Origin of the sequence: Micromonospora sp. A202, from assembly GCF_006715105.1 — a bacterium.
GTDB classification, from domain to species: domain Bacteria; phylum Actinomycetota; class Actinomycetes; order Mycobacteriales; family Micromonosporaceae; genus Micromonospora; species Micromonospora zamorensis.
Window position 1 is genome coordinate 1,988,494 of record NZ_VFMP01000001.1, and the last position, 55,044, is coordinate 2,043,537.

56 protein-coding genes and 1 pseudogene (2 of these 57 cut by a window edge) are annotated in these 55,044 nt (G+C 71.8%); 30 read left to right on the top strand and 27 right to left on the bottom strand.

Annotated elements, in window-relative coordinates:
• Positions 1–1,684, bottom strand: the start of a protein-coding gene (gene hrpA / locus FBZ33_RS09105) for an ATP-dependent RNA helicase HrpA (protein WP_141908707.1). Its footprint begins 2,387 nt before the window's first position; the window shows 1,684 of its 4,071 coding nt (coding positions 1–1,684); the start codon lies at positions 1,682–1,684; its stop codon lies beyond the left edge, outside the window.
• A gap of 121 nt (positions 1,685–1,805) precedes the next feature.
• Here hrpA and FBZ33_RS09110 point away from each other — a divergent pair, with 121 nt between their 5' ends.
• Positions 1,806–2,174 (top strand): cytidine deaminase, encoded by a 369-nt coding sequence (locus FBZ33_RS09110; protein ID WP_141908708.1) that lies wholly within the window; start codon positions 1,806–1,808, stop codon positions 2,172–2,174.
• Position 2,175: 1 nt separating this feature from the next.
• Here FBZ33_RS09110 and FBZ33_RS09115 read toward each other — a convergent pair whose 3' ends face one another.
• Positions 2,176–2,535 (bottom strand): YciI family protein, encoded by a 360-nt coding sequence (locus FBZ33_RS09115; RefSeq protein ID WP_141908709.1) that lies wholly within the window; start codon positions 2,533–2,535, stop codon positions 2,176–2,178.
• 141 nt (positions 2,536–2,676) lie between these two features.
• On the opposite strand from FBZ33_RS09115, the gene FBZ33_RS09120 reads away from it, so the two are divergent.
• Genes FBZ33_RS09120 through FBZ33_RS09135 form a run of 4 tightly spaced genes read left to right on the top strand, consistent with a single transcriptional unit; the run spans position 2,677 to position 6,725 of the window.
• Positions 2,677–3,723, top strand: coding sequence for an iron ABC transporter permease (locus tag FBZ33_RS09120; RefSeq protein ID WP_141908710.1), 1,047 nt, complete (start codon positions 2,677–2,679; stop codon positions 3,721–3,723).
• A complete protein-coding gene (locus FBZ33_RS09125; RefSeq protein WP_255508776.1) occupies positions 3,720–4,829 on the top strand; it encodes an iron chelate uptake ABC transporter family permease subunit in 1,110 nt (369 codons plus the stop codon). The genes FBZ33_RS09120 and FBZ33_RS09125 overlap by 4 nt, the downstream gene beginning before the upstream one ends.
• A 19-nt stretch (positions 4,830–4,848) precedes the next feature.
• Positions 4,849–5,772, top strand: a complete 924-nt coding sequence (locus FBZ33_RS09130; RefSeq protein WP_141908711.1) for an ABC transporter ATP-binding protein — start codon at positions 4,849–4,851, stop codon at positions 5,770–5,772.
• Entirely contained in the window at positions 5,772–6,725 is a 954-nt protein-coding gene (locus FBZ33_RS09135) for an ABC transporter substrate-binding protein (RefSeq protein ID WP_141908712.1), read from the top strand. The genes FBZ33_RS09130 and FBZ33_RS09135 overlap by 1 nt, the downstream gene beginning before the upstream one ends.
• 233 nt (positions 6,726–6,958) lie before the next feature.
• Here the strand turns inward: FBZ33_RS09135 and FBZ33_RS09140 are convergent, their stop codons facing one another.
• Together FBZ33_RS09140 and FBZ33_RS09145 are read right to left on the bottom strand one after the other, a co-directional pair.
• Positions 6,959–7,852 carry a hypothetical protein gene (locus FBZ33_RS09140; protein ID WP_141908713.1) on the bottom strand — a complete coding sequence of 298 codons (894 nt, stop codon included), beginning with the start codon at positions 7,850–7,852 and terminating at the stop codon, positions 6,959–6,961.
• A gap of 216 nt (positions 7,853–8,068) precedes the next feature.
• Positions 8,069–8,713 (bottom strand): hypothetical protein, encoded by a 645-nt coding sequence (locus FBZ33_RS09145; protein ID WP_141908714.1) that lies wholly within the window; start codon positions 8,711–8,713, stop codon positions 8,069–8,071.
• Positions 8,714–9,047: 334 nt separating this feature from the next.
• On the opposite strand from FBZ33_RS09145, the gene FBZ33_RS09150 reads away from it, so the two are divergent.
• Entirely contained in the window at positions 9,048–9,758 is a 711-nt protein-coding gene (locus tag FBZ33_RS09150) for a class I SAM-dependent methyltransferase (RefSeq protein WP_141908715.1), read from the top strand.
• Between the two features lie 138 nt (positions 9,759–9,896).
• Here the strand turns inward: FBZ33_RS09150 and FBZ33_RS09155 are convergent, their stop codons facing one another.
• Positions 9,897–10,475, bottom strand: coding sequence for a TetR/AcrR family transcriptional regulator (locus FBZ33_RS09155; RefSeq protein ID WP_099852029.1), 579 nt, complete (start codon positions 10,473–10,475; stop codon positions 9,897–9,899).
• 113 nt (positions 10,476–10,588) lie between these two features.
• On the opposite strand from FBZ33_RS09155, the gene FBZ33_RS09160 reads away from it, so the two are divergent.
• Positions 10,589–11,308: an MBL fold metallo-hydrolase gene (locus tag FBZ33_RS09160; protein ID WP_141908716.1), complete on the top strand. Its 720-nt coding sequence runs from the start codon at positions 10,589–10,591 to the stop codon at positions 11,306–11,308.
• 9 nt (positions 11,309–11,317) lie between these two features.
• Here the strand turns inward: FBZ33_RS09160 and FBZ33_RS09165 are convergent, their stop codons facing one another.
• Both FBZ33_RS09165 and trmB read right to left on the bottom strand, forming a co-directional pair.
• Complete coding sequence (locus FBZ33_RS09165; protein ID WP_088947274.1) at positions 11,318–13,831, bottom strand: RNA helicase; 2,514 nt, start codon at positions 13,829–13,831, stop codon at positions 11,318–11,320.
• A 103-nt stretch (positions 13,832–13,934) separates the two neighbouring features.
• A complete protein-coding gene (gene trmB / locus FBZ33_RS09170; RefSeq protein WP_221629538.1) occupies positions 13,935–14,564 on the bottom strand; it encodes a tRNA (guanosine(46)-N7)-methyltransferase TrmB in 630 nt (209 codons plus the stop codon).
• Positions 14,565–14,773: 209 nt separating this feature from the next.
• Here trmB and FBZ33_RS09175 point away from each other — a divergent pair, with 209 nt between their 5' ends.
• Together FBZ33_RS09175 and FBZ33_RS09180 are read left to right on the top strand one after the other, a co-directional pair.
• Positions 14,774–15,403 carry a hypothetical protein gene (locus FBZ33_RS09175; RefSeq protein WP_141912531.1) on the top strand — a complete coding sequence of 210 codons (630 nt, stop codon included), beginning with the start codon at positions 14,774–14,776 and terminating at the stop codon, positions 15,401–15,403.
• Between the two features lie 289 nt (positions 15,404–15,692).
• The gene (locus tag FBZ33_RS09180; protein WP_255508777.1) at positions 15,693–16,358 is read left to right on the top strand and encodes a class F sortase; all 666 of its coding nucleotides are present in this window, start codon (positions 15,693–15,695) and stop codon (positions 16,356–16,358) included.
• Between the two features lie 240 nt (positions 16,359–16,598).
• On the opposite strand, the gene FBZ33_RS09185 is transcribed toward FBZ33_RS09180, so the two are convergent.
• The 3 genes from FBZ33_RS09185 to FBZ33_RS09195 are packed head-to-tail and all read right to left on the bottom strand — an operon-like array spanning position 16,599 to position 18,689.
• Entirely contained in the window at positions 16,599–16,916 is a 318-nt protein-coding gene (locus tag FBZ33_RS09185; protein WP_088947279.1) for an antibiotic biosynthesis monooxygenase, read from the bottom strand.
• Between the two features lie 17 nt (positions 16,917–16,933).
• Complete coding sequence (locus tag FBZ33_RS09190; protein WP_099857256.1) at positions 16,934–17,731, bottom strand: exodeoxyribonuclease III; 798 nt, start codon at positions 17,729–17,731, stop codon at positions 16,934–16,936.
• A 37-nt stretch (positions 17,732–17,768) separates the two neighbouring features.
• Entirely contained in the window at positions 17,769–18,689 is a 921-nt protein-coding gene (locus tag FBZ33_RS09195) for a proteasome assembly chaperone family protein (RefSeq protein ID WP_099852041.1), read from the bottom strand.
• Positions 18,690–19,108: 419 nt separating this feature from the next.
• Here FBZ33_RS09195 and FBZ33_RS09200 point away from each other — a divergent pair, with 419 nt between their 5' ends.
• The 3 genes from FBZ33_RS09200 (at position 19,109) to FBZ33_RS09205 (ending at position 21,027) form a co-directional block, all read left to right on the top strand.
• Positions 19,109–19,969 (top strand): peptidase M23, encoded by an 861-nt coding sequence (locus tag FBZ33_RS09200; RefSeq protein ID WP_088947281.1) that lies wholly within the window; start codon positions 19,109–19,111, stop codon positions 19,967–19,969.
• A 106-nt stretch (positions 19,970–20,075) separates the two neighbouring features.
• A complete protein-coding gene (locus tag FBZ33_RS32680) occupies positions 20,076–20,222 on the top strand; it encodes a hypothetical protein (protein WP_172861992.1) in 147 nt (48 codons plus the stop codon).
• Between the two features lie 49 nt (positions 20,223–20,271).
• A complete protein-coding gene (locus tag FBZ33_RS09205) occupies positions 20,272–21,027 on the top strand; it encodes an EcsC family protein (RefSeq protein ID WP_099852044.1) in 756 nt (251 codons plus the stop codon).
• Between the two features lie 49 nt (positions 21,028–21,076).
• On the opposite strand, the gene FBZ33_RS09210 is transcribed toward FBZ33_RS09205, so the two are convergent.
• On the bottom strand, positions 21,077–21,928 hold the full coding sequence (locus FBZ33_RS09210) for a GDSL-type esterase/lipase family protein (protein WP_141908718.1): 852 nt from the start codon (positions 21,926–21,928) through the stop codon (positions 21,077–21,079).
• Positions 21,929–22,045: 117 nt separating this feature from the next.
• A complete protein-coding gene (locus tag FBZ33_RS09215; RefSeq protein ID WP_141908719.1) occupies positions 22,046–22,639 on the bottom strand; it encodes an antibiotic biosynthesis monooxygenase in 594 nt (197 codons plus the stop codon).
• A 178-nt stretch (positions 22,640–22,817) separates the two neighbouring features.
• Between FBZ33_RS09215 and FBZ33_RS09220 the strand changes: the two genes are divergently transcribed.
• The 5 genes from FBZ33_RS09220 to FBZ33_RS09240 are packed head-to-tail and all read left to right on the top strand — an operon-like array spanning position 22,818 to position 27,391.
• Complete coding sequence (locus FBZ33_RS09220) at positions 22,818–23,081, top strand: DUF6343 family protein (RefSeq protein WP_088947285.1); 264 nt, start codon at positions 22,818–22,820, stop codon at positions 23,079–23,081.
• Positions 23,082–23,093: 12 nt separating this feature from the next.
• A complete protein-coding gene (locus FBZ33_RS09225; protein WP_141908720.1) occupies positions 23,094–24,509 on the top strand; it encodes an NADP-dependent succinic semialdehyde dehydrogenase in 1,416 nt (471 codons plus the stop codon).
• A gap of 52 nt (positions 24,510–24,561) precedes the next feature.
• The gene (locus FBZ33_RS09230) at positions 24,562–25,527 is read left to right on the top strand and encodes a TIGR03885 family FMN-dependent LLM class oxidoreductase (protein WP_141908721.1); all 966 of its coding nucleotides are present in this window, start codon (positions 24,562–24,564) and stop codon (positions 25,525–25,527) included.
• A gap of 38 nt (positions 25,528–25,565) precedes the next feature.
• Positions 25,566–27,137 carry a Na+/H+ antiporter gene (locus FBZ33_RS09235; RefSeq protein ID WP_141908722.1) on the top strand — a complete coding sequence of 524 codons (1,572 nt, stop codon included), beginning with the start codon at positions 25,566–25,568 and terminating at the stop codon, positions 27,135–27,137.
• Positions 27,134–27,391 carry a UBP-type zinc finger domain-containing protein gene (locus FBZ33_RS09240; protein WP_088947289.1) on the top strand — a complete coding sequence of 86 codons (258 nt, stop codon included), beginning with the start codon at positions 27,134–27,136 and terminating at the stop codon, positions 27,389–27,391. The genes FBZ33_RS09235 and FBZ33_RS09240 overlap by 4 nt, the downstream gene beginning before the upstream one ends.
• 3 nt (positions 27,392–27,394) lie before the next feature.
• Here FBZ33_RS09240 and FBZ33_RS09245 read toward each other — a convergent pair whose 3' ends face one another.
• The 3 genes and pseudogenes from FBZ33_RS09245 to FBZ33_RS33710 all read right to left on the bottom strand — a co-directional run.
• Positions 27,395–28,675: an MFS transporter gene (locus tag FBZ33_RS09245; RefSeq protein WP_141908723.1), complete on the bottom strand. Its 1,281-nt coding sequence runs from the start codon at positions 28,673–28,675 to the stop codon at positions 27,395–27,397.
• A gap of 350 nt (positions 28,676–29,025) precedes the next feature.
• Positions 29,026–29,337, bottom strand: coding sequence for an HNH endonuclease signature motif containing protein (locus tag FBZ33_RS33705; RefSeq protein WP_370453079.1), 312 nt, complete (start codon positions 29,335–29,337; stop codon positions 29,026–29,028).
• Positions 29,338–30,338: pseudogene (locus tag FBZ33_RS33710) on the bottom strand (DUF222 domain-containing protein); the annotation flags it as partial.
• Between the two features lie 299 nt (positions 30,339–30,637).
• Between FBZ33_RS33710 and FBZ33_RS09255 the strand changes: the two are divergent.
• On the top strand, positions 30,638–31,309 hold the full coding sequence (locus FBZ33_RS09255; protein WP_141908724.1) for an HAD family hydrolase: 672 nt from the start codon (positions 30,638–30,640) through the stop codon (positions 31,307–31,309).
• 48 nt (positions 31,310–31,357) lie between these two features.
• On the opposite strand, the gene FBZ33_RS09260 is transcribed toward FBZ33_RS09255, so the two are convergent.
• Positions 31,358–33,967, bottom strand: a complete 2,610-nt coding sequence (locus tag FBZ33_RS09260) for a glycoside hydrolase family 9 protein (protein WP_141908725.1) — start codon at positions 33,965–33,967, stop codon at positions 31,358–31,360.
• 275 nt (positions 33,968–34,242) lie between these two features.
• Between FBZ33_RS09260 and FBZ33_RS09265 the strand changes: the two genes are divergently transcribed.
• Positions 34,243–34,968, top strand: coding sequence for a PP2C family serine/threonine-protein phosphatase (locus tag FBZ33_RS09265; protein WP_141908726.1), 726 nt, complete (start codon positions 34,243–34,245; stop codon positions 34,966–34,968).
• 8 nt (positions 34,969–34,976) lie between these two features.
• Here the strand turns inward: FBZ33_RS09265 and hrpB are convergent, their stop codons facing one another.
• The 3 genes from hrpB to FBZ33_RS09280 are packed head-to-tail and all read right to left on the bottom strand — an operon-like array spanning position 34,977 to position 38,612.
• On the bottom strand, positions 34,977–37,517 hold the full coding sequence (gene hrpB, locus FBZ33_RS09270) for an ATP-dependent helicase HrpB (RefSeq protein WP_141912533.1): 2,541 nt from the start codon (positions 37,515–37,517) through the stop codon (positions 34,977–34,979).
• Positions 37,518–37,545: 28 nt separating this feature from the next.
• On the bottom strand, positions 37,546–37,746 hold the full coding sequence (locus FBZ33_RS09275; RefSeq protein ID WP_088947295.1) for a DUF397 domain-containing protein: 201 nt from the start codon (positions 37,744–37,746) through the stop codon (positions 37,546–37,548).
• Between the two features lie 41 nt (positions 37,747–37,787).
• Positions 37,788–38,612: a helix-turn-helix transcriptional regulator gene (locus FBZ33_RS09280; RefSeq protein WP_255509115.1), complete on the bottom strand. Its 825-nt coding sequence runs from the start codon at positions 38,610–38,612 to the stop codon at positions 37,788–37,790.
• A 183-nt stretch (positions 38,613–38,795) separates the two neighbouring features.
• On the opposite strand from FBZ33_RS09280, the gene FBZ33_RS09285 reads away from it, so the two are divergent.
• Genes FBZ33_RS09285 through FBZ33_RS09295 form a run of 3 tightly spaced genes read left to right on the top strand, consistent with a single transcriptional unit; the run spans position 38,796 to position 41,568 of the window.
• Positions 38,796–39,422, top strand: coding sequence for a GPP34 family phosphoprotein (locus FBZ33_RS09285; RefSeq protein WP_141908727.1), 627 nt, complete (start codon positions 38,796–38,798; stop codon positions 39,420–39,422).
• A 47-nt stretch (positions 39,423–39,469) separates the two neighbouring features.
• Positions 39,470–40,981: an APC family permease gene (locus tag FBZ33_RS09290; protein WP_141908728.1), complete on the top strand. Its 1,512-nt coding sequence runs from the start codon at positions 39,470–39,472 to the stop codon at positions 40,979–40,981.
• Complete coding sequence (locus FBZ33_RS09295; protein ID WP_088947299.1) at positions 40,978–41,568, top strand: GNAT family N-acetyltransferase; 591 nt, start codon at positions 40,978–40,980, stop codon at positions 41,566–41,568. The genes FBZ33_RS09290 and FBZ33_RS09295 overlap by 4 nt, the downstream gene beginning before the upstream one ends.
• Positions 41,569–41,660: 92 nt before the next feature.
• On the opposite strand, the gene FBZ33_RS09300 is transcribed toward FBZ33_RS09295, so the two are convergent.
• Complete coding sequence (locus FBZ33_RS09300; RefSeq protein ID WP_141908729.1) at positions 41,661–42,485, bottom strand: SigB/SigF/SigG family RNA polymerase sigma factor; 825 nt, start codon at positions 42,483–42,485, stop codon at positions 41,661–41,663.
• Positions 42,486–42,860: 375 nt separating this feature from the next.
• Here FBZ33_RS09300 and FBZ33_RS09305 point away from each other — a divergent pair, with 375 nt between their 5' ends.
• Positions 42,861–43,616, top strand: coding sequence for a hypothetical protein (locus tag FBZ33_RS09305; protein ID WP_141908730.1), 756 nt, complete (start codon positions 42,861–42,863; stop codon positions 43,614–43,616).
• Here FBZ33_RS09305 and FBZ33_RS09310 read toward each other — a convergent pair.
• Positions 43,565–45,154 (bottom strand): phospholipase D-like domain-containing protein, encoded by a 1,590-nt coding sequence (locus tag FBZ33_RS09310; protein ID WP_141908731.1) that lies wholly within the window; start codon positions 45,152–45,154, stop codon positions 43,565–43,567. The genes FBZ33_RS09305 and FBZ33_RS09310 overlap by 52 nt on opposite strands.
• Positions 45,155–45,287: 133 nt before the next feature.
• Between FBZ33_RS09310 and FBZ33_RS33305 the strand changes: the two genes are divergently transcribed.
• Positions 45,288–45,416: a hypothetical protein gene (locus FBZ33_RS33305; protein ID WP_255508778.1), complete on the top strand. Its 129-nt coding sequence runs from the start codon at positions 45,288–45,290 to the stop codon at positions 45,414–45,416.
• A 64-nt stretch (positions 45,417–45,480) separates the two neighbouring features.
• Here the strand turns inward: FBZ33_RS33305 and FBZ33_RS09315 are convergent, their stop codons facing one another.
• Both FBZ33_RS09315 and FBZ33_RS09320 read right to left on the bottom strand, forming a co-directional pair.
• The gene (locus tag FBZ33_RS09315; RefSeq protein ID WP_141908732.1) at positions 45,481–46,467 is read right to left on the bottom strand and encodes a pirin family protein; all 987 of its coding nucleotides are present in this window, start codon (positions 46,465–46,467) and stop codon (positions 45,481–45,483) included.
• Positions 46,468–46,476: 9 nt separating this feature from the next.
• Positions 46,477–46,959, bottom strand: coding sequence for a MarR family winged helix-turn-helix transcriptional regulator (locus tag FBZ33_RS09320; RefSeq protein ID WP_088951608.1), 483 nt, complete (start codon positions 46,957–46,959; stop codon positions 46,477–46,479).
• Between the two features lie 157 nt (positions 46,960–47,116).
• Here FBZ33_RS09320 and FBZ33_RS09325 point away from each other — a divergent pair, with 157 nt between their 5' ends.
• Entirely contained in the window at positions 47,117–47,662 is a 546-nt protein-coding gene (locus FBZ33_RS09325) for a GNAT family N-acetyltransferase (RefSeq protein ID WP_088951609.1), read from the top strand.
• Here the strand turns inward: FBZ33_RS09325 and FBZ33_RS09330 are convergent.
• The gene (locus FBZ33_RS09330; RefSeq protein ID WP_088947304.1) at positions 47,652–48,140 is read right to left on the bottom strand and encodes an FBP domain-containing protein; all 489 of its coding nucleotides are present in this window, start codon (positions 48,138–48,140) and stop codon (positions 47,652–47,654) included. The genes FBZ33_RS09325 and FBZ33_RS09330 overlap by 11 nt on opposite strands.
• Positions 48,141–48,200: 60 nt before the next feature.
• Here FBZ33_RS09330 and FBZ33_RS09335 point away from each other — a divergent pair, with 60 nt between their 5' ends.
• Positions 48,201–48,770, top strand: coding sequence for a TetR/AcrR family transcriptional regulator (locus FBZ33_RS09335; RefSeq protein WP_141908733.1), 570 nt, complete (start codon positions 48,201–48,203; stop codon positions 48,768–48,770).
• A 33-nt stretch (positions 48,771–48,803) separates the two neighbouring features.
• A complete protein-coding gene (locus tag FBZ33_RS09340; protein WP_099852079.1) occupies positions 48,804–49,391 on the top strand; it encodes a DUF1684 domain-containing protein in 588 nt (195 codons plus the stop codon).
• Positions 49,392–49,435: 44 nt separating this feature from the next.
• On the opposite strand, the gene FBZ33_RS09345 is transcribed toward FBZ33_RS09340, so the two are convergent.
• Positions 49,436–50,023 carry a general stress protein gene (locus FBZ33_RS09345; protein WP_141908734.1) on the bottom strand — a complete coding sequence of 196 codons (588 nt, stop codon included), beginning with the start codon at positions 50,021–50,023 and terminating at the stop codon, positions 49,436–49,438.
• A 122-nt stretch (positions 50,024–50,145) separates the two neighbouring features.
• On the opposite strand from FBZ33_RS09345, the gene FBZ33_RS09350 reads away from it, so the two are divergent.
• Positions 50,146–51,978 carry a glycoside hydrolase family 15 protein gene (locus tag FBZ33_RS09350; RefSeq protein ID WP_141912534.1) on the top strand — a complete coding sequence of 611 codons (1,833 nt, stop codon included), beginning with the start codon at positions 50,146–50,148 and terminating at the stop codon, positions 51,976–51,978.
• A 90-nt stretch (positions 51,979–52,068) separates the two neighbouring features.
• Positions 52,069–52,569 (top strand): metallophosphoesterase, encoded by a 501-nt coding sequence (locus FBZ33_RS09355; RefSeq protein ID WP_141908735.1) that lies wholly within the window; start codon positions 52,069–52,071, stop codon positions 52,567–52,569.
• A gap of 109 nt (positions 52,570–52,678) precedes the next feature.
• Here FBZ33_RS09355 and FBZ33_RS09360 read toward each other — a convergent pair whose 3' ends face one another.
• A complete protein-coding gene (locus FBZ33_RS09360; RefSeq protein ID WP_172861994.1) occupies positions 52,679–52,894 on the bottom strand; it encodes a DUF3072 domain-containing protein in 216 nt (71 codons plus the stop codon).
• 106 nt (positions 52,895–53,000) lie between these two features.
• Between FBZ33_RS09360 and FBZ33_RS09365 the strand changes: the two genes are divergently transcribed.
• Positions 53,001–53,939, top strand: coding sequence for an NAD(P)/FAD-dependent oxidoreductase (locus FBZ33_RS09365; protein ID WP_141912536.1), 939 nt, complete (start codon positions 53,001–53,003; stop codon positions 53,937–53,939).
• Positions 53,940–53,967: 28 nt separating this feature from the next.
• Here FBZ33_RS09365 and FBZ33_RS09370 read toward each other — a convergent pair whose 3' ends face one another.
• Positions 53,968–55,044, bottom strand: the 3' portion of a protein-coding gene (locus FBZ33_RS09370) for a cation:proton antiporter (protein ID WP_141908736.1). Its footprint extends 222 nt past the window's final position; 1,077 of the gene's 1,299 nt are visible here — the last part of the coding sequence; its start codon lies off the right edge, out of view; it ends in the stop codon at positions 53,968–53,970.

A 55,044-nucleotide genomic window follows, 5' to 3' on the forward strand; every position in this document is an offset into this window, starting at 1 on the left:
GCTCGCGCGGGTCTTGGATGGAGAGCGCGGCGGCGATCACCAACACCTCGGTGGCGCAGCCGTTGCGTTCGCCCTCGACCACCATCCGGGCCAGGCGCGGGTCGACCGGCAACTGGGCCAGGCGCCGGCCCAGCGCGGTGAGCCGCTTCGCCGGGTCCGCCTCGGTCGGGTCCAACGCGCCCAGCTCGTGCAGCAGGTTGACGCCGTCGGTGATGTTGCGCTTGTCCGGTGGGTCGATGAACGGGAACGCGGCGAGGTCGCCGAGCCCGATCGCCGTCATCTGGAGGATGACCGACGCCAGGTTGGTGCGCAGGATCTCCGGGTCGGTGAACTCGGGACGAGATCCGAAGTCCTGTTCGTCGTAGAGGCGGATGCAGATGCCGTCCGAGGTGCGGCCGCAGCGGCCCTTGCGCTGGTTGGCCGACGCCTGGGAGACCGGCTCGATCGGCAGTCGCTGCACCTTCAGACGACTGGAGTAGCGGGAGATGCGGGCGGTGCCCGGGTCCACCACGTACTTGATGCCGGGCACGGTCAGCGAGGTCTCCGCGACGTTGGTGGCGAGCACCACCCGGCGTGAACTGTGCGCGGCGAAGACGCGGTGCTGCTCGGCGGAGGAGAGCCGGGCGTACAGCGGCAGGATCTCGGTGCCGAGCAGCGAGCGCTTCTTCTGCACCAGCTTGCCCAGCGCGTCGGCGGTGTCCCGGATCTCCCGCTCACCGCTGAGGAAGACCAGGATGTCACCGGGGCCCTCGGCGGCCAGCTCCTCGACTGCGTCGCCGATCGCCTGGATCTGGTCGCGGACGTTCTCCTCGTCGCCGTCGCCGTCCTCCTCGCCCTCGGCGAGTTCGACGAGTGGCCGGTAGCGCACCTCCACCGGATAGGTGCGCCCGGAGACCTCGACCACCGGCGCGGGCACGCCCTCCGGCTCGTCGGCCGTTGGTGGCCCGGCGAAGTGCCGGGCGAACCGGTCGGTCTCAATGGTCGCCGAGGTAATGATCACCTTGAGGTCGGGTCGGCGGGGCAGCAGCTCCCGCAGGTACCCGAGGATGAAGTCGATGTTGAGGCTGCGCTCGTGCGCCTCGTCGATGATCAACGTGTCGTACTGGCGCAGCATCCGGTCGGTCTGCAACTCGGCCAGCAGGATGCCGTCGGTCATCAGCTTGACCAGGCTGCGCTCGCTGACCTGGTCGGTGAAGCGCACCTTGTAGCCGACCACGTCACCCAGCTCGGTGCCCAGCTCGTCGGCGATCCGGTCGGCCACCGTGCGGGCGGCCAACCGTCGGGGCTGGGTGTGCCCGATCAGGCCGTGCACCCCGCGCCCCAGCTCCAGGCAGATCTTGGGGATCTGGGTGGTCTTGCCGGAGCCGGTCTCGCCCGCCACGATCACCACCTGGTGATCCCGGATGGCGGCGGCGATGTCGTCCTTACGCTCGCTGACCGGCAACCCCGCCGGGTACGTGATCACGGGCACCGCCGCTCGGCGGTTGGCGAGCCGTTGCTCGGCCCGGACCAGGTCGGCCGTGATCTCGGCCAGCGCCGCCTCCCGGCGCTGCGGGTCGCGCAGCTTTCGGGCACCGTCCAGCCGCCGCTGGAGCCGGCGCTGGTCGCGGAACATCAGAGGGGTCAGGCGGCGGTGCAGCTCGCGAACCGGGTCGGTCGCGACGGAGGCGGTTGGATTCTGCATGTCGTGCCCAAGGATAGGCAGCCCGGCGGCGTACCGCCCCTGGGTTACCGCGCGGCCGGTCCGTCGACGTCCCTGGACGGCACCTAGAGTGGGCGCTCGACGTCGAGCGCTGGGGGCCGAGATGGAGCTGCGGGACACCGACCGTGCGTTGGTGCAGGCCGCCACCGCGGTCGCCAAGCTGCGCTGCCGCAGCCAGCACCACACCGTCGCGTCGGCCGCCCGGACCGCCGACGGGCGGGTCTTCACGGGCGTGAACGTCCACCACGCCACCGGCGGGTCCTGCGCCGAACTCGTGGTGATCGGCACGGCCGCCACGCAGGGTGTGACCGAGCTGGAGACGATCGTCACGGTCGCCGACCGGGGCCGCGACGTCAACGAGCCGTGCGGCGACTGCCGGCAGGTGCTGGCCGACTACTTTCCGGCGCTGCGCGTGATCACCGGAGAGCTGGACGCCCTGCGGGTGGTCGAGATCGGTTCGTTGCCCGGCTGAGTCAGTCGCCCGCCGCCGCCTCCAGCATCGACCGGGGGATCGGCACGCCCTCGAACCGCACGTTGCCTTCCGGCACCATCCAGCTCATCACCCGCACGTCCAGCCGTCCGGCCCGCACGGCCGGGTCGTTGGCGTAGAGGTCACGCGCCTCCTCCGGGGTGATGGAGAGCACGACGAAGCCCCGCAGCTGGTCGTCGTCGGTGTCCAGGAAGGGCCCGGTCGCGAGCACCAGCCCCTGCTCCACGAGCCCCGCCTGGTGGGCCAGGTGCGCCTCCTGCAACCGGTCGATCGCGTCCTGCGGCAGCTCCGGCGGGTGGGACGGTCGGGCCAGGAGGACGACCGTGTGCTGGTCGAATCGCATGAGCCCACCCTAGGTGCGCGGCCCCCGTCGCGCGGGCGTCTGCCCTGCTCAGCGGGTCGCGGATCGATAAGCGCCAGTTAGGCGGCCCTCACCTGAGCGGCTAACGTAAGGCGAACCTAAGCGTGAACGTGCAGGAGACTCGTGACCACCCTCGTCACCCGGCCGACCCAGGCCCCCAGCCGGTCCGGCACCCGCACCGGCCGCCGGGTGGCCGTCACCGTCGGGTCTGCGCTGGTGCTGCTGCTCGCCGTACTGGCCAGCTTCGCGCTCGGCAGCCGGCAACTCGGCATCGACCAGGTCTGGCACGCTCTCGTCGCACCGGATGGCGGCGACGCCAGCACGATCGTCCGTGAGCTGCGGATGCCCCGCACCGCGCTCGGCCTCACCGTCGGGCTCGCCCTCGCGGTGGCTGGCGTGTTGTTCCAGGCGCTCACCCGCAACCCCCTCGCCGAGCCCCGCATCCTCGGCATCAGCGCCGGCGCGTCGTTCGGCGTGGTGCTCGCCATCTCCGTCTTCGGCATCAGCACGCTCGCCGGGTACGTCTGGTTCGGCATCGCCGGGGCACTCATCGCCGGGCTGCTGGTCTTCGCCATCGCCACCCGGGCCCGCGAGGGCGCCAGCCCGGTCACCCTCGCGCTGGTCGGCGCGGCCCTCGACGCCAGCCTGGCCTCCGGGGTGTACGCGCTGCTCAGCATCGACGCCCGCACCTTCGAGGAGTACCGGTTCTGGGTGGTCGGCGGCCTGGCCGGCCGGGACCTCTCGGTCGCCGGGCAGGTGCTGCCCTTCGTCCTCGCCGGGCTGGTGCTTGCCACCCTGGTCGCCCGAGGTCTGGACGCGCTGGCCCTCGGCGACGACGTGGCCCGGGGCCTCGGCCACCGCATCGGCCTGGTCCGCCTCGGCGGTGGGCTCGCCGCCGTGCTGCTGACCGGTGCGGCGGTGGCCGCAGCCGGACCGGTCGCCTTCGTCGGGTTGGCCGTGCCGCACCTGGCCCGCGCCCTGGTCGGCGCGGACCACCGCTGGACCCTCGCCGTCTCCGCCCTGCTCGGGCCCGCGCTGCTGCTCGGTGCCGACATCGTCGGCCGGGTCGTCGCCCCACCGGGCGAGATACCGGCCGGGATCGTCACCGCGCTGATCGGAGCGCCGCTGCTGGCCGTTCTGGTCCGCCGCGCCCGGGTGGTGACCGCGTGACCACCACCCAGCGCCCCTCGGGTCCGCCCGCCCGGGCCGGCCTGTCACCCACCGCGTCACCCGGGGGTGGCTCTGCCCGACTGCCCGGTCGGTCGCTGCTGCGGATCGGCCCGGTCAGCCTGGTCATCCGCCGCCGGGCGGTGCTGGTGGCCGCCGTGCTGACCGTGCTGCTCCTGCTGGCCGTCGTGCTCAGCCTCTCGCTGGGCACCCCGTACGTCGCCCCGGCCGACGTGCTGCGCGCCCTCTCCGGCGCCGGCACCCCGTACGACCTCGTCGTCTTTGATCTTCGGTTGCCGCGGGTCGTGCTGGCGGCGACGGCCGGCGCCGCCTTCGGCATCGCCGGCACCCTGATCCAGAGCGTGGCCCGCAACCCGCTCGCCAGCCCGGACGTCATCGGCATCACCCAGGGCGCCGGTCTCGCCGCGACGGTGGCCCTGACCAGCGGCACGGCCGCGGTGCTGGTGGCACCCACCGCGCTGGTGGGCGGGCTGCTCGCGGCGGTGCTGCTGTTCGCCCTCGGCGCCCGGCACGGGCTGGCCGCGCAGCGGTTCGTGCTCGCCGGTGTGGCGGTCGCCTTCGGCTTCCGGGCGCTGACCGAGGTGGTCATGCTCACCGCCGACCCGATCGACGGCCTCCGCGCGCAGATCTGGCTGATCGGCACCCTGGCCGGCAAGGGCTGGACCGAGGCGGCCTGGATCGCCGGCACCCTGCTGGTGCTGCTGCCGGTGCTGGCCTGGGCCGGCTGGGCGCTGAACAGCACCGCCCTGGACGACGACACCGCCCGCGGCGTCGGGCTTCGCCCGGTGGCCCGCCGGATCGGCCTGGCCGGCACCGGCGTCCTCGTCGCCGCGATGGTCACCGCCCAGGTCGGCGCCGTCGACTTCGTCGCGCTGGTCGCACCCCAGGTGGCCCGTCGACTGGTACGCGCCGAACGGCCACCGCTGGTCTGCGCCGCGCTCCTCGGCGCGCTGCTGCTGGTGCTGGCCGACCTGGCCGGCCGACGCCTGCTCGCACCCACCCAACTGCCCGCCGGTGTGCTGACCGCCGCCATCGGCGGCCCGTACCTGATCTTCCTGCTGCTGCGCGGACGGCGGCGGTCGTCGTGACGCCTCAAGGAGTCGTGTGATGCTCTCCACCCGCGACCTGGTCGCCGGCTACGACGAGCGGACCGTGCTCGACGGGCTCGACCTGGACCTGCCCACCGACGCGTTCACCGTGATCGTCGGCCCGAACGCGTGCGGCAAGTCCACCCTGCTGCGCACCATGGCCCGGCTGCTCACCCCGCGCCGGGGCACGGTGCTGCTGGACGGCACCGCGATCCGCGAGCTGCCGACCCGGGAGGTGGCCCGTCGCCTCGGCGTCCTGCCGCAGAGCCCGCTGGTGCCCGAGGGCGTCACAGTGGCTGATTTGGTCGGGCGCGGCCGGCAGCCCTACCAGCGTTGGTGGCGGCAGTGGTCGCCTGAGGACGGCGCGGCCGTCGACCAGGCGATGACCCTGGCCGACGTGACCGACCTGGCCGACCGGCCGGTGGACAGCCTCTCCGGCGGTCAGCGGCAGCGGGTGTGGATCGCCATGACGCTCGCCCAGGACACCGACGCCCTGCTGCTGGACGAGCCGACCACCTTCCTCGACCTGGCCCACCAGGTGGAGGTGCTGGACCTCCTGCACCGGCTACGCGTCGAGCGGGGCCGCACCGTGGTCGCCGTGCTGCACGACCTGAACCAGGCCGCCCGCTACGCCGACCACCTGGTCGCGATGCGTGCCGGTGCCGTGGTGGCCGCCGGGCCGCCCCGGGAGATCCTCACCGCCGACCTGGTCCGTGACGTCTTCGGGCTGGCCTGCGTGGTCGTGCCCTGCCCGGTGACCGGCGCGCCGCTGGTGGTGCCCGCGTACACCGGCGGCAACTCCGCCGCGTCCGCTGGCGGTGCCGTCGCGTCCGCTGGTGCGGGAGACCCTGATTCGTCGACGGCGTCCGTACCGGACGCCCGACCCACCACCGGCAACGCGGCCACCCCGCTCGCCGGTTCGCACCCTTCGAAAGGACTCTGATGCGTCGTCTCGTCGCCGCTCTCGCCGCGGCCGTCGCCCTCGGCGTCGGCGTCGGCCTCACCGCATGCGGTGAGAGCGACCCGGTCGCCGGCTCCACCACCGGGGAGACCCGGGAGATCACCCACGTCATGGGCACCACCAAGGTCCCGGCCGAGCCCAAGCGCGTCGTCGTGCTCGACACCGACAAGATCGACACCGCGCTCTCGCTGGGCGTCACGCCCGTCGGCGCCGCCACGGCCGGCGAAGCCAAGAGCTGGCCGACCTACTTCGGCGCGGACAAGCTCGCCGGCATCAAGGAGGTCGGGGTGCTCACCGAGCCCGACCTGGAGGCCATCAACGCCCTGAAGCCGGACCTCATCCTCGGCAGCAAGTTCCGCCAGGAGAAGTTCTACGACGAGCTGGCCGCCATCGCGCCGACCGTGTTCACCGACAAGGTGGGCATCACCTGGAAGGAGAACTTCCTCCTGGACGGCAAGGCGCTCGGCCGCGAGCAGCAGGCGAAGGACCTGCTCGGCGCGTACGAGAAGCGGGCCAAGGACTTCGGTGCGACCCTCGGCGACGCCGCCTACCGCAAGGTGTCGATCGTGCGGTTCCTGCCCGGCAACATCCGGGTGTACGGCCCGGACTCGTTCTCCGGCATCGTCATCGGCGACACCGGTCTGGGCCGCCCCGAGCGGCAGTTGCTCGCCAACAAGGAGGACAAGCGCTTCGACCTGGTCAGCCCCGAGCGGGTCAACGAGGTCGACGGTGACGTCATCTTCGTGACCGCGTACGGCGACAAGGCCGCCGCCGAGCAGACCAAGGTCGCGGACGGGACCCTCTGGAAGGGCCTCAACGCCGTCAAGGCCGGCAAGGCGTACCCCGTCTCCGACGAGGTCTGGATGACGGGCATCGGCGTCGGTGCCGCCAACAAGATCCTCGACGACCTGACCAAGTACCTCCCCGCCGCCTGACAACCCCTCAGCGCCCGCGCACCGCAGGCCCGCGCTCCGCGCGTCGCAAGCCCCGCGCGTCGCAAGCCCGCGCTCCGCGCGCGCCCACCCCAAGATCCGCGCAACTTCGGGGAAAGTGCTGCCTCACGAGCTGGTGAGACAGCAAGATCCCTGAAACTGCGCGGATCTTGGCGTGTGTGGGGGTCGGTGTGGGGGTGGGGTGCGGGTGTTCGTGTGGTGTGGGGGCCGGGGGGTCAGCGGGAGCGGGACCGGAGGGCTTGACGGAGTTCGGCGAGGAAGCCGTCGAAGTCCTCGCGGAACCGTTTCGCGGTGACGTGCAGGACGATCCAGTCCTCGCCGAGCAGGCGGTTGAGGCGGCGTCGGTCCCGGTGGAACTGCTCGGGATCGTCGTGCCACAAGCCGTCGTACTCGACGGCGACCTTGAGATGTGGCCACGCAAGATCGAGGCGGGCCACGAACCTGCCGTCTCGCTCGACGACGAACTGGGTCACGGGTGCCTGCACCCCGGCGAGCACGATCCGCACCCGCAGCCGTGACTCCGGGGCTGATTCGGCGCCGGCGTCGGCCAGCTCAGCTACCCGCATCATCCGTCTCTGGCCTCGGTTGCCGGCTCTCGACCGGGAGCCTGCGCGAAGCTCAGGGATCACCACCAGCCGTTGGCTGGCGAGGCGGTCCACGATGGCGACAGCCTCCTCGGTCGGCAGCCACTGGGCCAGGTCCCAACATGTGCGAGTCGGCGTGGTCAGCGGAATGCCCTGACGTATCGCGACGTCGGTCGCGGCGATCTCGCTGGCGTGCACGACGAGCCCCGAAACGGGACCGAACCGCTGAGCGGCGGGCACGAGCACGTCGAGGGGCTCGTGGTCGGCAACCGGTGCCGCGCCGTAGAGCGCCGCCGCACTGCGACCAGCGATCACCACACCCGGTGGCAGCACCCAGCGCACCGCGGCGGCGCAACGAGTGCGATGGGTGACCTCCAGTCGGGCATCCGCGTAGACGTCCCGGAACAGAGGGCGCCATGCCCTGCTGCGCAGCTCCGTTCGGGTGAGCAGGCCTTGGGCAACGACACGGGAGCCGCGAAAGACGCGCCCCTGGAGGCTCGCCGGCCGTCGTGGGGAAACAGGCATGACGACACCTTGACCGGCAGAGGTGTGCGCCTGCAGCCCCTGTGGATAACCCCCGGGCTGGTCCTGAACACCAAGATCCGCGCAACTTCGCTGTTCTTGCTGCCTCCTCACGACGTGAGACAGCAGCATCCCCGAAGTTGCGCGGATCTTGGGCGGATAGAGCGCGGCGGGCGGGTTGGAGGTTTGGTGTGGTGGGGGTGTGGTGGGGGTGGGGGTTTAGGCGGCGGTGGACCAGATGGCGCGGAACGCGGCGGCTTCGCCGGACAGCCAGCGCTCGATCTGGTCGGGCTTGGCGTCGCCGGGCATGCGGTGGGCCTGGCCGCGACGGATGTCGACCAGGATCGGCTCTGCGTGGGGGAGAACCGCGTCCATGTGTCGGGCCATCAGGTGCAGGGTGGCGAGCACCGATTCCTCACTCGGTGGGGCCTCGTCGAAGTGCAGCCGGACCGCTTCGGCGCGGCCGTCGGCGTGGCGTACGCCGAAATGGGGGTTGATCTTGACCGGTAGGTCACCCAGCATCGCCAGGGCATCACGGGTCTGGGCGAGGTCGACGGCTGCCGGATCGCCGAGGGAGTGCAGCCAGGCCGTGGCGCCGGGGACGAGCGCCTGGTAGAGCGGGCGCCAGCGTGGCTTGACCACGTCGACCACGCCGGTCAGGTGCGTGCCCCCGGTGTGGAAGGCGATGTCGGCCTTGAGCGCCTTGACGAACTGGCCGTGCGGGTTGAAGCCGGACCTGCTGGCGCGCTGCTTGCGCAGCCCGCCCACGAAGGTCGCCTTGGTGGGGCCGGTGCGGTCGACGTAGCGGGTGAAACCGAGCAGTGTGGCGTAGGGGGTGAGGGGCGTGGAGGCGGGCACTGTCACGAGCGTCCTCCCAGGTCAGGAACTCGATTAGTACATACATTCTAATCGACGGGTCTGACATCGCCCAGCGAATCCGGGGTCCGGTTGTCCGGTCCACTTGAACCTGGCACCGTCCACGGTTGTTGGCACCAGTGATGGCGCCGTCCGGATTGTGTTGGCACTGGTCTCCGGTCTCCGACATCTGGCGTCTGTCTCGCTGTAGCTGGTGACGGCCAGGGCGGTGTCAAACCTCGAAGGTGGGTGCTCGGTTCACCGAAGTTGGCTTGGAAACTGGTAGCGTGCGCGGCTTCCGAGACCTACGCGTCCGCACCAGTTCACGAGGAGGAGCCGAACGATGACGGATACCGGAACGCGGTTGGAAGGCGGCGGCACTTCTGGGTCACGGAGCAGGCGAGCGGACGACTGGTTGGCAGACATCCGGATCTCCTACGACACGGTCGCCGACAGTTACTCCGACTACACACGGGTGGCTTTGGCTGGGGAGCCCTATCTGCTCGCGGCGTTGGCGTTGTTCGCCGATCTGGTCCACGCCGCCGGCGGTGGCCCGGTGGCGGACGTGGGCTGCGGACCAGGCCATGTCACTGCCCACCTGCATAAGCTGGGCGTCGATGCCTTCGGCGTCGATTTGTCACCCGCGATGATCGACATCGCTCGGCGGGAGCACCCCGACCTTCGGTTCGAGGTGGGTTCGATGACGGACCTACAACTCGCTGACGCCTCGATCACTGCCCTGCTCGCCTTCTGGTCGTTGATCCACATCCCCGACGACGAGATCCCGGCGGTTCTTAGCCACTTTCGGCGGGTGCTGCGTCCCGATGGACCTCTGTTGCTCGGCTTTCACGTCGGACATGAGTCACGGCTGAAGACGGAAGGCTACGGCGGTCATCCGATGAAGGTCTACGTGCACCGCCGTCAGCCGGACCGGATGGCGACCTGGCTGCGCGATGCCGGATTCACGGTCAAGGCCCAGATGCTGCTCGGCCTCGACGAGAGCCTTCCAGGAGCGGTCCTCTTTGCACACCGCCGGCCAGAAGGTGCCAACTAAACCTGGACGGAAACGCTTCCGCCGTCCGCACCTAGTTGGCACCGCAACTGCTCACGCGCGACGATTAGTGCCACCTTCACGTGGACCGGACACCCGGAGATGCGCGGTTTCCGGAGGACCCGCGCTGCCGGCCGGCCCTCACTCGGCGCGGGGTGTGTCCAGGGTCGTCAGGGCGGCGGTCAGGCGGTCGATCCCGAACGCGAAGGCCTCGTCGAGGTCGCCACCGAGGTTGAAGGCACCCGCCAGTTCCATGCTGATGAAGCCGTTCGCCCAGGCGGTGAACATGCGCGCGGCCGACAGGGCGTGCTCGGGCCCGGCGAGTTCCGCGGCGAGGCGCAGGGCGGGGGCGCTCGCCCGGGTGAGGATGTCGAGGCTGGGCCTGGTGTCTGCGGGGCCGGTGGCGAAGATCAGGTGGTAGCCCGCGGGTTGGGCGTGGGCGAACGCGCGGAAGGCGTGGGCCAGCTCGGCGAGGTCTCGGCCCGGATCGCCGCTGCCGGCGACGGCGCCGAGCTGCTCGCCGAGGTCGTGCACTGCTGCTTCGGTGACGAGCCGGATGAGGTCGTCACGGTTGCGGACCCGTTTGTACAGCGAGGGGGCGCGGACGCCGACCCGCTGGGCGACCGCCTGCATGGTCAGGCCCGGAAGCCCTTCGGACTCCAGGATCTGGCGGGCGGCCGCGACGATGTCGGCGAGGGACGTCCGGTCGGGAGTCGGCATGGGGTGTTCCTTCCGGGGGTGGGCGACGTTCGTCACCCATCATAGCTATGGCCCTTAGGCATCATGGCTATGTATCGTAGCTATCAGGGAACGACATCACCTCGGAGGAAGTCATGAAGCTCGGGCCGCACCTGCACCGCATCGGCAACGACATCGTCGCCGCGTACCTCGTCGAGACCGACGACGGCGTGACCGTCGTGGACGCCGGCCTCTCCGGTCACTGGCCGGAGCTGCTGGCGGAGTTGTCCGCCATGGGTCGCTCGCTCGCCGACGTCCGAGGTCTGATCCTCACCCACGGCGACACCGACCACATCGGCTTCGCCGAGCGGCTCCGGCGCGACCACGGCGTACCGGTCTACGTGCACGAGGCGGACGCCGCCCGAGCCCGCGGCGAGGTCAAGTCCAAGGCGCCCTTCGGGACCTTCAAGGTGGGTGCCGTGGCCAGCTTCCTGATGTACGCGGGCCGCAAGGGTGGGCTGCGCACGACGTACCTCAGCGAGGTGATCACCGTGCGGGACGGTCAGGTGCTCGACCTGCCCGGCGCTCCGCGCGTCATCGGGATGCCCGGCCACTCGCCGGGCAGCATCGCCGTGCACGTGCCGATCGCCGACGCCGTGTTCGTCGGCGACGCGCTCACCACCCGACACGTGCTGACCGGCCGGTCGGGCCCGCAGCCGGCGCCGTTCACCGACGACCCGGCCCTGGCGCTCGCCTCGCTGGCCCGCATCGAGGACCTGCGGGCGACGTGGATCCTCCCCGGCCACGGCACCCCCTGGAACGAGGGTGCCGTCGAGGCGGTGCGCCGGATCAAGGCTGCCGCCCAGGCCGGGTGATGGCGGGCGTCAGAGCTGGCCGACGTCCGTGATCCGGACGACCGCGGCGCCGACCTCGTCGGAGGCCACCAGGTCGATCTCTGCGCTGATGCCCCAGTCGTGGTCGCCGTTGGGGTCGTCGAAGCTCTGCCGGACGGTCCACCGCTCCCGCCCCTGCTCGATCATGAGCAGTGCCGGCCCTCGGGCGTCCGGCCCGACGCCGATCGAGTCGTACTCCTCGAAGTACGGCGCGAGCGCGTCGGCCCACGCGTCGTAGTCCCAGCCGTCCTCGGCGTCCAACTCGGCGAGCAGGTCCCAGCGGCGCAGCGCGGCCAGCTCGACGCGGCGGAACAGCGCGTTGCGCACCAGCACCCGGAACGCCCGCGCGTTGCGCGTCACCGCCGGAGGCCGGTCGGTCAGCGCGGCGTGCGCCAGGGCCACCTCGGCCACGTCCGACGGGTTGCGCAGCCGCTCCCACTCGTCGATGAGGCTGGAGTCGACCTGGCGGACCAGCTCGCCCAACCACTCGATGAGGTCGATCAGCTCCTCGGTCTTGGCGTCCTCGGGCACGGTCTGCCGCAACGTCTTGTACGCGTCGGCCAGGTAGCGCAGGACCAGGCCTTCCGAGCGGGTCAGCCCGTAGAACTGCACGTACTCGGTGAAGGTCATGGCCCGCTCGTACATGTCGCGGACGACGGCCTTGGGGGAGAGCTGGTGGTCGGCGACCCAGGGGTGCCCCTGCCGGTACATCTCGTACGCGGCTTCCAGCAGCTCCGCGAGGGGCTTCGGGTGGGTCACCTCGTCGAGCAGTTCGAGGCGGGCCTCGTACTCGATGCCCTCTGCCTTCATCGCGGCGACCGCCTCGCCGCGGGCCTTGAACTGCTGCGCGGACAGGATCTGCCGGGGGTCGTCGAGGATCGACTCGACCACGCTCAGCACGTCGAGCGCGTACGACGGGGACTCGGCGTCGAGCAGCTCGATCGTGGCCAGGGCCAGAGGCGAGAGCGGCTGGTTGAGGGCGAAGTCGAGCTGGAGGTCGACGGTGAGCCGGATGCGCCGGCCGGTCTCGTCCGGCTCGGGCAGCTCCTCGACCACCCCACCGGCGCGCAGCGCCCGGTAGATCGCGATGGCCCGGCGGATGTGCCGGCGCTGGGCGGCGGGCTCCTCGTGATTGTCGGTGAGCAGGTGCCGCATCGCGGTGAACGCGTCCCCGGGCCGGCCGATGACGTTGAGCAGCATCGAGTGGCTGACCTGGAAGCTGGAGGTCAGCGGCTCCGGCTCGGCGTCGACCAGCCGGTCGAAGGTGGGCTGGCCCCAGCCGATCGAGCCCTCCGGCGGCTTCTTGCGGACCACCTTGCGCCGCTTCTTCGGGTCGTCGCCGGCCTTGGCGAGGGCCTTCTCGTTGTCGATTACGTGCTCGGGAGCCTGCACCACGACCCGGCCGATGGTGTCGTAGCCGGCCCGGCCCGCCCGCCCGGCGATCTGGTGGAACTCCCGGTTCTTGAGCAGGCGGGTACGGACCCCGTCGTACTTCGACAGGCCGGTGAACAGCACGGTGCGGATCGGCACGTTGATGCCGACGCCGAGGGTGTCGGTGCCGCAGATGACCTTGAGTAGGCCGGCCTGGGCGAGGGTCTCCACCAGTCGGCGGTACTTCGGCAGCATGCCGGCGTGGTGGACGCCGATGCCGTGCCGGACCAGCCGGGAGAGCGTCTTGCCGAAGCCGGCGGTGAACCGGAAACCACCGATCGCCTCGGCGATCATGTCCTTCTCGGCGCGGGTGCAGACGTTGACGCTGGTCAGCGCCTGGGCGCGTTCCAGTGCGGCGGCCTGGGTGAAGTGCACCACGTACACCGGGGCCTGCTTGGTCTCCAGCAGCTCCTCAAGCGTCTCGTGTAGCGGCGTCATCGCGTACGAGAAGATGAGCGGGACCGGCCGCTCCGCCGAGCGCACGACGGCGGTCGGCCGCCCGGTGCGCCGCGTCAGGTCGTCGACGAACCGGGTGGTGTCCCCCAGAGTGGCGGACATCAGGATGAACTGGGCCTGCGGCAGCTCGATGATCGGCACCTGCCACGCCCAACCCCGGTCGGGCTCGGCGTAGAAGTGGAACTCGTCCATGACCACCTGGCCGACGTCGGCCTTCACACCCTCGCGCAGCGCCAGGTTCGCCAGGATCTCCGCCGTGCAGCAGATGATCGGGGCATCGGCGTTGACGCTGGCGTCGCCGGTGAGCATGCCGACGTTCTCGGCGCCGAAGACCTCGCAGAGCGCGAAGAACTTCTCCGACACCAGCGCCTTGATCGGCGCGGTGTAGAAGGTCGTCCGGCTGTCCGCGAGCGCCGCGAAGTGCGCGGCGATGGCCACCAGGCTCTTACCTGAGCCGGTCGGCGTGTTCATGATCAGGTTGGCGCCGGAGACGATCTCGATGACCGCCTCCTCCTGATGGGGGTAGAGGTCGAGGCCGCGCTCCTTCGCCCAACCGGCGAACGAGTCGAAGAGGGTGTCGGGGTCGGCGCTTCTCGGAAGCGCGGCGGTGAGCGTCATAGCCTGTCCATGGTGCCTGGATCATGCCCCGCTACGCCAACCCGGTGTCCGCCGGACCTCCGTCCGGGGCGGCGGGTCCGGGCCGCCGGGCCGGGCCGGCGCGTCACCGTCGGCGGTAGATCAGGTCGGCGACCGGCCGGCCGGCCGTGATCGCCCGCCGCTCGAACTTCGTCACCGGCCGGTGCGCCGGACGCGGCGCGAAGCCGCCGTACGTGTCCACCAGCCCCGGGTCCGCCTCCAGGGTCTCCCGCATCGACTCGGCGTACTCGGCCCAGTCGGTCGCGCAGTGCAGCGTGCCGCCGGGCCGCAGCCGGGACCGCAGCAGCGCCACGTGCGCCGGCTGGATGATCCGCCGCTTGTGGTGGCGGGTCTTCGGCCACGGGTCGGGAAAGAAGATGTGCACGGCGTCCAGCACGCCCTCGGGCAAGCCGTTGACCAGGGACAACGCGTCGCCCTCCGCCACCCGTACGTTGCGCAGGCCACCGCGCTCCACCAGGTCGAGCAGGTTGGCGATTCCCGGCGTGTGCACCTCGACCGCCAGATAATCTCGATCCGGGTCGGCGGCAGCCATCGCGGCGGTGCTGTCGCCCATGCCCGAGCCGATCTCCAGCACCACCGGCGCCCGGCGACCGAACAGGTCGGCCAGGTCGACGGGCACGACCGGTCCGTCCGGCACATCCAGGCCGTACGCGGGCCAGAGCCGGCCCAGCGCATCGGTCTGCCGGTCGCTCATCCGACCCCGACGGGGGTGGAACGTGCGGATCGTCCGGCTCGTGGGCGGGACGGCGGGGTCATGGTCGATGGCGGTCACAGCGACCCGAGCGTACGCGACGCCGTCGACGGATCGGGTGTGATGTGCGACCGGAAATGAGAGGATCCAACTGGTACGGCAGGTCGGGTGCTCCGCTGCCCGACACGGCCGACGCGGCGTCGAGAGGGGGCATCGTGACAGTGACCCGTGGCGGCGTGACCCTGTCGGTGCTGGCCGTGCTCGTCGGGCCCCTGCTGGCCGCCGCTCCCGCGCTAGCCGCTCCGGCACCGGTCGCCTCGGCGCTCGCCGCTCCTGCGCCCGTTGCTCGGGTTCTCGCCGCTCCCGCGCCGCAGCCCGAAGGCCCGCCGGGTGGCACGTCCCAGCCATCGCCGGTGGACATCTTCGTCGAGGTGAGCCCCAGCACGGTGCAGCCCGGCTACCTGGTCGGCATCCGCGCCAGTTGTCGGGACAACTCGGTGGGCGCGACAGTCGTTTCCGACGCCTTCGGCGCGGTCGGCGTGCAGCCGCAGCGCGGGGTGCTGACCGCCGCGCCGATGGTGCGCGATCGCACTCGCCCCGGCAACTACCGGGTCAAGTTGGAGTGCCGCGACGGCGAAACTGCCTCGACCATGCTCCAGGTGGTCAAGAAGGTGCCGTCCCAGCCCAGTCGCGGCCCGGCCACCGGCTTCGGCGGGGGCGCCGGCGGGATGACCGGCAAGCTGCTGCTGCCCGGCGGCGCGGCGCTGACCATAACCGGCCTGATCCTCGCCGTGACGGCGCTGCGCCGGCCGCGCCCGGTCCACGGCGCTACGCGGCGCTGAGCCTGCCATGGCGATCTTCCGCCCCCCGTCGCCGCCGGCCGGTCCCCGCCAGCCCGGCGCCTCCGGCTCGCCGTCAGGTCCGCGCCCGTCTCCCGGTGGGCGTCCGTCTTCGGGTGCCGGCCCGTCCCCGGGTGCGCGCCCGTCTCCCGGTGCGCGCCCGTCGCCCGGTGCTCGCCGCTCGCGGGACGATCGCTGGCCGGAGGACGACCGCCTACCGCTGGACGACCCGTGGCCGGAGGACGACCGCCTACCGCGGGACGACCGCCCGCTGGTTGTCGACCGCCCGGCGGTGGCTGCTCGCCCGCCGACCGCCGTCACGCCTCGGCGTAGCCGTCCTCCCCGTCGTAGCCCCTGGTCCGTGCCGCTGGCCGTGGTGCTGGTGCTGGCCGGGGTCTTCGCCACCGGGGCAGGGCTGGGCCACTCGGTCGGCCCGTTCGACTTCGCCCCGGCCGGCGGCGACCAGCCGGCCCGTAGTGAGTCGGTCGGGTTGGCGGCCAGCCGCCCGGTGCGCCTGACGGTCCCGGCGATCAAGGTGGCGGCGCCGGTGGCACCCGTCGGGCAGGCACGGGACGGCTCGATCGCCGTACCGCCTCTGGAACGCCACAACGAGACCGGCTGGTACGACCGCGGGCCCACACCCGGCGAGTCCGGCCCGGCGGTGATCGTCGGGCACGTGGACACCAAGACCGGCCCGTCGGTCTTCTACGACCTGGGCAAACTGCACCCCGGCGACCTGATCGAGGTGGCCCGGGCGGACGAGTCGGTGGTGGTGTTCCGGGTCGACACCGTCGAGCACTTCCCGAAGGACCAACTGCCCGCCGAACGGATCTACGGTCACGACGGGCCCCCCGGCCTGCGGCTGATCACCTGCGGCGGGCAGTTCATCGGCGGACGCACCGGCTACGCCGACAACGTCATCGCCTTCGCCACCCTGCAGTCCTCCCGCAAGTCCTGATCCGACGACGCCCTTCTGTCGCGCGCCGACGCCCGCCCGCCGCGGAGCGCGCACTGCCGCCAGATCGACTCGGTTTTCAGGATGTCGGGGTATCGCGCCGCGCCGGAGACCCCGGATGATTACGAAACGGCCTTTGTCCGCGGGCTTGATCGACACGGGATCCTTGAAGTAGGGGTGTCCGACTGAGTCGGACACCCCGATTTCCTTGAACGCGAGTGGATCAAGCGCGGGGCGTGCCGCCTAGGGCTGCGGGACGTGCAGGGCCACCTCGAACTCCAGGAGGCTGGCGCCGGTCGCGACCGGGGGACGTGGCTTCTCACCGGGCGCGGCGGCGTGGGCGGCGCGGGACGGGCCAGCGGCCCAGGCCTGATAGGCCTCCTCGGTCTCCCACCGGGTGTAGACGAAGTAGCGGGTCTCGCCGGCGACCGGCCGGAGCAGCTCGAAGCCGAGGAAGCCGGGGGAGTTCTCCACCGCGCCGGCTCGGGCGGCGAACCGCTTCTCCAACTCCGCGCCGCCGCCGGGAGGGACCTCGATTGCGTTGATCTTCACGACTGCCATCTGCCCACCCTAGCCACTCAGAACGCCTCGACCACCGGGACCAGGTCCGCGTCGACCACGATCGGCGCGTGGTCCGACGGGCCCTTGCCCTTGCGGGCCTCCCGGTCCACGTACGCCGAGCGGACCGCTCGTGCGAACGGTGCGGACGCGTACACCAGGTCGATTCTCATGCCCTTGTTCTGGTGGAACATCCCGGCCCGGTAGTCCCAGTAGGTGAAGGGGTGTGGTCCCTTCATCGGGGTGGGCACGACATCGCTGAGGCCGAGGTCACGCAGCGCGGCGAGGGCCGTCCGCTCGGCCGGGGTGACGTGCGTGGAGTGGGTGAAGACCGCCGGGTCCCAGACGTCGGCGTCGGTCGGGGCGACGTTGAAGTCGCCGCAGACCGCCAGCGGGAGCCCGCCGGCCAGCTCCGCGGCCAGCGCGTCGCGCAGTGCCGCGAACCAGGCCAACTTGTACGCGTAGTGCGGGTCGTCCGGCGTCCGGCCGTTGGGCACGTACACCGACCAGACCCGCACCCCGTCGCACGTGGCGGAGATGGCCCGGGCCTCCGGGTCGGGAAAGCCGGGCTCACCGGCGAACCCGACCCGGACGTCGTCGAGCCCGACCCGGGACAGGATGGCGACCCCGTTCCACCGGCCGTCGCTGTGGCTGGCCACGGTGTAGCCGAGCTCGCCCACCTCGGGTGCGGGGAAGGCGCCGTCCGGGCACTTGGTTTCCTGTAGGCAGACGACGTCGGGGCCGGTGTCGGCCAGCCACTCCAGCAGTCGGGGCAGGCGGGCCTTCACCGAGTTGACGTTCCAGGTCGCCAGGCGCATGCCCCCAGCCTGCCGCATTCGCCCCCGCGACGCCCGGTCAGCTACCCGGGGTGTCGCCGGGACGGGTCTGTTCGGCCAGGAACCGCTCCAGTTCCGCGCCGAGTTCGTCGGCAGTGGGCAGCGGTCCGGCGTCCTGGGCGAGCAGGTTCTTCTCGCCCCGACCCCGGGCGAACGCGTCGTACTGCTCCTCCAGGGCCTGGACCAGGGCGGCGGCGTCGTCGGTCTGGGCGACCTGCCGGTCGATCTCCACCCGGACCACCTCGGCGGCCGAGCGCAGCCCGTCACCGGGCAGCAGCAGGCCGGTGCTGCGGGACACCGAGGTGAGCAGCACCTCGGCGGCGGCCGGGTACTCGGTCTGCGCCACGTAGTGCGGCACGTGGGCGGCGAAGCCAAGCGCGTCCCGGCCCTGCTGGCCGAGCCGGAACTCCAGCAGGTGGCCGACACTGCCGGGCACCTGGACGCGTTGCAGCCAGGGCTCGTAGCCGGCGATCAGCTCGGGGCGGGTGGCGTGCGCGGTCACGCCGGTCGGCCGGGTGTGCGGCACCGCCATCGGGATCGAGTTGAGCCCGACGGTTAGCCGGACGTCCAACCGGGCGGCGAGGCCCGCGACGGCGGACACGAACCGCTCCCACTGCAGGTCCGGCTCGGGGCCGGTGAGCAGCAGGAACGGCGTTTCGTCGTCATCGTGCAGCAGGTGCAGCTCCAGCTTGGGAGCGTCGATGCTCTCCCAGTGGTCCTCGACGAAGGTCATCACCGGTCGTCGAGACCGGTAGTCGAAGAGCTGGTCGACGTCGAAGGTGGCGATCGGCCGACCCTCCAGCGAGGTGAGCAGCTGCTCGCGCGCCAGCCGGCTGGCGTTGCCGGCGTCCACGAACCCGGTGAGGGCCTGGATGAGGACCGGTTGCCCGAGGTCGGGCAGATCGTCGGTGAGCTGATAGAGCTCATGTGGGTCGAGCACCGGTGCGGACCTCCCTGAAATGTGCCTGCGGAGTGCCGACGCGACGGAGGGCACCCGTTCGGGCAACGTACCCGCCATCCTGGTGCATTCCTGCTTCGGGCGATCCGCCGCCCGGGGGGTGGGAGCGATCGGACTAATCATCTGTTTACGCCGCCAGGCGAGTCCGGTCGACCGATCGGACGAGCCCGGTTCGGCCCAAAGGCCGAGTTTGTCGATCATGTCGGCTGCCGCGGTCGGATGTCCCGGCCTGTGTCGGGCCGAGCCAGACTGCGTGTGCCGCCTGGTTGGTCCGGAACGCGAGGTACGTTCCCCGGGCAGGTCGAGCCGCCCAGGTCGTCCACCAGGACGGGCCGAATGTGTGGGAAGCGCCACGTGATCACCGTGCGTGATCAGGGTTTCCCCCTGCCTAGCCTCGGTTGATGCGTGACGACGGCACCCTCGACGACCCGTATGCCCCGAGTACCCCCACTGCCGATACGGAGGATGGCACCTCAACCGAACGGACAACCACCGCGAGTCGGCTTCGGGCGTACGCCCGGGACCTGACCGGTCGACGCCGGGCGCAGGTGGCGCTGGCGACGGGCGTGGTGTGCTGCCTCGGCCTGGCCGCCGTCGCACAGGTCCGCGACGAGTCCGCCGACGCGGCGACGCGGGAGGGGGCGATCTCCAACTCCGAGTTGGCGCAGCGCGCCGAGCAGCAGAGCGCGTCCCGTGGCCTCGACCGGGTGGCTGCCCCGAGCACCTCCGCCGCTGTTCCGTCCACCGCGGCGACCCCCGCCGACCCGGACACCAGCGCGCCGGCCCGGAAGGCCGCCCCGGCTCGCCCGACCGACCCGGCGCCCGTCGCCGGGCTGGACGAGGACCAGATGGAGAACGCGGAGGCGATCGTCCGTGCCGGCCGCAAGATGGGGGTGCCCCGGCGTGGGCTGGTGATCGCGGTGGCCACCGCCATGCAGGAGAGCAACCTCTACAACGTGGCCAGCGGCGTGCTGCCCGAGTCGCAGGACTACCCGCACCAGGGCGTCGGCTGGGACCACGACTCGGTCGGGTTGTTCCAGCAGCGTTCGAGCAGCGGTTGGGGCCCGGTGGGTCGGCTGATGGACCCCGAGTTCGCCACCCGGCAGTTCCTCGCCGCGCTGGAGCAGGTGCCCGGCTGGCAGCGGATGCGGCTCACCGACGCCGCTCAGGCGGTGCAGGTCTCCGCGTACCCCGAGCACTACCAGCAGCACGAGTGGCGGGCCACCCGGGTCGTCGACGCCATCGTGCCGACGGGGCGGTAACCTACCGCCCACTGTGGACGGTGAGGGTTGAGGCTGTCGCATCCTGGGTACATGTGTTGCGGGTTAGGGGTACACATGACAGCGGGACCATCGACAGGAGGACGCCATGTCACTGATGCAGCGAATCACCATGTTCCTGAGATCGCCGAAGGGGCAGCAGCTGGTGGAGCGAGGCCGTCGGGAGATGGCCAAGCCGGGCAACCAGCAGAAGCTCAAGGGGCTGGCGGCCCGGTTCTCCAACCGCCGCCGCTGACCGCTCCATCGGCCGCCCTGTCCGCCTTTCCCACCCCTCGGGAGACCCGGTGACCGACACCCCACCCATCGGCGGCCAACCTGCCGCCCCTGCCCCCCAGCCGTCCGTCGGCCTGCCGACCGGGCCGGTGGACGCCCCTGAGGGTCCGCCGGCCCGTCTCTGGGACCGGATGCGCGACGATCCGCAGTACGCCCCGGAGCACCTGGCCCTTGAGGCGGTGCGCCGGCTCGGGCCGGAGGCCGCGCAGTGGGTCGTCCGGGCCCGAGCGGAACAGCCCGGGGTGTCGGCCGACGTCCTTGCCGACCAGGCGGCCCGCAAGTTCGTCAACCTGGCCCGGCTGTCCGGCGCCGTCTCCGGAGCGGCAGGGCTGCCCGGGGCCGTGATCGATGTGGGCGTGCTGGCCTGGACCCAGGCGCGGATGGTGCTGCACATCGCCGCCGCGTACGACGTCGACCCGCTGCACGGCGACCGGGCCACCGACCTGTTGGTGCTCCAGCGCGTGCACAAGGTCGCCGAGAGCGCCCGGCTGGCCCTCGGTGTGGCCGCCGGTCGGGAACGCGCCGACGCGCTCTTCGGCTCCGGCGGCCGGCGCCCGCTCGGCCGGGTCATGCTGCAACTCGGCGTCCGGCTGGCCCAGATGGCCGGCGTCCGGGCCGCCAAGCGGATGGTCGCCAAGATCATCCCAGGTGCGGCCATCGTCCTCGGCACCTGGGCCAACTCGTCCGCCACGAAGGACCTGGCGCAGCGATCCCGGGCCCTGTACCGCTCCCGCGGCGTCGCCGTCCCGGAGCCCCGCCGCCACTGACCGCGGGCCAGCCTGGTCAGCCGGCAGCCTGGTCAGCGGGCCAGCCTGGTCAATTGGCCAGGCCGGACGAGCGCCAGGTGACCTCGGCGAGCCGGCCCTGGCCGGTGGCGTTGGGGTGGAACCAGTCCAGCGGGTTGAGCAGGTCCAGAGTGAATCGGACCTTGTGCACCGCGCCACCGTCGTGCCGGCAGCGGGAGCCGTACGCCCGGCAGGCCGCCACCAACTCGGTGTTGTACGCGTTGATCCGGTCCCGGACGGCGGCCCGGCGCGCCCGGTCGGCGGGCGCGGTCGAGGTCGCCTCGGCCAGCAGGGACGGGCAGATGCCCCGCCTCCACGCCCGCACGGCGCGGGCGTCGTCGTGCCCGACCTCCCAGAGCCGGTACAGGTCGGGGATGCTCACCACCAGCACCCGGGCCTTCGGTCGGCCGGTCCGCAGCACCCGTAGGCCCCGGTCGACGTCGGCCCGGAACTGCGCCACCGGGGTCATCGCGTCCACCCCGCCTCGGCAGACGTCGTTGGCGCCGATCAGCACGGTGACGTAGTCGGCGCGGTCGCGTACCGCTGCCTGGGCCTGACCCTCCAGCGCGTCCGCGCGAGCGCCGGGACGGGCGTGGTTGTACGTCCGGTCCCGGATCGCCGAATTCTGTTCCAGCAGTCGCCGGTAGTGGCTCTCCACCCGCAGGCCGTCCCCCGTCGACCAGGAGTTGCGCTCGCATGAGGTGAGCACGAGGCAGGAGGCGAAGCCGGTGGTGATCGAGTCTCCGAGTGCGGCGATGCCGCCCGGGCCGCTCGACGGCGGCGCGCTCCTGGTGGGGCGTGGTGTCGCGGAGGTGCCGCCCTCGCAGGCCAGCGCCACCAGCGCCGCGAGACAGGCCAGGGCGGTGACTCCCCGTCGAGGCATGACATCCCCTCCCACAGCACAGAGCGACAGCGCGGTAACTCTATGCGTAGGACGTGGTTTGCCGGGGAGGTGCTGTCGGGTATGCGGCAGAGCGCCGACGCTGGCGCCAGCGGGGTGCTATAAGGCCCGCCAGGGCGCGGGCTGACCGTGCAGCCACCAGTGCAGCGCCCGGGTGATCCGGGGCAGCACGAGATAGGTCATCAGCGGGGTCAGGCAGAGGGTCATCAGCAGCACCCGCGCCGCCAGCGGCACCGCGTCGAGGAAACGGCTGGTCAGCAGGGTGGCGCTGAGGCTCAGCGGAAAGAACGCCAGCCAGATCGTCACCGCCTGCTTCCACCTCGGAGGCGTGGCCGGCCCGACCGGCTCGACCGGGTCCACCGAGTGCTCAAGCGGAGGGTCGAACCAGCCCTCGATCCCGGTACGCCGCTCGACCCGGGTGTGCTCGACGATGCCCTGAGCCGAACTGAGCCACCAGTGCCGCTGCGGCGACTCCTCCCACCGGTGCAGCGTCTCGGCGTCGGCGAAGCGGTAGAGCATGTGCCACTCCGGCGAACCGGGGCCGCTCTGCACCCAGCCGGCGCCGAGGAACCCGGGGAACGCCTCGGCCAGCGCGGTGCCGGCCCGCATCCACGCCACCATCTCGCTGGACCGTGCCGGGTCGACACGGCGGGCGATGGCGACGGTCACCGGCACGGCGAGGGTCAATGACATGCGTCCATCCTGCGGTTGGCAGGGGCCACGACGCGAACGGATGTAATCGAGCACACCGGCGCGCTCCGGTGCCGCCCGCCCGTGCGGGCCATCGGCCGGAACCTGTCGGTGGTCGTCCGCGACCGACAGAGGTGTCCGAGGCCGGTTAACGCTGGCGATCGGGGGTAGGTCCCTGAGCATGACGAGATCGCAGCCCCGGCGCGCCCGTGGCACGGTCGGCCACGCGAACAGCGCGCTGAACCTCCGTCTCACCCTCGCCAGCTTCGGGCTGGTGATCATGGTGCTCTTCGCGGTGCTGGCATTCTGGGCCGGCATCGCCTGGCTGGGCGTCGTCTGTGCGATCTTCGCCGTGGTCGCCGTGGTCGACCTGGTCGTGATCCAGCGCCGCCGCGCCGCCCGCCGCCGCGAGGAGCCGGGCGTACGACACTCGTTGTTCGAGTGACAGGAGGACGAGATGCCCCACATCGCCACCACCAACCCCGCCACCGGCCAGGTGCTCAAGACCTATGAGGCGATGTCCACCGAGCAACTCGACGGTGCCATCGAGCGCGCCGACCTCGCGTACCAGCAGTTGCGGGAGACGACCGTCGACCAGCGCGCCCAGTGGATGAACGCCGCCGCCGACCTGCTCGACGCCGAGCGCGACGAGATTGCCCGGATCATGACCACGGAGATGGGCAAAACCTACGTGTCGGCGCAGGCCGAGGTGACGAAGTGCGCCACGGCCGCCCGCTTCTACGCCGACAAGGCCCCGGCGTTCCTCGCCGACGAGCCGGCCGACGCCGACGCCGTGAAGGCGACCCGGGCGTTCATCCGCTACCAGCCGATCGGTGTGGTGCTCGCGGTGATGCCGTGGAACTTCCCGCTCTGGCAGGTGATGCGCTTCGCCGCGCCGGCACTGATGGCCGGCAACACCGGCCTGCTCAAGCACGCCTCGAACGTGCCGCAGACCGCGCTGCTGCTGGAGGACGTGTTTCGGCGGGCCGGCTTCCCCGAGGGGGCCTTCACCACAGTGCTGGTCGGCTCGGAGGCCGTCGAGAGGATCCTCGGCGACCCCCGGGTGCGCGCCGCCACGCTCACCGGCAGCGAACCGGCCGGCCGGTCCATCGCCCAGATCGCCGGACGGGAGCTCAAGAAGACCGTCCTCGAACTCGGCGGCAGCGACCCCTTCGTCGTGATGCCCTCGGCCGACGTGGACCGGGCCGCCGAGGTGGCCACCACGGCCCGCTGCCAGAACAACGGCCAGTCCTGCATCGCCGCGAAGCGGTTCATCGTGCACACCGACGTGTTCGACGCCTTCGCGGAGAAGTTCGCCGCGAACATGGCCGCGCTGCGGGTCGGCGACCCGATGGACCCGGACACCGACGTGGGGCCGCTGGCCAGCGAGCGGGGCCGTGACGAGGTGCACGCCCAGGTCCAGGACGCCGTGGATAACGGCGCGACAGTGCTCTGCGGTGGCGACTTGCCAAGCGGCGACGGCTGGTTCTACCCGCCGACAGTGGTCACCGACCTCACCCCGCAGATGCGGATGTGGTCCGAGGAGGTCTTCGGCCCGGTCGCCGGCCTGTTCCGGGTCTCCTCGTACGAGGAGGCGATCGAGGTCGCCAACGGCACCAGCTTCGGGCTCGGCTCGAACGCCTGGACGCGGGACCCGACCGAGCAGGAGCGCTTCGCCACCGACCTGGACGCGGGCAACGTCTTCATCAACGGCATGACGACGTCCTACCCGGAGTTGCCGTTCGGTGGTGTGAAGAACTCGGGCTACGGGCGCGAGCTGTCGGCGCTGGGCATGCGGGAGTTCTGCAACACCAAGACGGTCTGGGTGGGTGAGGGCGCCGCCTCGGCCGGCGCCGGGGCGCACGCCGAGTAGTTCGGGGCGCGGCACGCGTCAGCCGGTGCCGTCGTGGGTAGGAAGTGTGCCCATGACGTCGTTCGGTTTTCACGCCTCGCATGAGCAGATCGGTCCACGCGCCCTGTTGGAGGCGGTGATGCACGCCGAGCGGGCCGGCTTCGACGCGGCCATGTGCTCCGACCACTTCTCGCCGTGGAGCGCCCGGCAGGGCGAGTCCGGCTTCGCCTGGTCCTGGCTGGGCTCCGCGTTGCAGGCCACCGGCATGCCGTTCGGCGTTGTCAACGCGCCCGGCCAGCGGTACCACCCGGCGATCATCGCGCAGGCGATCGGCACGCTCGGCGCGATGTACCCGGGCCGGTTCTGGGCGGCGCTGGGCACGGGCGAGGCCAGCAACGAGCACATCACCGGCGACCCGTGGCCGCGCAAGGACGTACGCGCCGCCCGGCTGCGCGAGTGCGTGGACGTGATCCGCGCGCTGTTGGCCGGCGAGGAGGTCAGCCACGACGGCCTGGTCCGGGTGGACCGGGCCCGGCTGTGGACCCGCCCGGAGCAGCCGCCCGCGTTGGTCGGCGCCGCCGTCAGCGTGGCCACCGCCCGCTGGTGCGCCGAGTGGGCGGACGGGCTGATCACCGTGAACGCGCCGAAGGCACACCTGCGCGAGATGATCGACGCGTACCGGGACGCCGGTGGGCGCGGGCCACTGCACCTGCAGGTGCACGTCTCCTGGGCGTCTGAGCAGGCGCAGGCCGAGGCCATCGCCCACGACCAGTGGCGCAGCAACGTCTTCGCCCCGCCGGTCTGCTGGGACCTGGAGACCGTCGAGCACTTCGACGCGGTCTCGGCGGACGTGCCGGCGCAGCGGGTCGCCGAGGTGGTCAACGTGTCCGCGGACCTGGGTCGGCATGTCGGCTGGTTGGAAGAGTACGTCGAACTCGGCTTCGACCAGATCGCCCTGCACCACGTCGGGCAGGAGCAGCGCGGCTTCATCGACGCGTTCGGCGCGGAGGTGCTGCCGAAGTTGCGCCCGGCTGGCTGATCGAGGGCTCAACCGACGGACCCCTAGGCTCGTACCCCATGGAAAGCCTGTTTCCGGTCGTCGTCTTCCTGGCGATCGCCACCCTGGGTGCCGCGCTGGCCCGCCGGCTCGGCCTGCTCGCGCCGATCGTGCTGGTCGTGCTCGGTCTGGCGCTCTCGTTCGTACCGGGCTTCCCGCAGGTGGAACTCGACCCCGAGCTGGTGCTGATCGGCATCCTGCCGCCGCTGCTCTACGTGGCCGCGCTGGAGACCTCGGTGCCGGCGTTCAAGAACAACATCCGGCCGATCCTGCTGCTCGCGGTCGGCCTGGTGTTGTTCACCGCCTTCGTGGTCGGGCTGGTGCTGCACCTGCTGCTGCCGCAGTTGCCGTTCGCGATCTGCCTGGCCCTCGGCGCGGTGGTCGCCCCGCCGGACGCCGTGGCCGCCACGGCAGTGGCCCGGCGGGTGGGCCTGCCCCGCCGGGTCGTCACCATCCTGGAGGGGGAGAGCCTGGTCAACGACGCCACCGCGCTGGTGCTGCTGCGGGTCGCGACGATGGCCACCATCGGATCTGCGGTCGGCACGGCCGAGGTCGCCGTCGAGGTGCTGCGGGCCACCGGCGGCGGGATCCTGATCGGGGCGCTCGGCGCGTTGGTCTTCGGTTTCCTGCACCGCCGGATCACCGACCCTCTGCTGGACAACGCGCTGTCGTTGATCATCCCGTTCGCGGTGGTGTTCACCGCCGAGCACCTGCACGCCTCCGGTGTCGTCGCGGTTGTCGTCACCGGTCTGGTGCTCGGGCACAAGCTGCCGCAGTTGCTGTCGGCGGCATCCCGGTTGCAGATCGGCGCGTTCTGGCGGCTGGTCCGATTCCTGCTGGAGGGCCTGGTCTTCCTGCTGGTGGGGCTCCAGCTGCGGGAGGTGCTGCACGACCTCGACGAACCGGTCGGCTCGCTCGTCATCACCACATTCGCGGTGCTCGCCGCCGTCTTCCTGACCCGGTTCATCTGGCTCTTTCCTGCCACCTACCTGGCCCGGTTGGTGCCTCGCGTCCGCCAACGCGACCCCAGGCCCTCGCCGAAGTTGCCGATCATCATCGGCTGGGCCGGGATGCGCGGCGTGGTGACCCTGGCCGCCGCGCTCGCGCTGCCGCTGACCCTGGCCGACGGTGAGCCGTACCCCCGGGCGTTGCTCATCTGGCTGGCCTTCGCGGTGATCGTTTTCACGCTGGTCGGCCAGGGCGCCACGCTGCCGCTGGTCGCCCGTCGGTTGAAGCTGCCGCAGGACGACCCGGTGCAGGACGCCCTGTCCGCGGCCGGTGTGCAGCAGCAGGCCAGCCGGGCTGCCCAGGAGCGTCTCGACGAGCTGGCCGACAGCGCACCTGACGCGGTGGTGGACCGGCTGCGCCGAGCGGTGGAGGATCGCACCAACATGGCCTGGGAACGGCTCGGTGGCACCGAGCGGGAGACCCCGTCGCAGGCGTACGGTCGGTTGCGACAAGAGATGATCGACGCCGAGCGGGATGTGTTCCGGGCTGCCCGGGACTCCGGTCGGATCCCTGAGGAGGTGCTGGTGCAGGCCTATCGTGACCTGGACCTGGAGGAGTCGTTGCTGAGGGAGGCCGGGAAGTGAGCTGTCAGCACCTGACCGAGGCGGGTGCCGCCGAGGCGCGCACCCCCGACGAGTGCGAGGACTGCGTCGCCATCGGCGAGACCTACTGGGTGCACCTGCGCACCTGTCTGAGCTGCGGGCAGGTCGGCTGCTGCGACTCGTCGCCGAACCAGCACGCGAGCAAGCACTTCGCGTCCACCGGCCACCCGGTGATCCGCTCCGCGCAGCCGGGCGAGGCCTGGCGATGGTGCTTCGTCGACGAGGAGATCGGCTGACGGTCAGCCCGGGTGCGGTGACCGGTCAGCGCGTTCGGTGCGGTCAGCGCGATCGGCGCGGTCGGCCAGGGCGCGGCGGGTGAGTGGCGGCACGGCGAGGCCGGTGAGCGCGAGCAAACCCGCCAGCGCCAGCCAGCCGACCGGGCCACCGTCGATGATCAACCAGGTCAGCAGGGCCGGGCCGGCAGCGCGGACCAGCCCGGCGAGCAGTCCGTCGACCCCCTGGTAGGCGCCGAGGGCGTCCGGGGCGGCGAGGTCGTAGGCCAGCGCCGCCCCGGCCCCGGCGTGCCACAGGTCGCCCATGGTGTAGATCACCGTCGCCGCCAGCAGCAGGCCGATCGCCACCGCGGTGGGCACGACGGCGGTCGCGGCCCAGAGCAGCATCCCGGCCGCGAGCACCAACCCCGCCCGGCGCATCGTCGTCGCCGCCGGCGCCGCGTGCCGGGCGCTCCCGCTGAGCCGTACGGCGAGCAGCACGGTGAGCAGCGTGTTGACCAGCAGGAGGGCGGAAACCGTCACCGGAGGCGCATCGGTGTGCGCGACCACCCACAGCGGCAGCACCAGCGTCAACGCCACATGGTGCACGGAGAGCACCGCCGAGGCGCCGGCGACCGCGAGGAACGGTTTGTCGCGCAACGCCCGGCCGGCTCTCTGCCGCAGTGGTCGCCGGGCCGGCGGGTACGCCGGGAGCCGCATGATCAGCGCCGCCGAGACGAGATAGGTGGCGACGTTGCCGAGCACCAGCAGTCGGTACGCCCACCCGGTGTCCGCCACCAGTGCGAACGCGGCCAGCCCCGCACCGAGCGCCACGCCCAGGTTGGCCACCGCCCGCAGGGTGGCGAAGGCGTGCACCCGGCCCTCGGGGCCGCCCACCGCCGCGACCAGCGCGGCGCGGACGGCGAGGTTGCCGGAGATCAGCAGAGCGTCCAGTGTGGCCACCAGCAGAAAGACCGGGAAAGAGCCGACCAGCAGGTACGTGGCGGCGACAACCGCCTGCGCCAGTTGCAGGACGGCGCGGAGGCTCCGCGGGTCACGTCGGTCGGCGAGCCCGCCGAGCGGCACGCTGGCAGTGAGCCCGACCAGGCCGGCGAGAGTGAGCCCGAGCCCCACCTCGGTCGGGGTCAGCCCCACGGCGCGGGTGAGGAAGAGCGCCGCACCCGTCACCCACAGCCCGGTGCCGACCGTGTTGGCGAGGGTGGCCAGCGACAGGGTGCGCAGCCGACCGGGCGGCGGCAGCGGCGACAGCGACCGCCAACGGCCGCGAACCTCCGCCGTGGTGCCCATCCACCGACCCTAGAGCCGCCGCCTGCTCATCGATGCCCCGCACAGTGCGGTGCCCGTCACAGCCCCTGCCGGTTCTTGATCTGCTCGCGCTGCGCGTCTGCTCGCGCTGCGCGTCTGCTCGTGCTGCGCGTCTGCTCGTGCTGCGCGTCTGCTCGTGCTGCGCGTCTGCTCGTGCTGCGCGTCTGCTCGTGCTGCGCGTCTGCTCGTGCTGCGCGTCTGCTCGTGCTGCGCGTCTGCTCGTGCTGCGCGTCTGCTCGTGCTGCGCAGGCTTGCCGGCGGCGTCGGCCCTTTCGGCGGGCAGGCTTGTTCGGCGGCGCAGGCTTGTTCGCCGGGTTCGGATCAGTGATGGGTCACGTTCGCCGGTGGTACTGGTTGCGGCGGGGGAGCCGGTCGGGATCGAGCCAGGCCGGCGGGACGAATTCGGGCCGACCGTCGCCGCCGAGCCGGACGGTCCACTCGCCACGGTGGACGTGTCGGTGATGGTGGGCGCAGAGCAGCACGGGGTTGGTCAGGCTCGTGCTGCCGCCGTCGGCCCAGTGGTGGATGTGGTGGGCGTCGCACCAGCGGGGCGGGCGGTCGCAGCCCGGGAAGGCGCAGCCGCGGTCGCGCAGGACCAGGGCGCGTCGCAGGGGGCCGCTGACGAGCCGACGCTGCCTGCCCACGTCGAGCGTCTGGCCGGCGCCGCCGAGGACAGCGGGCAGGATCGCCGCGTCGCAGGCGAGCCGGCGAACCGTCTCCGGGGTGAGCCGAAGGTCGGTGTCGAGAGTGCCGGCGTCGAGCTGCCGGGCCAACGTCTCGAAGCTTGTGGTGACGACGAGCTGGGCGGGGTCGCCGCCGTTCTCGGGCAAGTCGCCGGTGCGCAGGGCAAGCCGGCAGAGGTCGGCGAGCGCGTCGTGCCGGCGTTGCCCGGGACAACGCGGATCGTCCGGACCGGACGTGCGGTCAGGGGGTCGATCGCGGCGCGCAGCAGGCCGGCCGCCTCAGCGTCCAGGCTGCCGGACAGCCGCAGCCGGCCGTCCGACAACTCGGACAGCGTGACATGGCGATCCCGGCTGGCTCGGCGGGCCTCGGCCTCCAGCGCCGCACGGGCGACGGCGTCGGCGACCTCCGGGGCGACGTTATCGAGGATGCGGGTGCCCAGCTTGTGCAGCAGGGTCGGCTCGAACTGCCCGGCCCACCCGACCAGGACGCCGACCGCCTTCCCGGCCGCCTCGGCACCGGCGGCCGTGTGCACCGTGCTGACCGTGTCACCGATGACCCGGGCCTGCTCGACGCTGATATCCCCGCTGGCCAGAGCAGCGCGCACGCCTGGCGCTCCGGCGTCCAACGCGCCGGCGAGATCGACCAGCCGGCGAGCGGCGGAGACGCTGAGCCGCAGCCGGTCCCGCAGCCACACCACGTCGAGGATGCGCCCTGCGTGGTCCCGGTGCCTCGACCGTCCAGCTCCCGCACGAGGGTCAGCTTGACCGCGGCCAGGCGTTGCTCGAGTCGGTGCGCGGCGTCGAGTGCCGCGACGAGGTCGTGCTCCGCAAGAGCCCACGCCGGCGCGTCGAGGCAGTCGGCGACCGCCGTCTCCGCCTGCGTCAACTCCTCCAACATAGAACGACAATAGAACAGGTGTACGACAACTTCGGAGCGCGCGGTCGGCACGGGCCGGGCGCACGGAGCGGTCCTGATGCCGGCGGCATACGGCTCACTCGGGGCCGCGTCCGATCCATCGGCTTTGCTGCTGCGCCCGGTGAATCGTTTGCGTCATCAGCTCGACAGCGCCAGCCGGAGGCACGCTCGCCCCGAACGCTCCTGCGGAGCGGCACACCGCCGCCTGCCCTCGATCACATGGTGGTCAGTAGCGGAAGTCGCGGTGTTCCAGCTGCTCACCATCAAGTGATCATGGAGTCCTGGTGGCCGGCGTTGGCCTCTGCCTATGATCCACCGACAACGCGACAGCGACGGGGGATGCACGTGATCAATGCGATTTTCTTCGATGTCGGTGGGACGATTCTCGACGAGTCCCACGAGTTCGCCGCCTGGGCCGACTGGCTCGGCGTTCCACGGCACACGTTCTCGGCGGTCTTCGGTGCGGTGATCGCCCGGGGCCTGGACTATCAGGAGACGTTCCGGGCCTTCCGGCCGGACTTCGATCTCGCGGTCGAGTTGGAGCGCCGCGCGGCCGCCGGTCAGCCGGAGTCGTTCGGCGAAGAGGATCTCTACCCGGACGCACGACCGTGCCTGACCTCGTTGCGGGAGCAGGGCCTGGTGGTGGGCCTGGCCGGCAACCAGCCAGCGCACGCCGAGTCGACCCTTCGGGCGCTCGACCTGCCTGTCGACCTGATCGGGACGTCGCACGGTTGGGGGGTGGCGAAGCCGTCACCGGCCTTCTTCGAGCGGGTCGTTCGTGAGGGCGGCGGTGACGCGTCGTCGATTCTGTACGTCGGCGACCGACCCGACAACGACGCCCGCCCGGCTCAGGAGGCCGGGATGAAGACGTGCCTGATCCGGCGCTCGCCGTGGGGGCACATCCTCGACATGCCGGCCGTGTCCGAACGGTGCCTGTTCCGGATCGACTCGCTGGACGAACTCCCCACTCTGGTCGCGAAGCACAACGCGGCCGGCGTTAGCCCGCCGGCCGCGTGATCATGCGAGCGTGGTGGCCGCCCGGGGAGGGCGGCCACCAGCAGTGGGTCAGGGGAGGCTGCAGGCTCCGCCGTTGACCGTGATCAGGCCGGGAGCGGGGTTGGCGCCGCCGGCCGTCGTCGCGTTGAAGCCGAACGTCACAGTGCCGCCGGGTGCGATCTTGGCGTTGTGCGACTCGTTGCGCGCGGTCACCGTCGAGCCGGCCTGGGTGACCTTCGCCAGCCACGCCTCGCGGACCCGCTGGTCGCCGGTGAACGCGAACCGCACGCTCCAGCCGTTGACGGCCGTGGCACCGGTGTTGCGGATGGTCAGCTGGGCGGTGAACCCGGTGCCGCCCTGCCAGGCACCGTAGTTGGTGTAGTTCACCGAGCAGGTGGTGGCCGGCACCGCGCTCGCGTCACCCTGGTCGGCCAGGAACGACGAGATCCAGGCCAGCGCCGAGTTCCAGTTGATCGCCACCTCGTTCGTCGAGTACGAGTTGATGTCGTCGACGTAGCAGAACATCGGCTTGCAGCCGGCGAGCAGTTGCGCCACGAACGGGTCCTGGAGGGCGGCGTTCGGGCCACCGGCGAGGGAGCCGGCGGGCGGTCGGGGCAGGTTCGGGTCGAGCTGGTGGCCGAAGATCCGGCTGTGCTGGTTCTGCGCGGCGTGCTCGCCCCACCCGGTGACGTAGGAGATGTTCAGGGCGTTGCGACCGAGGATGTAGTCCATGGCCTGTACGGCGCCGTCGCGGTAGACGGGGTTGCGGGTCAGGTCGAAGGCGGTGGCCAGCACGACGGCGTTGTTGATGACGTTGCTGTTGCCGCCCCAGAAGTAGCTGTTGGCGTCACCGGGCATCGGCAACCCGTACGCCTGTCGGCGCAGCTCCGCGAGGTAGCTGTCGGCGGCGGCGGTGACCGAGGCGCGGACGCGGGCCAGGTCGGCGGCGGGCAGCCCGTTCGGCACTGTGGCCAGGTCGAGGCGGCCCAGCGCGGCAACGCTCTGCCAGCCGAAGCCGCGCGGGTCGAACACGTCACCGGTGTGATGCGGCGACGCGGTCAGGTCGGTCAGGTAGGTCTGCGCCCCGGTGGTGAGGTACAGCTCGGCCGCCGCCCAGTAGAACTCGTCGGTGACGTTGGTGTCGTCGTACGCGCCGCCGCCGGTGCCGTCGGTCGGGCTCGCGTACACCGCGGGGTGGGCCTTGGCCGCGGCGTAGGCCGTCTTCGCGGCAGTGCCGCAGCGGCTGGCGAACGCCGCGTCGTAGGGGGCGAAGAGCCGCGCGCACTGGGCGGCGGTGGCGGCCAGGTTGAGGGTGGCCGCGGTGGACGGCGGGTGCAGCTCGCGCGGCTGCGGGTCGTCGTGGGGGGCGAGTGGCAGCCCGGTCCAGTTCTGGTCGTGGATCTTGTGGTGGACCATGCCGGCGAGCGGCTTGCCGGCCGGCACCTGCATGCGCAGCAGGAACTCCAGCTCCCAGCGGGCCTCGTCGAGGATGTCCGGCACGGCGTTGCCGCGCTCGGGGACGCGCAGGGTGCTGTCACCCAGCGCGGCGCCGCCGGCCGCGGTGGCCGCCGTCCTGGTCCGCTCGAACGTGTTGAGCAGCTGGTAGGTGGCGATGCCGCCGTTGACCACGTACTTGCCGTGGTCGCCCGCGTCGTACCAGCCGCCGCGCACGTCCAGGGAGTAGTCGCAGACGCCCGGCTGGCAGGGCACGTTGGTGTCGCCCTGGTTGGGTGCCACGCCGAGGTGGCCGGCGGGGCGGGCGTACTCGTCGCCGATCAGGTCGCCGTCGATGGCGATGCCGCTGCGCTGGGCGTAGAAGAACTGCAGCGAGTCGGAGCGCAGCTGGTCGTAGAGGGTCCCGGAGATGTCGAACGGGTGGCTGGTCTCGCCGTCCACAGTGAGCGTGAGCCCGGTGCCGGGGGTGCGGTAGCTGGAGAAGTCGACGGTCTGCACGTTCTGCCCGGAGGCGGCGTCGACGCCACGCGCGGTGGTGCTGCCGCTGGCCACGACGGCGCCGGCGGCCGAGCGAAGCTGCCAGGGCAGCGCCTCGGTGGCCTCGGTGACGACGGTGGCGTTCTTCGGGCCGCCCGGCAGGTAGCCGACCTGGTTGACCCGCACCCGTGGCCCCGTGTCCGGCTCGTACGGCTCGGGCGGCTCACCGCCGCGCAGCGAGACGTCGTCGAGGCAGATGGTCTGCGTCTCGGGGGAGCCGCCGACCTGGAAGATCAGTTGGGCGTTCGGGTTGTCGTCCGGGACGGTGAAGGTCTGCTCGACCCGCTGGGCGGTGCCGGTCGCGCTGGCGTCCACGGCCGCGTACGTGGTGTAGGGGGCACTGCCGAGTTGCAGCACGGCCTTGACCGCGGCGCCCGGGGTGGCGGAGACGGCGAAGCCGAGGGTGTATTCGGCGCCCGCGATCAGCGGCACCCCGTCCTGGCCGATGCCGGCGTCCCAGGGGTTGGCCAGCCCACCCGCGACGGTGGTGCAGAGCCGGCCGTCGGTGACCGCGAGGGGGCCGGTGCCGAACGAGAACCAGGGGCTCACTCCGGCGCTGAAGTCGCCGTTGTCGATCTGCTCGGGGGCGTCCGGTGGTGGGTCGGCGTGGGCCGCGCCGGCGCCCGCGCCGGTGAGGGCCAGGGTGGTCGCCGCGGCCAGCAGGAGGCGGCGTCGGGATGGCGTCACGGGGAGTCCTTCCGGGACGGAAAGTGGGACATTGGTGATGGCACGGTGGGGCGGAAATAACCTGGGAGCGCTCCCAGGTATCGGCTCGATGTTTCCAGTGCCGGTACGCCATGTCAATTGATCTGGTTGGATGGGTTTCAGCATCCGACGAGGGCGCTCAGCCCGACCGGCATCTGCCGACGCGCCGCCATCCGGACGTGAGATTGGCCGCGCCACGCGCCGTCGTCCTGATCTCCTAGAGACAACTGCGCCCTTCGCCTGGCAGGCTGCCTCCCATGACCCTGAAGCTGCGTTCCGTGGGAACGAGCGACCGTGGGCTGATCCGCAGCGGGAACCAGGACGCCCTGCACGCCGGCACCTGGCTCGTCGCCGTCGCCGACGGCATGGGCGGGATGGCCGCCGGTGACCTGGCCAGCGCCCTCACCATCGACGCGGTCGCCCCGCTGGATGTGGAGACTCCCGAGGACGCGCTGGTGGCCGCGCTGGAGGGTGGCATCGCGCTGGCCACCTCCCGGATCCGGCAGGCGGTCGCCGAGGACTCCGAGCGGCAGGGCATGGGCACCACGCTGACCGCCCTGCTCTTCGCCCGTACCGGCAGCTGCCTGGCCCTCGCGCACGTCGGCGACTCCCGGGCCTACCTGTTTCGCGAGGGCGTGCTCAAGCAGGTCACCCGGGACGACACGTTCGTCCAGATGCTGGTGGACCAGGGCGTGATCACCGCGGACCAGGCCAGCAGCCACCCGCGGCGGGCGGTGGTCACCCAGGCGTTGCAGGGCGACGAGATCTCCCCGTCGTACGCGACGATGGTGCCCCGGGCCGGCGACCGCTGGTTGCTGTGCAGCGACGGTCTGTCCAACGTCGTCCGTCCGGACACCCTCACCGAGGTGCTCACCGGTTACCCGGAGCGGTCGGAGTGCGTCGGCAAGCTGATCGATCTGGCACTGCACGCCGGTGCACCGGACAACGTCACCGTCGTGGTGGCCGACGTCGTGGAGGAATAGGCCGGCGCTCAGCGCCGCCGTGGTGTAGCGCGGCGGGTGGGCGTCGCCGTTCCCGGATCCTCCGGCCACGGGTGCCGGGGATAGCGCCCGCGCAACTCGGAACGGACCTGCGGATAGCCGGTGCGCCAGAACGACGGCAGGTCGGCGGTCACCGCCACCGGCCGGCCGGCGGGGGAGAGCAGGTGCAGCAGCACCGGCACCCGCCCGTCGCCGACGCGTGGCGCCACCGACCAGCCGAACGTCTCCTGAAGTTTCACCGCGAGCACGGGCGCGGTCGGGTCGGTGTAGTCCACCCGGATCCGCGAACCGCTCGGCACCTCGATCCGCTCCGGGGCCAGCTCGTCCAAGCGGGCGGCCTGCGCCCAGGGCAGCAGCCGGCGCAGCGCCGACGTCACGTCCGCCCGCGCCAGGTCGGCGCGGCGCCGGGCGGCGGCCAACTCCGGTCCCAGCCAGGTGGGTGCGGCGTCGAGTAGCGCCTCGTCGCTGACGTCCGGCCACGGGACGCCAAGATGGTGTCGGAGGAACGCGAGCCGCTCCCGCAGCGCCCGGGCCGCCGGGGTCCAGGGCAGCAGCCCCAGACCCTCCTGACGCAGGCCGGTCAGCAACGCCGCGGCCACCTCCGCGCGGTCCGGTCGGTCCAGTCGCCGCTGCACCAGCTCGATCGCGCCGAGCCGGGTCACCTCCCGGGCCACCACGTCGCCGTCGGACCAGCCGACCTCCCGACTCGTGCGCAGCAGCGGGCCGGCTGCCTCCCGGGCCGTCGCCTCGTCCACCGGCGAGGCCCGGCGGATCCGCGCCGACGGCGCGCCGGGGGTGCGGTCCGCGACGGCCACCGCCAGCCAGTCGGCACCGGCCAGCCCCGAACCGACCGCCAGCTCCGCGGCGGTCCCGCCGGTCATCAGGTACGCCGAACCGCCCGGTCGCCGCACCCGGGCCAACCGTTCCGGGTACGCCAGACCGACGAGCAGCCCGGCGGCGAGATCGTCGCTCAGCCCACCCGAGCCACCCCGGCCCACGGAGTCGGTGCGGCCGTCGGGTGCGCCGCCGGCGGGCAGGGCGGCCCGTAGCCGTCGTACCTCGGTGCGCCACCGGGCTGTCGCGCCCGCGTCGACACCAGTTCGCAGTCGACGCCAACCGGCGACCAGGTCGTCACCGGGGCCCGCCGCGCTCTCCTCGGCGAGCAGGGCGACCACCTCGGCCGCCCGGTCGGCGCCGACCCGCCCGGCGCCGTCGAGCAGCGCCCGGGCCAGCCGGGGGTGTGCACCCGCGGCGGCGATCGCCCGCCCCCGCGCGGTGATCCGGCCGTCGACGTCGACCGCGCCCAGGGTGTGCAGCGTGTCTCGGGCCACCGTCATCGCGGCGGCCGGTGGGGCGTCGGGCAGCGCGAGCCCGAGGCCGTCGGGCCGACCCCAGGCGGCCAGCTCCAAGGCGAAACCGGTCAGGTCGGCGGTGGCGATCTCCGGCTCGGCCCGGGCGGGCAGCCGCTCGTGGGTCGCCGCCGACCAGCACCGGTAGACGTACCCGGGGGCCTCCCGGCCGGCCCGGCCCGCCCGCTGGGTGGCGGCGGCTCGGGAGACCGGCACGGTGACCAGAGCGCCCAGCCCGCGGGCCAGGTCGATACGCGGCACCCGGGACAGCCCCGCGTCCACCACGACCCGTACGCCCGGGACGGTCAGGCTGGTCTCGGCCAGCGCGGTGGCCAGCACGACCCGGCGTCGGTCAGCGGGACGCAGGGCGGCGTCCTGCTCGGCGCCGCGTTGGCGGCCGTGCAACGGAAGCAGCGCCACGGTGTCGCGCAGGTCGGCCAAGCGGCCGGTGACCCCCGCTATCTCGCCGGCCCCGGGCAGGAAGACCAGGATGTCGCCGTCGCGCTCGGACAGCGCCCGCCGGACGGTGGCGGCCACGTGGTCGAGCAGGGCCCGGTCCACCGGCCCGGCCCCGGACGGTGCGATCGGGCGCGCCGGCGGCGCCCAGATCCGCTGCACCGGGTACAGCGCCGAATCGGCCCGTACCACCGGGGCGGGGGTGGACCCGCCGAGCAGCGCGGCGAACCGGTCGGTGTCCGGGGTGGCGGACATCGCCAGCAGCCACAGGTCCGGCCGGAGGGTGGCCCGCGCCTCGACGGTGAAGGCCAGCGCGAGGTCGGCGTCGAGTTGTCGTTCGTGGCACTCGTCGAGCAGCACGGCGCCCGTACCCGGCAGTTCCGGGTCGTGGTGCAGCCGCCGGACCAGCAGGCCGGTGGTGACCACCTCGATCCGGGTGGCCCGGCCCACCTTGCGCTCACCGCGGACCGCGTAGCCGACACGCTCGCCCACCCGCTCGCCGAGCAGCTCGGCCATGCGCCGGGCGGCGGCGCGGGCCGCCACCCGACGGGGTTGGGCGATCACCACCCGGCCGGTCACCCGGTCGGCCACGGCCAGCGGCGCCAGGGTGGTCTTGCCGGTGCCCGGCGGGGCCACCAGCACGCCGGCGCCGGCGGCGTCGAGCGCCGCGACCATCGCCGGCAGCACCGGGCGTACCGGCAGGTCCAGGGTTACGTCGGAGAGCACGGCCCAGTCTCGCACCGGCGTGGGTGCCTCAACGCCGACGGACCTCGCCGACGCCCCCCACGAAGGCCCGCCAGGCCGACGGCCCGAAGGCGAGCACAGGGCCGGAGCGGTCCTTGCTGTCGCGTACGGCGACCTGACCGTCGGCTGTCGCGACCTCCACGCAGTTGCCGTTGCCACTGCTGCGCGTGCTGGTGCGCCAGTCCGCTCGGGTCAGGTCGTGCGCCGTCATCCGGGGTACCTCTCGTCTGCGTCGGCGTGCCGCAGAAGCGGTCACGCAAAGTTACGAGAAGCATGCTCAAGACGGGTCAGCGACGCCGTCGGATCGAGCGCCATCCGGCACAGCTCCTCGTGCAGAAGGCTATACCCGAGCACATGATCGCCATCCTCCAGAGCCAGCCCCATCGTGAGGTTATCCAGGTAAACCACTGAGGCGTCGGCGGCATCGGCGAAGTTGAGGATCACGTACGGGGTGCTCATCGCGGGATGGCCGCCAGCCGCGAATGGAAGTACCTGAATTGTCACGTTGGGTAATTGTGCGATCCGCGTCATGTGGACCAGTTGTTCGGCCATCACAGCGGCGCCACCGACCGGGCGCAGCAGCACCGCCTCGTTGAGCACCACCGAGAGATGGACCGGATCCTCGTGACGCAGCACCTCCTGTCGGCGTAGCCGGGCGGCGATCTTGCGCTCCAGGCCGTCCTCGCCAGCGGTGCGCCGGAAGATCTCCCGTGCGTACGCCTCGGTCTGCAGCAGCCCGGGCACCGACTCGGCCTCGTACGTGCGCAGCGTCGCCGCCTCGGCCTCCAGCCCGACGTAGAACTCGAACCACTCGGGCAGCACGTCGCTGTAGTTCTGCCACCAGCCGCGTTGCTGTGCGCCTCGGGCGATCTCGATCAGTGCCTCCGCGTCGGAGCCGGTCACCTGGTAGAGCGCGAGTGCCGCCCGGACGTCGCGGGGTTTGATGCCGATCTGGGCGGTCTCGATGCGGGAGAGATTGCTCTTCGACATGTCGAGCTGACGGGCCGCCACGTCGAGGGTCATACCCGCGCGTTCCCGAAGCTGGCGAAGCTCCCTGGCGATGCGTCGGCGGCGCACGGTCGGGCTGGTGGCGGATCGGGTGGTGGGAACGGCGGTCACCGTCCGAGTCTGACAGAACAAGATCCGCAGGTCGCGCCTGCACGGAGTGCAACTTTCAAATCTGGGAGTTGCGTTGCAGTAGCAGTCGGTGCATCCTTTCCCGGTCGCGATCACTGTGGACACACCTGTGCGGGAGGACCGTTGCTCAGCGCCGACGAGTTCTTCCTGATCGCACACAACGACAGTCGTGGCAAGGCCAAGCTGCACCCGGCGGCGACCGGGCTCGGGCTCGCCGCCGGGCTGCTCGGTGAGCTGCTCCTCTATGGACACATCACCGTCTCCGACGGTCGGGTCACCGTCATCGACCGTCGTCCGCCGGCTGACGCGCTGGCGCACACCGTGCTCGACCAGCTGATCGGCGAGTCCCAGCACCAGGAGCTGCGCATCTGGCTCAGCTTCCTGGCCCAGAGCGCGACCACCTCGGTGGGGGAGCGGCTGGCCCGCGCCGGCGTGCTGCGCCGCCAGGAGAGCCGTCGACTGCTGCGTACCTCGGTCAGCTACCTGCCGATCGACCTCAACGCGGTGGCCTGGCCGGCCACCCGGCTGCGGGCCCTGCTGGAACGGCCGGACCCGCCAAGCGTGCCGGATGCTCTGCTACTCGGCCTGGTCGTGGCGACGGGGCTCACCCGCGAGGTGCTGTGGAGCGCCGGCCCGCGCGCCCACCACCGTCTGAACGTCCTCATCCCCGCGCTGCCGGCACCCCTGAAGGAGCTCGTCGGGCACACCGAGGCCGCCGTCGGCGCCGCCGTGCTGCGCGGCCTCCCCTGATCCCCCCGGTAACCCCCTACCCCTCCCTCGACAACCGGAGTAGTCGTATGCGACCGACATCGACAGCCGACCGACCCAGCAACGTCTCCGAATCTCTCGCCCGGGGCCGCCTCGGCGTCCCCTCGGTGATCTTCTTCGTGCTCTCCGCCGCCGCGCCGTTGACCGTGGTGGCCGGCGTCGTCACCACCGGCTACGGCGTCATCGGCGTGACCGGCATCCCGCTGGCCTTCCTGCTGGTCGCCGCGGTGCTCGCGCTGTTCTCGGTGGGCTACGTGGCGATGTCCCGTCGGGTGGAGAACGCCGGCGCCTTCTACGCCTACGTCTCCCGGGGTCTGGGCCGACCGGCCGGTGTGGCTGCCGCCTGGGTAGCGCTGACCGCGTACAACGCGCTCCAGGTCGGGCTGTACGGCACCATCGGCGTGGCGGCCGAGCCGGTGCTCGACCGGATCTTCGGCGGGCACCCGCACTGGTCGATCGTCGCCCTGGTGGCGTGGGCACTGGTCGGCGTACTCGGCCTGCTGCGGGTGGACATCAACGGCCGGGTGCTGGCGGCGCTGCTGGTCGCCGAGATCGTGGTCGTCCTGATCTTCGACCTGGGCCAGCTCGGCAACCCGGCCGGCGGCGAGGTCAGCTTCGCCGGGTTCGCACCGGACAACCTCTTCATGCCCGGGGTCGGCGCGGTGCTGGTGCTGGCCGTCCTCGGGTTCGTCGGCTTCGAGTCCGCCGTGGTGTTCAGCGAGGAGAGCAAGGACCCGAAGCGGACGGTGCCGCTGGCCACGTACCTCTCGGTGGTGATCGTCGCCGCGCTGTACGCGCTGTCGTCCTGGACCATGGCGGTCGCCGTCGGGCCGGATCAGATCGTCAGCGAGGCCGGCGAGCAGAGCGTTGGGCTGATCTTCAACCTGGCCGCGGCGCACCTCGGTGACACCGCGGTCACCATCGGCCAGGTGCTCTTCCTAACCTCGGTGCTGGCCGCGATGATCTCCTTCCACAACACAACGGCCCGCTACGCGTTCGCGCTCGGCCGGGAGCGGGTGCTGCCTGCGGTGTTCGGACGGACCTCGCCGCGCAGCGGCGCGCCACAGGCCGCCTCGGTGGCGCAGAGCGTGTTCGGCCTACTGGTCATCCTGCTGTACGCGGCCAACGGCTGGGATCCGGTTGTCAAGCTGTTCTTCTGGGTTGGCACCACCGGCGGCTTCGGCGTGCTGCTGCTGATCGCCACCACCTCGGTGGCGGTGATCGCCTACTTCGCCCGTTCCGGCGGCGACGAGACGCTGTGGCGGCGGGTCATCGCACCCGTCCTGGCCACCCTCGCGCTCTTCGTGATCATCTGGCTGGCCGTGTCGAACTTCGCCAACCTGCTCGGCGTCGCGCCGGACTCCCCTCTGCGCTGGCTAGCGCCCGCCGTGTTCCCGGTGGTGGCCGTCCTGGGCATCAACTGGGCGCTGGTGCTGCGCCGTCGCCGTCCGGACACGTACGCCCGGATCGGCCTCGGAGCGGCGAGCGCTGCCGCTGCGGTCAAGCCAGAGGTGCCGGCCAGCGTGGAGGTGAACCGATGAGCATCGTCATCGAGCAACTCGGACCCGACGAGACCAGCCTGGTGGCCGGCCGGATCGCCGAGGCGTTCACCGTCCTGGAGGTGACGCGCTGGCTGGTGCCCGACCCGAGCAAGCGGGAGGCCGTGCTGGCCGGGGACTTCGAGATCCTGGTCGGGCACGCCATGCGGCACGGCTTCGTCCACGCCACCGAGGACCGGGCCGCCGTCGCGGTGTGGTTCCCGTCGGTCGGCGAGCCGGCTCCGCCGCCGGTGGACTACGACGCCCGGCTGGCTGCCGCCTGCGGCGAGTGGACCGACCGGTTCCAGCATCTCGACGAGCTGTTCGCCGCGCACCACCCGCATCCGGAGCACCACCACCTGGCCTTCCTGGCGACCCAGCCGGGCCGGCAGGGTCAGGGGCTCGGCACCGCGTTGATGCGGCACCACCACGCCTGGCTGGACGCCAACGCGATGCCGGCGTACCTGGAGGCGAGCAGCCCGCGCAGCCGGGACCTGTACGCGAAGAACGGCTACCTGGCCGGGGAGCCGTTCCGGGTGCCCGACGGCACGCCGTTCTGGCCGATGTGGCGGGAGCCGGTCAGCCGCTGACCGGACCGGTCCGCGCTGTCACGCTCGCGTGACAATGCGGACACGACAGGAGGGCCGGGTCCGATGGACCCGGCCCTCCTGTCGTGGACTGATCAGTACGTGCCGTCGAGCTGACCGCGCAGCTTGGTCAGCGCCCGGGTCAGCAGTCGCGAGACGTGCATCTGCGAGACGCCGATCTGGTCGGCGATCTGCGACTGGGTCAGGTTGCCGTAGAAGCGCAGCGTGAGGATCTTCTGCTCGCGCTCGTCGAGGGTGGCCAGTGCAGGGCCGAGGGCGACCCGCAGCTCGGCCAGTTCGAACTCGCTGTCCTCGCCGCCGAGCATGTCGCCCAGCTCGGTCGCGCGCTCGCCGTCGCCGGTCGGGGTGGACAGCGATACCGCGTTGTACGCGCGGGCGCCCTCCAGGCCCTCCAGCACCTCTTCCTCGGTGAGCTTGAGGTGGGCGGCGATGTCGGCGACCGTCGGCGAGCGGCCGAGGGTCTGCAGCAGCGAGCTGTTGGCGTCGGAGATGGCCAGACGCAGCTCCTGGAGCCGGCGGGGCACGCGGATGTCCCAGGTGCGGTCCCGGAAGTGCCGCTTGAGCTCGCCGATGATGGTGGGGATCGCGTAGCCGGCGAAGTCGACGCCGCGGGAGGGGTCGAACTTGTCGATGGCCTTGATCAGGCCGACCGCGGCGGTCTGGGCCAGGTCGTCGGTCGGCTCGCCACGCCCGCTGTAGCGGTGGGCCAGGTGGTTGGCCAGCGGCAGCCAGGCCTCGATCGCGCGGTCCCGCAGGGCGGCACGCCACGGGTGGTTGGCGGGCAGCGCGGCCATGGCGTTGAGCAGGTCGGCGGCACTGTCGGTGAGGGCGCGCGGGTCAAGCTTGGTGCTCGCCTTGGCAGCGGTGTTCGGCTGCTCGGTGATCGTTGAAGCGGTCATGGGTGGTCCTCCCTGCACCTCGTCCGCGGACAAAAAAGGTGTGACGCTTTGGTTTAGCTTCCTATCGGCCGTTCGGGACCCACCTTAACCTGATCGTCTCGCGGAAATCTAGCCGAAAGGCTGATGTACTTAAGGTGTGTCGAACCACAAAAGGGGCGAACGCGGCGGAAGTTGAGAGGACTGTGAGGGTCCTTACCCATTTTCCGGCCATGCCTTGCCGCCCGGTTATCCCTCGGTTTCGATCGAACGGCCCTCGGTCCGCGCCGAGCGGTCAACATGAAATCCGACAATGGGGCAGCAGTGTCGACTATCCGTCCTTGTCCCGCCGGTGGGACCGGCCGTAGCGTCGGTGTACACACCCGGTTCGGAGGCACCGTGCTCGATCCAGCCGCTCCCCAGCTCGTCGTGAACAGTCGAACGCTCTACTTCAGCTGGCTGCCGGCGGATCCGGACGCGGTCGCCGCACTGGTCCCGCCCGGCCTCTGCCCCCGCCCCGACCGCCAGGTGTTCCTCAACCAGTACATCGTCGAGGACGAGACCCAGACCTCCGGCTTCGGCGCGTACACGCTGACCTACCTCGGCGTCTCACTGCTGGGCGTCGACGCCCCCGACGGCCTCAGTCCGGGCGGCTGGTGGACGCAGTACGTGGCCTCCAGTCGCCTGGTCCGTGAGTACGCTGCCGCTCGCGGTGCCCCGGTGCTCGCCGGCCGCACCCGGATCGAGGTGAGCGGTGAGGAGCTGCTCTCCGAGACGACGACCGACGGGACGCCGTTGATCCGGGCACGGTGCCGGGTGGGGGAGACCGGCCACGCGATCAGCAGTGGGCACCACCGCTACTTCACCCGTCGGGACGGCCAGCTCCTCAGCTCGGTCTACCCGTTCATCGCCGAGCCGGTCGCCCCATTCGAGATCGAGTCGGTGGAGTTCCTCCAGCCGGGGCACCCGACGTACGCGCTCCGCCCGGACAACCCGCTGACCATCGGCTTCGGCTACTACTCGCCGCGCTCCTCGTTCGCCTACCCCGGTGGGCTGAGCGTGCACCCGACCGTCGCCACGGCGCCGGAGCCGGCCCGAGCGGTTCACCAGGTGCCGGCCAGCCTCGCCCGCAGTGGCCTGCCGTCCGGGTCGTAGACCAGCCGGTACACCGGCAACGCCCAGGCCCGGGTGAACCAGGGCAGCCGCTCGGGGCGGTGCGGGCGCAGCCGTCCGGGCGGTCGCTCGCCCACCTGGCCGTCGTCGTACCACCGCTGGAGTGCGTCGGCGGCGGCCGTGACAGCCGCGACCGCGTCCGCCGGGTCGAGCAGGTCGGCGTCGTCCGCGCCGGCCGGGTCACGGTCCAGGTGCTCGCGCCAGAGCCGCAGCCGCAGGTCCCGGGCGAAGGTCCGCGCACCGTCGCCCTGTCCGGCCGGGTCGGTGGGCTCCCGCTGATCGCGGGTGTCGTCGAGCACCGCGCAGGACAGCTCGCTGTCGTGCGTCCAGGACCGGCGGTTGAAGTTGTCGCTGCCCACGCTGGCCCAGACGTCGTCGATGACGCACACCTTCGCGTGCACGTAAACCGGGTCGCCGGCGTGGTTCTCGACGTCGAACACGTGCACCCGGTCCGGTGCGGCCCGTTCGCACAGCGACAGCGCCTGCTCCCGCCCGACCATGTTCGGTGGCAGCGCCAGCCTGCCGTCCACGTCCGGGTGGCGGGGCACCACGGCCACCAGGTGCAGCTCCGGGTTGTCCCGCAGGGCGTGCGCGAACAGATCCGCGACCTCGGCGGACCAGAGGTACTGGTCCTCCAGGTAGATGAGCCGGCGGGCGCGGCGTACCGCCTTGGTATAACCCCGGGCCACGGTCCGCTCGCCGTCGGGGGCGAACGAGTAACGCGGGCGAACGGCGGGGTAGGTGCGCAGCACCTGGATCTGGTGCGGACCGCAGGGCGGCGGGTCGGCCGGTTGCTCGGGCAGCGGGTCAGGGCGAAGGTCGGCGCCGCGCAGCCGATCCCGCAGGTAGGCCATCGGGTTCTCCGAGTCCAGTGGCATCGGATCGGTCCAGCGTTCCCGGAACAGGGTGTCCAGAGCGCCCACCACCGGACCCCGCACCGCGAGCTGCACGTCGTGCCAGGGCGGGTTGGGCCCGTAGCGGGGGGACATCTGCACCGGCTGCGGGTCGCCATGATGATCGGCGTCGTCGCGGCGGCTGTGGCACAGGTCGATGCCGCCGGCGAACGCGATGTCCCGTTCCGGTGCGCCCTGATGTCGCAGCACCACGAGCTTCTGGTGGTGCGACCCGCCGCGCCGGACCCGCTGGTCGAGCAGCACCTCGCCGCCGGCTGCCGAGATCGTCTCGCTGAGGTCGCGGTTCTCCGCCTCGCTGTAGGCCAGCACGTCGAGGTGTGAGCGCCAGATCAGCCCCTTGACCACCACACCGCGTTGGGCGGCCTGGGCGAAGAGCTGGGCCACGGTCGGGCCGTCCGGTCGCAGCCGCTGGTCCGGGTCGCCCCGCCAGTCGGTGAAGAACAGGTGGTCGCCGGGGCCCAGAGCCTCCACCTCATCGACCAGCCGGTCGAAGTAGGCGGCGCCGTGAATCAACGGCTCGGCGAGGTTTCCCCTGGTCCAGACGGGTAACCCAGACACCGGGTTGGCGCGTTCCTCAGCGGTGAGGAACCAGTCCTGCAACGGCAACGTCCAGCCCCCCTGGAGGTCGGCAACGTCCTCACGGTAGGACCCCCGACGCGGGTCCGCATGCCGGGCCGGCAGACCGGCCCCTGGTCAACGCCATCGGAAGTGACGTGACAACAGCCGAGGAGGCCACACCATGCCCCGCGACACGACGAATCCCGTGACCGAGTACCGCGAGCCGGCGGTGGAGAGCGAGCGGGGTGCGCTGGTAGCGGTGTTGGTGATGGTGATTCTGGGCGTCGCTGGGATTTTTGCGGTCTCCTGAGGCGGCGCCGGCGCTCCCGTGGTGAACCGGGGGCGTCGGCGCCGATCTCAGTGGTGACGCGGGGTCAGGGCCGGGTGCCCTGGCCGCCGGTGTGCGGCAGTCGCTCGGTGGGGATCACGCCGAGCCGGCCGGCCTGGAAGTCCTCGAATGCCTGGAGCAGCTCGTCCCGGGTGTTCATCACGAACGGGCCGTACTGTGCCACCGGCTCCCGGATCGGCTGGCCGCCCATGATGTAGAGGTCCAGCGCGGGGGTGTTGCTGTCCTGCGTGGTGTCGGCGCTGAACCGCAGCGCGTCACCCGGGCCGTGCACCGCGAGCTGGCCGGTGCGCACCGGCCGCCGGTCGGTGCCGACCGTGCCACGACCACCCAGCACGTACACCAGGGCGTTGAAGTCGGGCTGCCAGGGCAGGTCGACCTGCGCCCCCGGCTGCACCGTGACGTGCGTGATGGTGATCGGGGTGAAGGTCGACCCCGGGCCCCGGTGCCCGGCGACCTCGCCGGCGATGACCCGGATCAGTGCGCCGCCGTCGGGCGTGGTGAGCAGCGCCGACTCCCGACCACGGATGTCCTGATAGCGGGGCGGGTTCATCTTGGCCGAGCGGGGCAGGTTGACCCAGAGCTGGGTGCCGTGGAACAGCCCGCCGCTCATGACCAGGTGCTCCGGCGGCGCCTCGATGTGCAGCAGCCCGCTGCCCGCCGTCATCCACTGCGTGTCGCCGTCGGTGATGGTGCCACCGCCGCCGTTCGAGTCCTGGTGGTCGAAGACCCCGTCGATGATGTAGGTGACGGTCTCGAAGCCGCGGTGCGGGTGCCAGGGGGTGCCCTTCGGCTCGCCCGGCGCGTAGTCGACCTCGCCCATCTGGTCGAGGTGGATGAACGGGTCCAGGTCGGTGGTCGACACCCCGGCGAAGGCGCGACGGACCGGGAAGCCCTCGCCCTCGAAGCCGGTGGGCGCGGTGGTCACCGTGCGCACCGGGCGGAAGGTGGTGGACTCCTCCAGCCGGGGCAGGCGGGGAAGGACGAGGACGTTGTCAACGGTGATCGCGGGCATCGAGGGCTCCTAGCTCGTGGCGTGGGTGGTCGAACCGGCCCGGGACGCCCGCAGGCGGTCACCGATCCGGCCGAAGACCCGGGTGAGGCAGGCGACCTCGGCGTCGTCGAGGTCGTCCATCAGGTAGGTGCGCACCGACGCCAGATGGTGGGGTGCGGCATCCCGCAGGGCGAGCAGCCCGGCGGCGGTGAGGACCGCCTCGCTGCCGCGTCGGTCGTCCGGGCAGGGCTCCTTGCTGACCATGCCCCGGCGCTGCATGGAGGAGATCTGGTAGGTCAGGCGGCTGGGCGAGAAGATGAGCCGGCTGGCCAGCTCACCCATCCGCAGCCGCTGCCCCGGTGCCTCCGAGAGCAGGACCAGCACGTGGTAGTCGGCGAAGCTGAGATCGCTCTCGGCGCGCAGGTCCTCTTCCAGCTGCGTGTAGAGACGCTGGCTGGCCTCGATGTAGGCGCGCCAGGCGGCCTCTCGGGTGCTGTCCAGGCTCTCGGTCATGCAATGACGATAGCACTCCTTAAAAATTTAACTAGTGCCGTAACGCGTCTCCTGGATCACGTTCTCGGCCATGCGGGCAACCGGTTGTGCAGCTTTGAACGAAGTCGACGCTAAACCGGCGGCGCGATGGTGACGTGATGTGCCAGACTCCGGGCTCGTGGAACACGTGCAACTCACCGCCGCCGACCTGTTGCTGCGCCCCTGGCGGGACGAGGACGCCCCGGCGGTCCGCGACGCCCTGCGCGACCCGGCGATCGCCCAGTGGAACCCGCAGGGCGGCGACCCGATCGACGACGAGGTCGCGCTGCTCTGGGTTCGCCGCCGGGCCGACTGGTCGACCGGTGGCCATGTCTCGATGGCGGTGACCGCGGCGACCGACGGCGAACTGCTGGGATCGGTGTCACTGCACCACATCCGCGACGGAGACGCGTCCATCGGTTACTGGACGATGCCTGCGGCGCGAGGGCGTCAGGTTGCGGTGCGGGCCGTCGTCCGGCTCACCGACTGGGCGTTCACCGACCTCCGGCTGCACCGGGTGGAGCTGTGCCACGCGGTCGCCAACCCGGCCTCCTGCCGCGTCGCGGACCGGGCCGGCTACGCGGCCGAGGGGACGCTGCGCGAGTCGTACCGTTACGGCGACGGCCGCCGCTACGACGAGCACCTGCACGCCCGCTTGGCCACCGACCCTCAGATCACTCGTTGACCTTGCGCAGGAACGCCGCGAGGGCGGCCCGGACGTGGTCGATCCTCTCCGGCAGGGGCAGCGGGTCGGGCATCGGCGGCCCGGCGTGCTTCTTCTTCCGCACGTAGAGCGAGCAGGCCAGGTCGGAGCACATGTACGTGCCCACGGAGTCGCCCTGCCGCCCACCCGGCCCGGCCTTACGGGCGGTCATCAACGAGACGCCGTCGCCGAGGTGTGTGGTCAGGCAGAGCGAGCACATGCTGCGCCGCACGCGCCCGATCTGGTGCGTCGCCGCCCGCAGCGCCACGCCGACGAGCCTGCCGTCGGACTCGGCGAGCAGGTAGGCCCGCTGCGGTGCGGCCTGGTCCCGCCAGCCGAAGAAGTCGAGGTCGTCCCAGGGGCGCGTCCCGAGATCGTTCGGTACGGCCATCCGCTTCGCCTCACCCTGGGTGCAGTTGACGAAGGATTTGCGGATGGCGGATTCGGTCGGCTCTAACATAGGTAGTACCCTAGCTCTCCTAGGCAAACGATTATTGCAGCTAGGTTTGGGGTGTGGTGCATGGCACGTGCAGGGGTTACCGCCGAGCGCCTGACCCTGGTCGCGGCCGACCTGGCCGACGAGGTGGGCGTGGAGAACGTGACCGTTGCCGCGCTCGCACGCCACTTCGGGGTCAAGGACGCGAGCCTGTACTTCCACATCAGGAACGGGCGGGACCTGCGGGTCCGGATCGCCCTGCTGGCCCTGGCGGAGCTGGCCGACCGGGTAGCCACCGCACTCGCCGGCCGGGCCGGCAAGGACGCGCTGGTGGCCTTCGCCAACGCCTACCGGGACTACGCGAGGCAGCACCCCGGTCGGTACGCCGCGATGCAGATCGACCTCGACCCGGAGACGGCCGCTGCGAGCGCCGGTGTCCGGCACGCCGAGATGACCCGGGCCATCCTGCGCGGCTACCGGCTCTCCGAGCCGGACCAGACCGACGCGGTACGGATGATGCACAGCACGTTCCACGGGTTCGTCAGCCTGGAGCAGACCGGCGGCTTCCGGCACACCCCGCGTCCGACGGACGACTCGTGGTCCCGGACGTTGGACGCCCTCGACGCCGTCCTGACCAACTGGCCGCCACGCTGAAGTGCCGCCGCGTGACGGCATAGGCTCGGTGGCGTGGATGATCTGGAGCTGGCCGACTGGCGGGAGCGGGTCGCCCGGCTGTACCTGTCCGACGTCGACCTGACCGGGTTCCGGGCGGGGCGCGACGAACTCTTCGCGACCCACCCGCAGAGCCCGATCCCACCGGCGGAACGGGTCGGCTTCTCCGGGGTGCGCTATTTCCCGCCCAACCCCGACGCCGTGGTGGAGGCGCCGCTGCGGGCGGCCAGCGGAGAGCTGCGGATCGACACCGGCGGTCCGGACGGGGTGGTCGCGTACCGACGGGTCGCGGTGGCCGAGACACCGTGGGGGCCGCTGACCCTGTGGTGGATCGAGGCGTACGGCGGCGGCCTGTTCGTGCCGCTACGGGACGGCACCTGCGGGCGGGACACCTACGGGGGAGGCCGCTACCTCACCGACACGGTGAAGGGGACCTTCGGCCGAGGCGTCGAGCTGCTGCCCGGCGACCGCGTCCGGCTGGACGGCAACTACCTCTACAACCCGAGCTGTGCCTACGACGACCGCTGGGCCTGCCCACTGGCACCGCCGGAGAACCGCGTCGAGGTCGACATCCGCGCCGGCGAGTTGACGTACCACGACTGAACGGCCGCCCCGGCGTACTGCCGGGACGGCCGGTCGATCGTCGCTCAGCGGTTGTTCGCGGCCGGGTTGGGCATCTGCATCCGGCCCAGCAACTGGCGGGCCTGGTCGGCGAACTGCGCGTCGACCGTCACCGCGTACTGGCCGGCCCGCAGTGAGCTGGCCGAGGTGAAGTCACGCTGCCCGCCCGTCATCGCGTGTGCGACAGCGCCGAACACGGCGCCCCAGATCGCACCGATGACCAGCCCGACAAGGATCACTGCCAGCCAGTTGCCGACGGTGAAGATGCCGAACAGCAGGCCGATGAAGAGACCGAACCAGGCACCGGTGCCGGCGCCGAGCAGGCCGGCGCGGCCGGTGGTCATCCGCCCGAGCACCGACTCCACCAGGGTGAGGTTGGTGCCGACGATGGCGCTGTGTTCCACCGGGAACCGGTTGTCGGCCAGATAGTCGACGACCCGCTGTGCGGCCGGATAGTCCGGGTACGAGCCGATAGTCACGGTTGGCGGTCCGGCCTGCGGCCCGTGACCGTCACCGGCCGGTGTCGCCAAACGGCCGGCCGGCCCGGTTGGAAGCAGGTCGCCACCCTGTGCGCCGGGCCGCCATGCGGCGGTCGGCCCCGAAGCTGACGTCATGAGCATCCCCCCTCGTCAGCTTCCCGGGTTCCCGCCCATGCCGAGCGGTAACGCCAGCCAGCACGGTGAGTGCCGTGCCCGAACGGGAGGAGTGTGCGCGGGCGGCCCGGGTAGCCAGTCAGGTGGAGAGCGGACAGATCAGTGACTACGGGTTCCTCGCCGACGGCCGCAGCGCGGCGCTGGTCGACGCTGCGGGCTCGGTGAACTGGTGGTGCCCGGGCCGGTTCGACGCCCCGTCGGTGTTCGGGCGGCTGCTCGACGACGACGCGGGGCACTGGTCGATCCGACCGGAGGCCGACTTCAGTGTCGAACGCAGTTACCTGGAGGACACCCTGGTGCTGCGGACCGTCTTCCGCACCGCGCAGGGAGAGGTCGCGCTCACCGACGCGCTCGCCTTCGAGCCCGGCTCGCGAGGTCACGACATCGGGATGCACCCGCCACAGGTGCTGGTCCGCAGCGTGCAGGGACTCTCCGGTGCGGTGCCGATGCGGGTGCACTACCGGCCGCGCTTCGAGTACGGGCGCACCATCGCGTACCTGGTCGAGCGGGAGGACATGCTCGAGGCCATCGCCGGGGCCGCGCGGCTCACGTTCCGTGGCAGCGTGCGGTTGACGTGCGGCGACGATGGCGATGCCGCAGCGACGTTCACCGTCCGCGCCGGCACGACCCACAACTTCACACTCGGGTACGCCCCGACCTACGACGCCCCACTGCCGGAGGTGCCGGACGCCGACCAGACGATCGCCGACACCGTCGCCGGCTGGCGGTCCTGGGCCGCCGAGCACGACTACCAGGGCCTCTACGCCGAGGAGGTGCGGCGCAGCGGGCTGGTGGTGCAGGGCATGACGTACCGGCCGAGCGGCGCGGTGGTGGCCTCGGTGACCACCTCGCTGCCGGAGAAGCTCGGCGGGGACCGCAACTACGACTACCGCTACGTCTGGGTGCGCGACTTCAGCCACACCCTGCGCGCGCTGTGGCGGTCGGCGTGCTTCGACGAGGTGCGGCGGCAGTTCGCCTGGTTGGGCCGGGCGATGGGCCGGGTCAGCGACCAGCCGGTGCCCATCATGTACGGGGTCCTGGGGGAGCGGGACCTCACCGAGCATCGGCTGGACCAGCTCGGCGGTTACCGCGACAGCCCGCCGGTGGTGACCGGCAACGACGCGTGGCGGCAGCGGCAGAACGACATCTACGGCGCGGCCATGGACGCCGCCTGGCTGATGCGGGACCAGCTGGAGCCGTTCGACAGGGACGTCTACCACCTGCTCCGGGTGCTCGCCGATCAGGCCGAGCAGGACTGGAAACAGCCGGACGCGGGGATGTGGGAGGAGCGTGGAGTGCAACACCACCACGTGTCCTCGAAGGTGGAGTGCTGGGTCGCACTGGACCGGGCGGTCCGCTTCGGCGACCAGCTCGGCGGCCCGCAGGACCTGGCCCGCTGGACGGCGGCCCGGGACGAGGTGCGCGCGGCGATCCTCGAGCGGGGGTGGAGCGACCGGCTCCAGTCGTACACCGGGATTTTCGATTCCGACGAGCTGGACGCGTCGGTGCTGGTGATGCCGCTGGTGGGTTTTCTGCGGGCCGATGACCCGCGGATGCGCTCGACGGTCCGCGCGGTGGAGCGGCGGCTGTCGCACGACGGCCTGCTGCGGCGCTGGGACGGTGACCCGGCGGGCTTCGTCATCTGTTCGTTCTGGTTGGTGAGTTGCCTGGCGTTGGCCGGTGAGCGGGACCGGGCGCACGCGTTGTTCCGCGATCTGGCTGGTCGGGTCAACGACCTGGGCCTGTTCGCCGAGCAGATCGACCAGCAGACCGGGGAGCAGTTGGGCAACTTCCCGCAGGCGTTCTCACACATCGGCCTGATCAATGCCGCCGGTGTGCTCACCGACGTCGAGCAGGACCCGACGTTGCGCGAGTGCGGGATGCCCCCGGCGCATTTCACCCCGCCGCGTCGCTGACCCGTACTTCGTCAAAGCTTGGCCAGTTTCGATGCGTTCACGCAGTCGCGTCTCCGGGCGGGCGGCCGCGGCACGGGGGAGAATGCCTGCATGCGGTTGGTGCTCACGGCGGACACCCACGTACCGAAGCGGGCCCGGGACCTTCCCGGGCCGCTCTGGGCGGCGATCGAGGCGGCGGACGTGGTCGTGCACGCCGGTGACTGGGTGGACGAGGCGTTGCTGGACGCGATGACCGCGCGGTCGCGCCGGCTGATCGGGGTGTACGGCAACAACGACGGGCCGGCGCTGCGCGCCCGGCTGCCGGAGGTGGCCCGGGTCGAACTCGACGGCCTGCGCGTCGCAGTGGTGCACGAGACCGGGCCACGGACCGGTCGCGAGAAGCGGTGTGCGGCCCTGTTCCCCGATGTCGACCTCCTGGTCTTCGGGCACTCCCACATTCCCTGGGACACCGAGGCGCCCGGCGGGCTGCGGCTGCTCAACCCCGGCTCACCCACCGACCGGCGCTCGCAACCGCACGCCACCTACCTCAGTGCCACCATCAGTGCCGGCCGCCTGGCCGAGGTGGAGCTGCACCGGCTGACCCGCGGCTGACCGCCGGCCACGGTGCTGGCCCGGGGCGTGATCGACTCCGCTTCCCTGATCTCGCGGTGTCCAGGACTCCCGGACACGCCATGGTCGCGGAAGCGGAGTCGACCAGTGACTACTGGCCCCGGCCCGTCTCGGCCTGGAGCTCGTCGATGCGCTTGGACGCCTCGGCCTTGGTCAGGTCGTCCGGAAGATCCGCGTTGGCCTCGCGGGCCAGCGTGTTCAGGTAGGACTCCTGAGCCGCGGTGGGCGGCTCGTCACCGGTGACCCATTCGTCCGGGTCCTTGATCGCGGCATTCTGGTCAGCCTGCTCGTTGCGGCGGTCCGTCATTGTCATCATCCTTTCTTCGAACAGGTGTGCCAGTACCCTCGTCGTCGGTGGTTCATGCGCCACCGCCGCCACCTACGATCACCGGATGAGCGTGGACCGAACGCGAGTGGTGGTGGTCGGAGCGGGCATCGCCGGGGTGGCCTGTGCGGTCGAGCTGACCCGGGCCGGGGTGCCGGTGCAGGTCCGGGAGCGAGGCCACGTCTGTGGCGGCCGGATGGCCAGCAAACGCTTCGAGGGCCGGCCCGCGGACATCGGCGCGGCGTACTTCACCGCCAGCGACCCGGACTTCGCCGAGCTGGTCGAGCAGTGGCGCGCCGCCGGGCTGGTCCGCGAATGGACCGACACGTTCCAGGCCTACGACCGGGCCGGCCGCCAGGAGGTGCCCGGGCCGATGCGCTTCGCCGCCCCGCGCGGGCTGCGCTCCCTGGTCGAACACCTGGCCGGCGAGGTGCCGGTCACCGTCGACAGGCTGGTGCTCACAGTGGAGCCCGGGCCGACAGTGGACGGCGAGTCGTGCGCGGCGGTCGCCCTGGCCATGCCGGGCCCGCAGGCCGCCCTGCTGCTCGACCCGGCCCTGACGGCCGCCACCCAGCTCGTGCAGGCGCAACGCTGGTCGCCGACGCTCGCTGCGGTGCTGCGGTTCCCGACCCGCCGCTGGCCGGACTTCCGGGGCGCGTTCGTCAACGACCACCCGGTCCTCAACCTCGTCTGCGACGACGGCGACCGACGCGGCGACGGCGCGCCGGTGCTCGTCGCGCACACTGTGCCGGAGTTCGCCGCCGGGCATCTGACCCAACCCACCGGGGCCGGCCCGGCTATCGAGCAGGCCGTCCGGGACCTGCTGGGACTGCCCGAGCAGGCCGCCGACGTGCACGTGCACCGCTGGACGTACGCGAAGCCGACCAGCGACGCCGGCGGCGGCACCTATCACCTGGACCCCGACGGGATCGGTCTGGCCGGCGACGCGTTCGGCAAGCCCCGGGTGCAGAGTGCCTGGCGCTCCGGCAGGGACCTCGGCCGTGCCCTGGTCGCCCGCCTGACCTGAGCGGCGTGCCCGGGGCGTTGACGCAGGGCTAGGGGTGCCCCGCCGCCGCGACCGGCCGTGGATCGTCGGTGTGCCGTTCGGCCGGGTCGGAGGTCCGCTCGCCCTCCCGGTCCAGCAGTTGCATGACCGGAGTCGCCGCGATGCCGTGCACCACCACGGAGACGAGCACCACCAGCCCGACGGTTGCCCAGAGCAGCTCGGCCTGTGGAAAGTCGGCCTTCGTGGTGGCGTACGCGAGGTAGTAGAACGAGCCGACGCCGCGGATGCCGAACAACGAGATGACCCAGTGCTCGGCCGGCCGTCCTGGCGCGCCGCGCAGCGACAACCAGCCGATCAGCGGTCGGATCAGGAACACCAGTGCCAGCCCGACGGCGGCCGCCGGCCAGGTCAGCGGGGTCAGCAGACCGCCCACGATCGCGCCGCCGAGCAGCAGCAACAGCACGAGGGTGAGCAGCCGTTCGACCTGCTCGGCGAAGTCGTGCAGCACCGAGTGGAACTCGTGGGTCCGCTCGGCGGCCCGGATCGCCCGGGCGGCCACGAACACCGCCAGGAAGCCGTACCCGCCGACCACCTCCACCAGCCCGTACGCCAGGAACGTGGCGGCCAGCGCCAGGAAGCCCTCGGCGTGCCGGGCCAGCCGCAGCTCGCTGGGCGCGCGGAAGAACAACTTGCCCAGCAGCCAACCGATGAGAAGCCCACCGCCGACGCCGACGCCCACCTTCCACAGCACGTCCACCGCGAACCACTCGGCGAACCAGTCGCGCGGGGCGAGGCTCGTCGAGGCGATGGCGATCGCGGCGTACACGAACGGAAACGCCAGCCCGTCGTTGAGACCGGCCTCGGAGGTCAACGCGAAGCGGACCTCGTCCTCGGAATCCTCCACGTCGGTCGGTTCGCCCACCTGCACGTCGGCGGCGAGCACCGGGTCGGTCGGGGCCAACGCGGCACCCAACAGGAGTGCGGCGGCCGGCACCAGCCCCGCCCACCACCAGCCGAGCAGGGCCACCGCCGCGATGCACAGTGGCATCGCGATCGCCAACAGCCGCCAGGTGGACGACCACCGCCGCCAACTCAACGGCCGGTCAATCTTGAGCCCGGCGCCCAT

Excerpts from the sequence above, each read along its gene's own strand:
- FBZ33_RS09315 (WP_141908732.1), bottom strand. The coding sequence starts at position 46,467 with ATGCCCGCGATCACCGTTGACAACGTCCTCGTCCTTCCCCGCCTGCCC.
- FBZ33_RS09330 (WP_088947304.1), bottom strand. The coding sequence starts at position 48,140 with ATGTTAGAGCCGACCGAATCCGCCATCCGCAAATCCTTCGTCAACTGC.
- FBZ33_RS09355 (WP_141908735.1), top strand. The coding sequence starts at position 52,069 with ATGCGGTTGGTGCTCACGGCGGACACCCACGTACCGAAGCGGGCCCGG.
- FBZ33_RS09165 (WP_088947274.1), bottom strand. The coding sequence starts at position 13,831 with ATGACGCTCACCGCCGCGCTTCCGAGAAGCGCCGACCCCGACACCCTC.
- FBZ33_RS09200 (WP_088947281.1), top strand. The coding sequence starts at position 19,109 with ATGCGTGACGACGGCACCCTCGACGACCCGTATGCCCCGAGTACCCCC.
- FBZ33_RS09115 (WP_141908709.1), bottom strand. The coding sequence starts at position 2,535 with ATGCGATTCGACCAGCACACGGTCGTCCTCCTGGCCCGACCGTCCCAC.
- FBZ33_RS09225 (WP_141908720.1), top strand. The coding sequence starts at position 23,094 with ATGCCCCACATCGCCACCACCAACCCCGCCACCGGCCAGGTGCTCAAG.
- FBZ33_RS09295 (WP_088947299.1), top strand. The coding sequence starts at position 40,978 with ATGAGCATCGTCATCGAGCAACTCGGACCCGACGAGACCAGCCTGGTG.
- FBZ33_RS09265 (WP_141908726.1), top strand. The coding sequence starts at position 34,243 with ATGACCCTGAAGCTGCGTTCCGTGGGAACGAGCGACCGTGGGCTGATC.
- FBZ33_RS33305 (WP_255508778.1), top strand. The coding sequence starts at position 45,288 with ATGCCCCGCGACACGACGAATCCCGTGACCGAGTACCGCGAGCCGGCG.
- FBZ33_RS09360 (WP_172861994.1), bottom strand. The coding sequence starts at position 52,894 with ATGACGGACCGCCGCAACGAGCAGGCTGACCAGAATGCCGCGATCAAG.
- FBZ33_RS09110 (WP_141908708.1), top strand. The coding sequence starts at position 1,806 with ATGGAGCTGCGGGACACCGACCGTGCGTTGGTGCAGGCCGCCACCGCG.
- FBZ33_RS09320 (WP_088951608.1), bottom strand. The coding sequence starts at position 46,959 with ATGACCGAGAGCCTGGACAGCACCCGAGAGGCCGCCTGGCGCGCCTAC.
- FBZ33_RS09135 (WP_141908712.1), top strand. The coding sequence starts at position 5,772 with ATGCGTCGTCTCGTCGCCGCTCTCGCCGCGGCCGTCGCCCTCGGCGTC.
- FBZ33_RS09245 (WP_141908723.1), bottom strand. The coding sequence starts at position 28,675 with ATGGGCACCACGGCGGAGGTTCGCGGCCGTTGGCGGTCGCTGTCGCCG.
- FBZ33_RS09185 (WP_088947279.1), bottom strand. The coding sequence starts at position 16,916 with ATGGCAGTCGTGAAGATCAACGCAATCGAGGTCCCTCCCGGCGGCGGC.
- FBZ33_RS09345 (WP_141908734.1), bottom strand. The coding sequence starts at position 50,023 with ATGACGTCAGCTTCGGGGCCGACCGCCGCATGGCGGCCCGGCGCACAG.
- FBZ33_RS09335 (WP_141908733.1), top strand. The coding sequence starts at position 48,201 with ATGGCACGTGCAGGGGTTACCGCCGAGCGCCTGACCCTGGTCGCGGCC.
- FBZ33_RS09155 (WP_099852029.1), bottom strand. The coding sequence starts at position 10,475 with ATGCCGACTCCCGACCGGACGTCCCTCGCCGACATCGTCGCGGCCGCC.
- FBZ33_RS09290 (WP_141908728.1), top strand. The coding sequence starts at position 39,470 with ATGCGACCGACATCGACAGCCGACCGACCCAGCAACGTCTCCGAATCT.
- FBZ33_RS09275 (WP_088947295.1), bottom strand. The coding sequence starts at position 37,746 with ATGACGGCGCACGACCTGACCCGAGCGGACTGGCGCACCAGCACGCGC.
- FBZ33_RS09215 (WP_141908719.1), bottom strand. The coding sequence starts at position 22,639 with ATGTCATTGACCCTCGCCGTGCCGGTGACCGTCGCCATCGCCCGCCGT.
- FBZ33_RS09300 (WP_141908729.1), bottom strand. The coding sequence starts at position 42,485 with ATGACCGCTTCAACGATCACCGAGCAGCCGAACACCGCTGCCAAGGCG.
- FBZ33_RS09230 (WP_141908721.1), top strand. The coding sequence starts at position 24,562 with ATGACGTCGTTCGGTTTTCACGCCTCGCATGAGCAGATCGGTCCACGC.
- FBZ33_RS09150 (WP_141908715.1), top strand. The coding sequence starts at position 9,048 with ATGACGGATACCGGAACGCGGTTGGAAGGCGGCGGCACTTCTGGGTCA.
- FBZ33_RS09235 (WP_141908722.1), top strand. The coding sequence starts at position 25,566 with ATGGAAAGCCTGTTTCCGGTCGTCGTCTTCCTGGCGATCGCCACCCTG.
- FBZ33_RS09210 (WP_141908718.1), bottom strand. The coding sequence starts at position 21,928 with ATGCCTCGACGGGGAGTCACCGCCCTGGCCTGTCTCGCGGCGCTGGTG.
- FBZ33_RS09190 (WP_099857256.1), bottom strand. The coding sequence starts at position 17,731 with ATGCGCCTGGCGACCTGGAACGTCAACTCGGTGAAGGCCCGCCTGCCC.
- FBZ33_RS09140 (WP_141908713.1), bottom strand. The coding sequence starts at position 7,852 with ATGCCTGTTTCCCCACGACGGCCGGCGAGCCTCCAGGGGCGCGTCTTT.
- FBZ33_RS09130 (WP_141908711.1), top strand. The coding sequence starts at position 4,849 with ATGCTCTCCACCCGCGACCTGGTCGCCGGCTACGACGAGCGGACCGTG.
- FBZ33_RS09220 (WP_088947285.1), top strand. The coding sequence starts at position 22,818 with ATGACGAGATCGCAGCCCCGGCGCGCCCGTGGCACGGTCGGCCACGCG.
- FBZ33_RS09160 (WP_141908716.1), top strand. The coding sequence starts at position 10,589 with ATGAAGCTCGGGCCGCACCTGCACCGCATCGGCAACGACATCGTCGCC.
- FBZ33_RS32680 (WP_172861992.1), top strand. The coding sequence starts at position 20,076 with ATGTCACTGATGCAGCGAATCACCATGTTCCTGAGATCGCCGAAGGGG.
- trmB (WP_221629538.1), bottom strand. The coding sequence starts at position 14,564 with ATGAGCGACCGGCAGACCGATGCGCTGGGCCGGCTCTGGCCCGCGTAC.